Annotated in this window: 52 protein-coding genes and 1 riboswitch (1 of these 53 cut by a window edge); of the genes, 35 read left to right on the top strand and 17 right to left on the bottom strand. The window is 46.5% G+C overall.

The annotated features are described in order from the left end of the window. The first annotated feature begins 287 nt into the window (after positions 1-287). The 4 genes from ACMA1I_RS13610 (at position 288) to ACMA1I_RS13625 (ending at position 5,427) form a co-directional block, all read left to right on the top strand. Positions 288-1,709, top strand: a complete 1,422-nt coding sequence (locus ACMA1I_RS13610; RefSeq protein ID WP_337068924.1) for a TlpA disulfide reductase family protein — start codon at positions 288-290, stop codon at positions 1,707-1,709. Positions 1,710-2,126: 417 nt separating this feature from the next. After that, on the top strand, positions 2,127-3,317 hold the full coding sequence (locus ACMA1I_RS13615; RefSeq protein ID WP_337068925.1) for a hypothetical protein: 1,191 nt from the start codon (positions 2,127-2,129) through the stop codon (positions 3,315-3,317). 125 nt (positions 3,318-3,442) lie between these two features. After that, the gene (locus ACMA1I_RS13620) at positions 3,443-4,465 is read left to right on the top strand and encodes an SPASM domain-containing protein (RefSeq protein WP_337068926.1); all 1,023 of its coding nucleotides are present in this window, start codon (positions 3,443-3,445) and stop codon (positions 4,463-4,465) included. 35 nt (positions 4,466-4,500) lie between these two features. Beyond that, positions 4,501-5,427, top strand: coding sequence for a mechanosensitive ion channel (locus tag ACMA1I_RS13625; protein WP_337068927.1), 927 nt, complete (start codon positions 4,501-4,503; stop codon positions 5,425-5,427). A gap of 342 nt (positions 5,428-5,769) precedes the next feature. Here ACMA1I_RS13625 and ACMA1I_RS13630 read toward each other — a convergent pair whose 3' ends face one another. The 6 genes from ACMA1I_RS13630 to ACMA1I_RS13655 all read right to left on the bottom strand — a co-directional run bounded on the left by ACMA1I_RS13630 (position 5,770) and on the right by ACMA1I_RS13655 (position 10,075). Next, positions 5,770-6,108, bottom strand: coding sequence for a hypothetical protein (locus ACMA1I_RS13630; RefSeq protein ID WP_337068928.1), 339 nt, complete (start codon positions 6,106-6,108; stop codon positions 5,770-5,772). A gap of 127 nt (positions 6,109-6,235) precedes the next feature. Continuing rightward, on the bottom strand, positions 6,236-6,415 hold the full coding sequence (locus ACMA1I_RS13635) for a FeoB-associated Cys-rich membrane protein (protein ID WP_337068929.1): 180 nt from the start codon (positions 6,413-6,415) through the stop codon (positions 6,236-6,238). 184 nt (positions 6,416-6,599) lie between these two features. Beyond that, the gene (locus ACMA1I_RS13640; protein WP_337068930.1) at positions 6,600-7,391 is read right to left on the bottom strand and encodes an inositol monophosphatase family protein; all 792 of its coding nucleotides are present in this window, start codon (positions 7,389-7,391) and stop codon (positions 6,600-6,602) included. Further along, complete coding sequence (locus ACMA1I_RS13645) at positions 7,388-8,596, bottom strand: DUF4105 domain-containing protein (RefSeq protein WP_337068931.1); 1,209 nt, start codon at positions 8,594-8,596, stop codon at positions 7,388-7,390. The genes ACMA1I_RS13640 and ACMA1I_RS13645 overlap by 4 nt, the downstream gene beginning before the upstream one ends. After that, positions 8,589-9,308: a 16S rRNA (cytidine(1402)-2'-O)-methyltransferase gene (gene rsmI, locus ACMA1I_RS13650; protein ID WP_337068932.1), complete on the bottom strand. Its 720-nt coding sequence runs from the start codon at positions 9,306-9,308 to the stop codon at positions 8,589-8,591. Before rsmI ends, ACMA1I_RS13645 begins: the two co-directional genes overlap by 8 nt. A 515-nt stretch (positions 9,309-9,823) precedes the next feature. Then, complete coding sequence (locus ACMA1I_RS13655) at positions 9,824-10,075, bottom strand: 4a-hydroxytetrahydrobiopterin dehydratase (protein WP_337068981.1); 252 nt, start codon at positions 10,073-10,075, stop codon at positions 9,824-9,826. 197 nt (positions 10,076-10,272) lie between these two features. Between ACMA1I_RS13655 and ACMA1I_RS13660 the strand changes: the two genes are divergently transcribed. The 8 genes from ACMA1I_RS13660 (at position 10,273) to rpiB (ending at position 19,705) form a co-directional block, all read left to right on the top strand. Further along, entirely contained in the window at positions 10,273-11,142 is an 870-nt protein-coding gene (locus ACMA1I_RS13660; protein ID WP_337068933.1) for an SDR family oxidoreductase, read from the top strand. A gap of 86 nt (positions 11,143-11,228) precedes the next feature. After that, positions 11,229-11,543, top strand: a complete 315-nt coding sequence (locus ACMA1I_RS13665) for a hypothetical protein (RefSeq protein WP_337068934.1) — start codon at positions 11,229-11,231, stop codon at positions 11,541-11,543. A 98-nt stretch (positions 11,544-11,641) separates the two neighbouring features. Then, positions 11,642-11,875 carry a hypothetical protein gene (locus ACMA1I_RS13670; protein ID WP_337068935.1) on the top strand — a complete coding sequence of 78 codons (234 nt, stop codon included), beginning with the start codon at positions 11,642-11,644 and terminating at the stop codon, positions 11,873-11,875. A gap of 120 nt (positions 11,876-11,995) precedes the next feature. Further along, the gene (locus ACMA1I_RS13675) at positions 11,996-12,688 is read left to right on the top strand and encodes a metallophosphoesterase (RefSeq protein WP_337068936.1); all 693 of its coding nucleotides are present in this window, start codon (positions 11,996-11,998) and stop codon (positions 12,686-12,688) included. Between the two features lie 632 nt (positions 12,689-13,320). Further along, a complete protein-coding gene (locus ACMA1I_RS13680; RefSeq protein WP_337068937.1) occupies positions 13,321-16,653 on the top strand; it encodes an IPT/TIG domain-containing protein in 3,333 nt (1,110 codons plus the stop codon). A gap of 470 nt (positions 16,654-17,123) precedes the next feature. Further along, positions 17,124-18,398 carry a serine hydroxymethyltransferase gene (gene glyA / locus ACMA1I_RS13685; protein WP_337068938.1) on the top strand — a complete coding sequence of 425 codons (1,275 nt, stop codon included), beginning with the start codon at positions 17,124-17,126 and terminating at the stop codon, positions 18,396-18,398. Between the two features lie 25 nt (positions 18,399-18,423). Next, entirely contained in the window at positions 18,424-19,263 is an 840-nt protein-coding gene (gene tatC, locus ACMA1I_RS13690; RefSeq protein ID WP_337068939.1) for a twin-arginine translocase subunit TatC, read from the top strand. Positions 19,264-19,267: 4 nt separating this feature from the next. Beyond that, positions 19,268-19,705 (top strand): ribose 5-phosphate isomerase B, encoded by a 438-nt coding sequence (gene rpiB, locus ACMA1I_RS13695; protein WP_337068940.1) that lies wholly within the window; start codon positions 19,268-19,270, stop codon positions 19,703-19,705. A 299-nt stretch (positions 19,706-20,004) separates the two neighbouring features. Here rpiB and ACMA1I_RS13700 read toward each other — a convergent pair whose 3' ends face one another. Then, positions 20,005-21,411, bottom strand: coding sequence for a hypothetical protein (locus ACMA1I_RS13700; RefSeq protein ID WP_337068941.1), 1,407 nt, complete (start codon positions 21,409-21,411; stop codon positions 20,005-20,007). Positions 21,412-21,512: 101 nt separating this feature from the next. Here ACMA1I_RS13700 and rbfA point away from each other — a divergent pair, with 101 nt between their 5' ends. The 8 genes from rbfA (at position 21,513) to ACMA1I_RS13740 (ending at position 31,441) form a co-directional block, all read left to right on the top strand. After that, the gene (gene rbfA, locus ACMA1I_RS13705; protein ID WP_337068943.1) at positions 21,513-21,932 is read left to right on the top strand and encodes a 30S ribosome-binding factor RbfA; all 420 of its coding nucleotides are present in this window, start codon (positions 21,513-21,515) and stop codon (positions 21,930-21,932) included. Positions 21,933-21,947: 15 nt separating this feature from the next. Continuing rightward, positions 21,948-22,757, top strand: coding sequence for a class I SAM-dependent methyltransferase (locus ACMA1I_RS13710; RefSeq protein WP_337068944.1), 810 nt, complete (start codon positions 21,948-21,950; stop codon positions 22,755-22,757). Positions 22,758-22,859: 102 nt separating this feature from the next. After that, positions 22,860-24,083, top strand: coding sequence for an ABC transporter permease (locus ACMA1I_RS13715; RefSeq protein WP_337068945.1), 1,224 nt, complete (start codon positions 22,860-22,862; stop codon positions 24,081-24,083). A 121-nt stretch (positions 24,084-24,204) separates the two neighbouring features. Next, positions 24,205-27,138, top strand: coding sequence for a DEAD/DEAH box helicase (locus tag ACMA1I_RS13720; RefSeq protein ID WP_337068946.1), 2,934 nt, complete (start codon positions 24,205-24,207; stop codon positions 27,136-27,138). A 642-nt stretch (positions 27,139-27,780) separates the two neighbouring features. Next, complete coding sequence (locus ACMA1I_RS13725; RefSeq protein WP_337068947.1) at positions 27,781-28,215, top strand: hypothetical protein; 435 nt, start codon at positions 27,781-27,783, stop codon at positions 28,213-28,215. Between the two features lie 298 nt (positions 28,216-28,513). Further along, on the top strand, positions 28,514-29,989 hold the full coding sequence (gene crtD / locus ACMA1I_RS13730) for a 1-hydroxycarotenoid 3,4-desaturase CrtD (RefSeq protein ID WP_337068948.1): 1,476 nt from the start codon (positions 28,514-28,516) through the stop codon (positions 29,987-29,989). A gap of 6 nt (positions 29,990-29,995) precedes the next feature. After that, the gene (locus tag ACMA1I_RS13735; RefSeq protein WP_337068949.1) at positions 29,996-30,682 is read left to right on the top strand and encodes a carotenoid biosynthesis protein; all 687 of its coding nucleotides are present in this window, start codon (positions 29,996-29,998) and stop codon (positions 30,680-30,682) included. Between the two features lie 147 nt (positions 30,683-30,829). Next, complete coding sequence (locus ACMA1I_RS13740) at positions 30,830-31,441, top strand: TetR/AcrR family transcriptional regulator (RefSeq protein ID WP_337068950.1); 612 nt, start codon at positions 30,830-30,832, stop codon at positions 31,439-31,441. A gap of 185 nt (positions 31,442-31,626) precedes the next feature. Here ACMA1I_RS13740 and ACMA1I_RS13745 read toward each other — a convergent pair whose 3' ends face one another. The 3 genes from ACMA1I_RS13745 to ACMA1I_RS13755 all read right to left on the bottom strand — a co-directional run bounded on the left by ACMA1I_RS13745 (position 31,627) and on the right by ACMA1I_RS13755 (position 33,112). Further along, the gene (locus tag ACMA1I_RS13745) at positions 31,627-31,869 is read right to left on the bottom strand and encodes a DUF6952 family protein (RefSeq protein WP_337068951.1); all 243 of its coding nucleotides are present in this window, start codon (positions 31,867-31,869) and stop codon (positions 31,627-31,629) included. Between the two features lie 9 nt (positions 31,870-31,878). Next, positions 31,879-32,196 (bottom strand): thioredoxin family protein, encoded by a 318-nt coding sequence (locus ACMA1I_RS13750; RefSeq protein ID WP_337068952.1) that lies wholly within the window; start codon positions 32,194-32,196, stop codon positions 31,879-31,881. A 220-nt stretch (positions 32,197-32,416) separates the two neighbouring features. Continuing rightward, the gene (locus ACMA1I_RS13755; RefSeq protein ID WP_337068953.1) at positions 32,417-33,112 is read right to left on the bottom strand and encodes a c-type heme family protein; all 696 of its coding nucleotides are present in this window, start codon (positions 33,110-33,112) and stop codon (positions 32,417-32,419) included. Positions 33,113-33,187: 75 nt separating this feature from the next. On the opposite strand from ACMA1I_RS13755, the gene prfA reads away from it, so the two are divergent. The 3 genes from prfA (at position 33,188) to ACMA1I_RS13770 (ending at position 36,476) form a co-directional block, all read left to right on the top strand. Then, positions 33,188-34,264: a peptide chain release factor 1 gene (gene prfA / locus ACMA1I_RS13760; protein ID WP_337068954.1), complete on the top strand. Its 1,077-nt coding sequence runs from the start codon at positions 33,188-33,190 to the stop codon at positions 34,262-34,264. A 259-nt stretch (positions 34,265-34,523) separates the two neighbouring features. After that, the gene (locus ACMA1I_RS13765) at positions 34,524-35,903 is read left to right on the top strand and encodes a hypothetical protein (RefSeq protein WP_337068955.1); all 1,380 of its coding nucleotides are present in this window, start codon (positions 34,524-34,526) and stop codon (positions 35,901-35,903) included. A 150-nt stretch (positions 35,904-36,053) separates the two neighbouring features. Beyond that, positions 36,054-36,476, top strand: coding sequence for a secondary thiamine-phosphate synthase enzyme YjbQ (locus ACMA1I_RS13770; protein ID WP_337068956.1), 423 nt, complete (start codon positions 36,054-36,056; stop codon positions 36,474-36,476). 107 nt (positions 36,477-36,583) lie between these two features. On the opposite strand, the gene ACMA1I_RS13775 is transcribed toward ACMA1I_RS13770, so the two are convergent. The 3 genes from ACMA1I_RS13775 to gpmI form a co-directional block, all read right to left on the bottom strand. Then, complete coding sequence (locus ACMA1I_RS13775; RefSeq protein ID WP_337068957.1) at positions 36,584-38,086, bottom strand: M43 family zinc metalloprotease; 1,503 nt, start codon at positions 38,084-38,086, stop codon at positions 36,584-36,586. 372 nt (positions 38,087-38,458) lie between these two features. Then, on the bottom strand, positions 38,459-39,037 hold the full coding sequence (locus ACMA1I_RS13780; protein ID WP_337068958.1) for a hypothetical protein: 579 nt from the start codon (positions 39,035-39,037) through the stop codon (positions 38,459-38,461). Between the two features lie 7 nt (positions 39,038-39,044). Beyond that, the gene (gpmI, locus tag ACMA1I_RS13785; RefSeq protein ID WP_337068959.1) at positions 39,045-40,571 is read right to left on the bottom strand and encodes a 2,3-bisphosphoglycerate-independent phosphoglycerate mutase; all 1,527 of its coding nucleotides are present in this window, start codon (positions 40,569-40,571) and stop codon (positions 39,045-39,047) included. Between the two features lie 718 nt (positions 40,572-41,289). Here gpmI and ACMA1I_RS13790 point away from each other — a divergent pair. The 6 genes from ACMA1I_RS13790 to ACMA1I_RS13815 all read left to right on the top strand — a co-directional run bounded on the left by ACMA1I_RS13790 (position 41,290) and on the right by ACMA1I_RS13815 (position 45,378). Next, positions 41,290-41,703 carry a DUF4783 domain-containing protein gene (locus ACMA1I_RS13790; RefSeq protein ID WP_337068960.1) on the top strand — a complete coding sequence of 138 codons (414 nt, stop codon included), beginning with the start codon at positions 41,290-41,292 and terminating at the stop codon, positions 41,701-41,703. 63 nt (positions 41,704-41,766) lie between these two features. Next, a complete protein-coding gene (nadC, locus tag ACMA1I_RS13795; protein ID WP_337068961.1) occupies positions 41,767-42,624 on the top strand; it encodes a carboxylating nicotinate-nucleotide diphosphorylase in 858 nt (285 codons plus the stop codon). Between the two features lie 109 nt (positions 42,625-42,733). Beyond that, positions 42,734-43,321 carry a hypothetical protein gene (locus ACMA1I_RS13800; protein WP_337068962.1) on the top strand — a complete coding sequence of 196 codons (588 nt, stop codon included), beginning with the start codon at positions 42,734-42,736 and terminating at the stop codon, positions 43,319-43,321. 96 nt (positions 43,322-43,417) lie between these two features. Further along, entirely contained in the window at positions 43,418-43,708 is a 291-nt protein-coding gene (locus ACMA1I_RS13805) for a hypothetical protein (protein WP_337068963.1), read from the top strand. Between the two features lie 164 nt (positions 43,709-43,872). Continuing rightward, positions 43,873-44,607, top strand: coding sequence for an SAM-dependent methyltransferase (locus ACMA1I_RS13810; protein ID WP_337068964.1), 735 nt, complete (start codon positions 43,873-43,875; stop codon positions 44,605-44,607). Positions 44,608-44,616: 9 nt separating this feature from the next. Beyond that, on the top strand, positions 44,617-45,378 hold the full coding sequence (locus tag ACMA1I_RS13815) for a ZIP family metal transporter (protein ID WP_337068965.1): 762 nt from the start codon (positions 44,617-44,619) through the stop codon (positions 45,376-45,378). 214 nt (positions 45,379-45,592) lie between these two features. Here the strand turns inward: ACMA1I_RS13815 and ACMA1I_RS13820 are convergent, their stop codons facing one another. Together ACMA1I_RS13820 and ACMA1I_RS13825 are read right to left on the bottom strand one after the other, a co-directional pair. Continuing rightward, positions 45,593-48,445: an Ig-like domain-containing protein gene (locus tag ACMA1I_RS13820; protein ID WP_337068966.1), complete on the bottom strand. Its 2,853-nt coding sequence runs from the start codon at positions 48,443-48,445 to the stop codon at positions 45,593-45,595. Between the two features lie 146 nt (positions 48,446-48,591). Continuing rightward, positions 48,592-50,724 (bottom strand): malectin domain-containing carbohydrate-binding protein, encoded by a 2,133-nt coding sequence (locus ACMA1I_RS13825; RefSeq protein ID WP_337068967.1) that lies wholly within the window; start codon positions 50,722-50,724, stop codon positions 48,592-48,594. 7 nt (positions 50,725-50,731) lie between these two features. Between ACMA1I_RS13825 and ACMA1I_RS13830 the strand changes: the two genes are divergently transcribed. Further along, on the top strand, positions 50,732-50,992 hold the full coding sequence (locus ACMA1I_RS13830; protein ID WP_337068968.1) for a hypothetical protein: 261 nt from the start codon (positions 50,732-50,734) through the stop codon (positions 50,990-50,992). A gap of 584 nt (positions 50,993-51,576) precedes the next feature. Here the strand turns inward: ACMA1I_RS13830 and ACMA1I_RS13835 are convergent. Continuing rightward, positions 51,577-51,816: a cysteine-rich CWC family protein gene (locus tag ACMA1I_RS13835; protein ID WP_337068969.1), complete on the bottom strand. Its 240-nt coding sequence runs from the start codon at positions 51,814-51,816 to the stop codon at positions 51,577-51,579. Positions 51,817-51,987: 171 nt separating this feature from the next. Beyond that, a riboswitch (cobalamin riboswitch) is annotated at positions 51,988-52,197 on the bottom strand. A gap of 290 nt (positions 52,198-52,487) precedes the next feature. On the opposite strand from ACMA1I_RS13835, the gene ACMA1I_RS13840 reads away from it, so the two are divergent. From ACMA1I_RS13840 to ACMA1I_RS13860, 5 genes are all read left to right on the top strand, one after another. Continuing rightward, a complete protein-coding gene (locus tag ACMA1I_RS13840) occupies positions 52,488-52,871 on the top strand; it encodes a rhodanese-like domain-containing protein (RefSeq protein ID WP_337068970.1) in 384 nt (127 codons plus the stop codon). A 370-nt stretch (positions 52,872-53,241) separates the two neighbouring features. Continuing rightward, positions 53,242-53,460: a hypothetical protein gene (locus ACMA1I_RS13845; protein WP_337068971.1), complete on the top strand. Its 219-nt coding sequence runs from the start codon at positions 53,242-53,244 to the stop codon at positions 53,458-53,460. Between the two features lie 22 nt (positions 53,461-53,482). Next, positions 53,483-54,283 carry a hypothetical protein gene (locus tag ACMA1I_RS13850; protein ID WP_337068972.1) on the top strand — a complete coding sequence of 267 codons (801 nt, stop codon included), beginning with the start codon at positions 53,483-53,485 and terminating at the stop codon, positions 54,281-54,283. A gap of 19 nt (positions 54,284-54,302) precedes the next feature. Further along, positions 54,303-54,515, top strand: coding sequence for a two-component system response regulator (locus ACMA1I_RS13855; RefSeq protein ID WP_337068973.1), 213 nt, complete (start codon positions 54,303-54,305; stop codon positions 54,513-54,515). Positions 54,516-54,948: 433 nt separating this feature from the next. Continuing rightward, complete coding sequence (locus ACMA1I_RS13860) at positions 54,949-56,037, top strand: PAS domain-containing sensor histidine kinase (protein WP_337068974.1); 1,089 nt, start codon at positions 54,949-54,951, stop codon at positions 56,035-56,037. 56 nt (positions 56,038-56,093) lie between these two features. Here ACMA1I_RS13860 and ACMA1I_RS13865 read toward each other — a convergent pair whose 3' ends face one another. Continuing rightward, positions 56,094-57,671, bottom strand: the 3' portion of a protein-coding gene (locus ACMA1I_RS13865) for a glycosyl hydrolase family 28-related protein (protein ID WP_337068975.1). 651 nt of this gene lie beyond the right edge of the window; only the last 1,578 of its 2,229 coding nucleotides appear in the window; its start codon lies beyond the right edge, outside the window — the gene reads right to left on this strand; its stop codon occupies positions 56,094-56,096.

Consider the following 57,671-nt stretch of genomic DNA (forward strand, 5'->3'; position numbering starts at 1 on the left):
ACAGCTCAACCTCACTATGCTAGCAGCACAGGCACTGGGCGGAGGTGGTAGCAAGGAGCAGTGGAATTAATTGACTGCCAAATGAGTTGCAAGAAAAGTATTTCCTGATATTTGCTAATTTGCATGTGCTCCCCTTCCTTAAGTTGGCTTTTGCCTGTTTCTCTAAGGAAAGTTTGAAGCTGTAAAGGTGCAGTTGGCAAATCAGGTAAAATGTAATTCTTTTAATGAAAAAGGCCTTCCGGAGGTATTTTTCTACTCTTTTAGTTTAGGCATACCTTATTCTTTATATGAATCGAATTCCTGCATTTCTGCCACTGCTTTTTTTGCTGCTGGCAGGCTCTCCGCTGTTTGCACAACCTAAAGCCATTATTACAGGCAAAATTAGTAAGCCACTTTCAGAAGAAATTGCTGCTGTTACTTACCCGTCGGTTTGGGTGCCCTCCGAAGAAGAAACAACTACTGACGTCGAAAAGGGACAGTTCCGGCTGGAGGTGCCTGTCGCAAAAGCTGGCATGGCCGAACTGGTGCATGGCTCCGAAGTAATAACGCTTTACCTGGAGCCTAGCTTTGCACTTAACCTAACTGCCAATGGCGACAAACTACTTAAAACAGTGAAGTTTGAAGGCAACGGAGCTAACGAAAACAATTACCTGGCGCAGTTCAGCTATAATTTCGAGGAGTTAGAGCAGTACCAGGTGCTGCCAGACAACATCAAGCTGCGCGAAAAAGAATTTCTGGCATTTCTGGAGTCGCGGAGAAAGGAGCAGCTAAATTTCCTGGAGAAGTTTGATGCCAAAAATCCACTATCGACTACATTTAAAAAACTGGCAACAGCAGAAATTGAATTCGGTTACGCCAACGACAGAATTACCTACTTCGACCTGCGGGAGCATATTGTCATAAGCGAGAACCGCCTTACGCCATCAGCAACCTATTTCGATTTTCTGCAGCGCCTTGACCTGCAGCAGGAGTCGAGCCTAATCAGCCCTAACTTTGTCGGCTTTCTGAGCAACTACACCAGCCACATAGCGAAGGCCACAGGCAAAACAGAAGTCGACCCTGATTTTTACAGTACCAGCTATGCCCTTACCAAACAAAAACTAACGGGGCCGGTGCAGCAGTTGGCCTTGAGCCAGATTCTGAAACAGGCACTGCAGCAAGGGCAGTCGAAACAGTCGGAGGAGCTTCTGGCCGATTTCCAGAGCCAAAGCCAGGAGCAGGAACTGTTAGCTTATCTTCAGAAGCTGCACGCCGAGAACCGGCAACTTGCCGCTGGTAGTCCCGCCCCCGACTTTAAGCTCAACAATGCTCAGGGAGAAGAAGTGGCACTTAGCGATTTTAAAGGAAAGCTGGTTTACCTGAGTTTCTGGAGCAGCAGCTGTGGCATGTGCCTAAACGATATGCCTTACTTACAGGATCTTAATGCCAGGCTTACCGGGAGCAATATAGTGTTTGTGAGCATTGGCATGGACGATGATGAGGCAGCCTGGCAAAGCATGGTTGCCAAACGGAAACTGCAGGGAGTGCAACTCTACAAGGGGCTTAGCCCCGAGGTCATAGCCGAATTTGGCATAAAAGAATTGCCAGCCTATTTTCTGATAGACGAAAATGGCCAGGTGCTTACAGCCAAGCCCAAGCGCCCCACCGACAGAGACCTGGAAACCGAGCTGCTCCGGATCCTGAATAAAGAGCAGGCCTCTGTTCGCTAAGGAACCTTAATTTTAGGTTCTTCTACAGAGCTCCTGCCTTAGCTGAAATTATGCTAATAAAAAAGGCCTTCCGGAGGCCAATTTAAGGCGCTGGCTGCTACCCGGATTTAAGATTGCCAGCTTAGTAAAATTCAAAACAGAAAAGCCTCCTGGTGCAAGTGCACCAGGAGGCTTTTCTGTTTTGAGCCACAGCACAGGTTATGGCTCAACCGCAATAATAGCAGTTAAGCGTCAGGTTAATAGTTGGTTACTTGCTCGAAGCAGGGTGCAGCCACTCTATCAGACATATTTCATCTGAGATAGAATAATAACCGTTAAATAAACAGATGCGTACTTAAACCTTACCATCTCTGCAAAAGCGGAAGATGTTACTAGTCCAATAGAACATGAACACAAATTTAATTAATCTATACACATATGGCATTAATCAATAAACAAGACATCGAAAAGCTAATTAATGTACAGGGCAACACCCAAAACGCCTTGTGCCTTTCTTTTTATCTACCCACGCATCGTGCCGGACAAGAAACCCTGAACGGGGTAGATAGCTTAGTTTTTAAAAATCAGATTCGCAAAGCCAAAGAGCTTTTAGGAAAACATGATGTATCGGAGTCAGAAATTACGCAATACTTAAAACCCGCAGAAGAACTGCTCAACGACAATAACTTTTGGCGGCACCAGGGCGAAGGACTGGCCGTGTTTATTACCAAGGGCTTTTCGGCACACTATACCCTTCCTATCAGCATGCCAGACGAAGTGTATGTGCTCGACCAGTTTCACTTCACTCCTATTTTGCCTATACTGAGCCAGAATGGCCGATTCTTTATTTTGAGCCTGTACCGCGAGAAGACTGCCTTCTACGAAGCTACTATTGACAAAATCAGACAGATAGACGTGAGCGCGTTTATGCCAAAATCCATGTCTACAACAGACTCTCTTAAATTTGATGTAAGAGGCAACGATCAGGATTTTAACCACGCCACCACCACCACCAACGGCTCCAACATTGTACATGGCCCGGGTTCAACTAAAGGCGATGAGGAGCATGAGCGTGTAAGAGAGTTTATGCAGGATATTGACAATAACCTCTGGCAAATACTCCATAACGCACACGAGCCACTCATTCTGGCAGGTGTAGACCATTACTGTGGTATATACCGCAACATCAGCAAGTACAAAAATATAGTGCCGCAAAACATCCACATGAATGAGAATGCCGATATCGAGAGCATTAACACCATTCACGACAAGGCATTGGCTATTATGAAGCCGATGATGCAGCAAAGCCACTCTGAGTCGCTGGACCGCTACTTAACGGTGGCTGGCACAGGCGTTACCTCCGAAGATATTGCCACTGTGGCGGCAGAGGCTATACATGGCCGAATAGACACGCTGTTTATTGCACCAAGCGATCCTGTTTGGGGTACTTATAACGAAAAAAGCGCTACTGCCGAAGTGCATGCGGAGTACCAGCGTGGCGACTACGACCTGATAAACCTGGCGGCCGTTAAAACTTTGTCGCAGGGCGGGAAGGTGTTTGTGAGCAACTACAACGGCATGTCTGAACTCAGCGATGGCTCCAGCGTAAAGGCTCTTTTCAGATACTAAACCTGCATTAGAGATTTAACCTAAAATAAAGTACATTGGAGGGGTAGCTACTGTAGCTGCCCCTTTTTTGATTTATAAGTACGATATTGCACTGGCGGCAGGTGTTGTCGCAAAAATTTTTGCAGATGAAGCTCCAGCTTACCGACGGCCTTAATTTTCTTTCGAAACTCACTCCTACCCGTACTCTGAACGCAGCACAGGTAGTGGGCAGCTACATTTGGTCACGTATATCGGGCAAGGCGAGGCACTGGGGGCAGCCACTGAGCATCTCTTTTGAGCCTACCACCTCCTGCAACCTGCGCTGCCCGGAGTGCCCCAGTGGCCTACGCTCCTTTACCCGCCCCACCGGTATGCTCGACGATGCCCTGTTTAAACACACTATAGACCAGCTGCACAAGCGCCTGCTGTACCTTATTTTTTATTTTCAGGGGGAGCCATATCTGCACAAGAACTTTCTGAACCTGGTAAAGTACGCTGCCGATAAGGGTATTTACACCGCTACCTCCACCAATGCACATTACCTATCCGATGAGAACGCGCGCCAAACGGTGGAGTCGGGGCTCGACCGCCTGATAATTTCTATAGATGGCACCACCCAGGAGACCTATGCCGCTTACCGAGTAGGTGGCAAGCTCGATAAAGTGCTGGAAGGCACGCGCAATGTGGTAAAATGGAAAAAGCAGCTGAAAACAAAAACACCGCACATCATGTTTCAGTTTTTGGTGGTGCAGCCAAACGAGCATCAGATAGAGGAGGTAAAGGAACTGGCAAAAGACCTGGGAGTAGACGAGGTGGTGTTTAAAACGGCCCAAATCTATGATTACAAGAACGGGTCGCCGCTCATTCCGACCATAGACTACTACTCCAGGTACAAAAACAACGGCAATGGCACCTATTCCGTTAAAAATAAACTACTGAACCACTGCTGGAAAATGTGGCACTCTTGTGTTATTACCTGGGATGGCCTGGTGGTTCCCTGCTGCTTCGACAAAGACGCCGAATACCGCATGGGCGACCTAAAGGAGGAGCCGTTCAACAGCGTGTGGCGTGGCAAAGGCTACCGACAATTCCGGCAATCGCTGTTAAGGTCCAGGTCGGAGGTGGAGATGTGCCGCAACTGCACCGAAGGCACTAAAGTCTGGGCCTAAAATTTTAGTATCGTTAACAGTATACAATACCGTACATGAAGAACATTGATCAGGCATTCGATTTAATTCTGAGTAAGCTTAATGCTTGGGGCACCTACTTAATTGCCATGCTCCCTAACTTTTTTGTGGCAGCTCTTATTCTGATTCTGACGTTTTTTATTGCCCGGTTTATCCGGAAAGGCATCGATAAGCTGTTTGGCAAAATCTCGCACAGCCCCACCATCAACAACCTGATTACAACCATGCTATACATTGCTTTGCTCTGTGTCGGGTTCTTTTTTGCGCTGAGCATTTTACAGCTCGACAAGGTAGTGGTATCGTTGCTGGCTGGTGTAGGTATTATAGGCTTGGCTCTGGGCTTTGCCTTTCAGGATATTGCGGCTAACTTTATATCAGGCGTCATAATAGCCGTAAACCGACCTTTTAAGGTGGGCGATATGATCGAAACGCAGGATTACATGGGTATGATTGAACATATTACCCTGCGAACAGTAGATGTGCGGCAGCCCACAGGCGAACTGGTTCGGATACCAAACAAAATGGTGTTCGAGAACCCGGTTACAAACTTTTCTTACCACAACATGCGCCGCGTAGATGTGCCGGTAGGTGTATCGTATGCCGAAGACCTGGAGCGAGTGCAGCAGGTGGTTATAGAGGCTTTGCAGGAGGTAAAGGGAAGAGTAAAATCAAGAGAAATAGAAGTGATGTACGATGAGTTCGGCGACAGCTCCATCAATTTTAAAGCCCGCATCTGGATTACGTATAAACGGCAGGTAGATTATGTGCTGGCAAAGAGCGATGCTATTATCCGTATCAAAAAAGCTTTCGATGCGAACGACATCCTGATCCCGTTCCCGATCCGAACCCTCGATTTTGGAATAAAAGGAGGCGAAAACCTGACCGAGCAGCTCGAAACACTGCAGATATTAGCCAAAAACGGCAAGCAGTCGTCAGCTAATTAAAGGCAGGCAAAGGCCTAGGATCAACTTAAGTCATTTGACCTCCGAAAGGCCAAATTCATTAGCAGAATTTGGTTGTTAAATGGTTTGTTCGTGTAAGAGCAGTAAGATCTCACAGCTCCTGCGAGTGTCTGGGCAAAGCAGATAGAAAGTAGAGCAGCCTAAGAAAGAATTTAGCATCTAGAGTCTATAATCTACTAAATACCTCCGGAAGGGCATTTTCATTAGTATAATTTGGAGGGGAGGGAAATGTAAAGAATGGCCCGCCTGACTGAGCAGCCGAAGCGAATATACGAAAAGTGCTTACAACGACAAAGGGCCGAATCAGCTTCGGCCCTTTGTTATTTACTTGTCTTTTTTGTCGAGGTTTTTCCCCATGTCCTCTACCTGCTTCATGAAATTTTCAATTTTTTCATCGGCATAGGGGCCATAAGAGTTAGTGATGGTACCTTTTACACCAGCTGTGGTTTCAAGCACATATAGAATAGACATATCGTCTGGGTTACTTTCGCCTTCGAAGCGGTAAAAGTCCACAATGCGAACCTGGTCTGGTGTGAAGGCTTTTTTACCGTCCATAGTGGCCAGTTGTCCTTCTTCCGTAACCTTAAAATCGAGTGTGCAGCCGTCTTTCTTCAGGCGGTTAAGCACATTCACCAAAGATCTTTCTTCAACTTTATCTTGCATAGTCTTATGATTTATATTGATGTCGGTTGTTAAGTATAAACCTATACGCAAAAAAATCTGAAGGATACAGCTTTCAGTAAGAAAATATAAGGATGACGCTATACATTAGCCAAATAGGGGGCACTTGCTATTTCGCCAGCTGCTTCTGTTCCAGCTCCTTTTGTATTTTCTTGAAATCGATGGTAGAGCAGGCGCTGCCACAGCCTTTGGCACAGCTCCCGCCTTTGGTGCTGAAACTACGGTAAAGCAAACGCACTACATAAGCTGCTGCAACCAGAAACAGTAAGAAAATTAAGATTTCCTGCATTTTTTTATTGTTGATAGTTTTTTGCTGGTTGTTTAGTGTTGAATTGTTAAATGATTAATCTCTAAAGGATCCTAGATGTCAGACCTTTTGAGCGAAACAATTTAACCATGCAGCCATCAAGTAATTAGCAACCAACAACCAGCAATCATAACTAATAAGGCAGCAAAAAAGTTTACAGCCCTAACTACTTCCAAAATTCGTTGATTGTGTCTTTTACCTGCTGGTGTATGTGCCCGTTGCTGCCGATAATCTGCTTTCCGAAGATAAAGTCATCGCCATCGCCGAACATCGACACATGTCCGCCTGCCTCCTGCACCAGTATAATGCCGGCTGCCACATCGTAGGGCTGCAGGTTATATTCAAAAAATGTTTCGGCGCGGCCTGCTGCCACATAAGCCAGGTCGAGGGCGGCAGAGCCAAGCCTGCGGAAACCATGCGAGCGCGCCATAAAAGCATGCAGAATTTCGAGGTACTGCTTCGCCTTTGTTTCCTCATAGTAGGGGAAGCCGGTAATAATCAGCGACTGCTCGAGAGTAGAAATGTCTGAGACATGTATTTTTTTGTCGTTGCAGTAGGCACCACCTCCTTTGTAGGCCCAGAAGCACTCGTCCTGCATTACGCCATATACCACACCGGCCACAATTTCATTGTACTCCATCAGGCCCACACTCACCGAGAACAGCGGAAGCCCATGTGTAAAGTTGGTGGTGCCGTCGAGCGGGTCTATTACCCAGTTGTAGCGTTCCTGGCGGGTAGTGTCTGTTCCTTCTTCGGTTATAAAGCCAGCCTCTGGCAGCAGCTTGCGCAGGTCTTCTACCAGCATTTCTTCGGCCTGCTTGTCTACGTAGCTCACCATGTTGGCAAAGCCTTTCATTTCGATGGTGGAACGGTCGAAGTTTTGAGCTTCCTGTTTTATAAAAGCGCCTGCTCTTTTTGCTATGGCATTTAATTCCTGAGATAGTTGCTGAAGGTTCATGCTATTACTTTTTGTTTAGTTTGAGAAAACCATACCATGTACGCAGACCGCAGCCCAATGGTAAGTGTAAGTGGCAGAAACGAGGCATGGAACTGCTGTGGCCACCAGGCCCAGCCTATTACCAGCACGGCTGCGATTACAGCTGTTATGGCCAGGTAAGCTACCACCCATTTCGGAAAGCGATTGCGGAGCAGGTAAACCAGTATAATAAGGTGTGTCGGAACAGCCCAGAGCAGGTTGTAGTTATCGGCAGTGCCCTGGTGGTCGGTGGCTACCCAGAGTAGCAGCAGCGCCAGCCCCAGCAGCCCGTAGAGTAGGTAAAGCATCACGTCGAAAGTTTTGCTCCAGTTCTTTTTCCGGAAGTTGATAACTGTGAGTGCCACAGCCGTGGCAAAAAGCAGCCACCAAAAAACCATAGGGGTAAATAAACTAAACTGCTCCTCTACAGGCGTGTTCTGGTACACAGGTTGCATTTTGCCAGCTAATGGCACCGCTTTGCCGTCTTGCTGAATGGTGGCATTGGCTAAGCCTTCGGCCAGATAATCGGGCAGAAACATGTACTCGTAAGGCGTGGCGGTGCGGTCTATTCGCGAGCCAAGGCCTAGGTCTATGCCAAAATCGCCCCAGGGCTGCGGCCCCAGGTACAAGTCAGTCAGGTTCCGGAACGACATGTTTTTATCGAGGTGGTCGATGTTGAACGTAATCTGGTTCGGGAAAGTAGCTTCTATGCCGTCGCGGATGCGGGTGGCGCAGTTGTCGAAAAAGAAATCGTATAGGTAAAAACGGTTTTCAGGCAGGTAGTTATTGGTAAGGAAATCCCAATACTGCTGACGTTGCTCTAGGTTGAGGTTCAGCACCTGCTCGTATACACCTCGGTTATCGGCAGTATAGGCGTACACAAAATCCTGAAAATAAGCAGCCGAAAGCTTGTAGTTAAGCTTACCCTGCGCAAACTTCAGGTAAAAATTAGGCTCATTAAAGTCGAAGGTGCCATAATTAAAAATAACGTCCATGCCGGTGCTGGGATCGTTTACCCGCACGGCGCTGTGGCCAAAGGTAGAGTAAAGCTCTTCGCCGCTGGAGCAGGTAATCAGGCTGATTCTGGCTTGCGGAGATAATTGAATGCCATCGAACTGTGCCTGTGCCTGCAGCTGTACCAGCAGGAGGAGCAGCACCAACAAGAGTGCCTTTATGTGTTTAGTCATGGTCGTGTTTACTGTTTTTTTGCTTGCCCTCTGCTCCTGCCACCACAAGCACAAACTCTCCTTTTATAGCTTTGGTTGTGAATAGTTGCACTAGCTCATCCAGCGTACCGTTTACTGTTTCCTCAAACATTTTAGATATTTCACGTGAAACAGATGCCAGGCGCTCGCCTCCAAAGTACTCCTGAAACTGTGTAAGTGTTTTGAGCAGGCGGTGCGGCGACTCGTAAAAAATCATGGTACGTTCTTCGGTGGCCAGGCTGAGCAGGCGGGTCTGGCGTCCTTTTTTCAGTGGTAAAAATCCTTCAAACGTGAACCTGTCGGTGCTGAAGCCGGATTTAACCAGTGCGGGCACAAAAGCAGTGGGGCCGGGCAGGCACTCCACCTTCAGGTCGTGCTTGAGGCACTCGCGCACCAGAAAAAAGCCCGGGTCCGAAATGCCGGGCGTACCTGCATCCGAAACCAGCGCCATTACTTCTCCTGCCTTTAGGCGATCCACTAAATGGGCCGTGGCCTTATGCTCGTTGTGCAGGTGGTGGCTGTGCATGCGTTTGTCTATGCCCAGGTGCTGGAGCAGCTTGCCGCTGGTGCGGGTGTCTTCGGCCAATATTACGTCTACCTCCTTCAGCACCCGGATGGCGCGTAGCGTTATATCCTCCAGGTTGCCAATAGGTGTAGGCACTAAATACAGATTGGTTTTGTCAGGTTCCTGCATGCGGCAAAGATACTTTAGATAAGTTAGAAAGGTAAAAAGTTTAGAGGTTAAAAAGTTAAGGAATGATGAAGGTGCTTTGGGAACTGGTGTTACGCACCTTCTAGTAAGGAGAGTTCTATAAGCTGGTTCTAACAGGCTTGGCAACAGTTTTTTCCAATGCCCTTATTCTTTACCGTTGCATTGCATCATACAGGCGCTCACGGCCGCGGGGCCTCTTCCTTGGGCATCGCGCTGCTGCATCTTTCCTGCCCGCAAGCGGGCCGCCGCTCCCGCGGCACCGGAAACCTGCAAAGGCGCTCAACCCAAGAACTGGGATTTGCACTACGAGTAATAGCTATATTGTCAGCAAAGTACTCGCTAAGGGAATATCTAACTTTGCTGGTGGTATCAATGTGTAAATTCATTTAATAATTCATTTAATAATAAGAGAAAGCAGTTGCGACAAAGCAAATTATTCTAATGGTTTTGCCCTTCAGGAGGCTTTTATGCAATAAAACTACCAAGGGTTAATACTGCTAACGACCCGCAATAAGCTGTTCATAGATTTCATCTATCCGCTTGGCCAGTTTGTGGTCGCGGCGGGTTACGGTGTTGCCGGCGCTGTGGGTGGTGAGCTCTATCTCTACTTTGTTGTACACGTTGCTCCACCATGGGTGGTGGTCCATCTCTTCGGCCGCCTCGGCTACAGCATTTACAAAGGCAATGGCCTCTTTAAAATCTTTGAACTTGAGGCTTCTCTTGAGTTTGTTATCTTCTTCTTTCCACATCATTTTAATTATTAATGGTCGTGCATGTTTACGCGTGGGCGCGTAATTATTATAGCAAAATGACCTTCCGGTGTTTTCTGCTGCTACTGCGGCCTTTATAACAACTTTCCAACTCTCTGCCTTTCTAACTTTCTAACTTAAAAATATAGGCTGGCGTATAGTTAAAGGCTGCAACAGTGGCATATGTAACTCTAACTATGAAAACGATGGATAAAAAACCTAAATCTGTGCCAGCACAGGAACAAGACGTGCAACCAGGCAAAGAACACGAAATGACACCAAAGCCGGAGTATATCCGGAAAACGTATAAAGGCAGCGATAAGTTAAAAGATAAAGTAGCCCTGATTACAGGCGGCGACAGCGGCATAGGCCGAGCTGTGGCTGTGCATTTTGCCCGCGAAGGCGCTGATGTAGCCATTGTATACCTCAACGAGGACAAAGATGCCAAGGATACGCAAAAGCTGGTAGAGAAAGAAGGCAGGAAGTGCTTGCTAATGGCAGGCGACATAGGCGAAGAGGCTTTTTGCAAGAAAACAGTGGAGCAGGTCGTGCAGGAGTTTGGCAAGCTCGATGTGCTGGTAAACAACGCCGCGGAGCAGCACGAGCAGACCGACCTGCGCGATATTTCAGATGAACAGCTGAGGCGCACATTCCAGACCAATATTTTTTCGATGTTTTACATGACTAAAGCCGCTCTGGAGCACATGAAAGCAGGAGCAGCCATTGTGAACTCCACCTCCATTACCTCCTACCGCGGCAGCAGTCACCTCATGGACTATGCCTCCACCAAAGGTGCCATCACTGCCTTTACCCGTTCCCTCTCCGCTAACCTGGCCGAAAAAAATATTCGGGTAAACGCCGTAGCGCCAGGCCCGATCTGGACTCCGCTAATACCGGCTTCTTTCGATGCCGAAAAAGTAAAGGAATTTGGCAAAGATCAGCCAATGGGGCGCGTAGGGCAACCATCGGAAGTGGCACCAGCCTATGTTTTTCTGGCTTCTGAGGATGGCTCTTATGTAACCGGGCAAGTAATACATGTAAATGGCGGCGAACAGATCGGCTCCTAAAAAGATTAAACCATCGGCCCGGAAAAGGAGTAAAACCTAGTATGGCTGTTACCTATTATAGGTGCCGGTCTTAAAACCTAATTACTATGGAACAAGATAAAGAACAGAATGCACAGCAGGGCCAGCAGCAAGGTGGTAAAGCACCGCACGACCGGCCAGTACGTGTAATAGAAGACGACACATCCTATCAGGAAATGGCTGCCGGACATATTATTCCGAATGCCGATGCGCCTAAAAACGAAAATCAGCGTGGTGGCTTTGGCAACCGTGATGGCAAAGAGGGTTACGGCTCCGATACAGCTGGCAATGGTCCGTCAGCTATCGGTGTAAATGATTTTTCTGATGACGGTATTCCGCCAAAAGACAACATGCGGACTGAAGATGAAGGTAGAGGATCTTAAAGATCTGGCACCAGATAATAATTTTTGTATGGGTGCTGTCGCAGATTTTTCTGAAGATGTGACAGGCCTTTGTTTAACTAAAAAAGAAGGAGGACGTTATGCCATCTTACAAGCATACACAGCCCGGAGGGGCTGACATGGGTAAACCAAGCGGATCAGGACAAACAAAAGCAGGTGTAAAGCCAGTAGATCCAAATCAGACTAGATCTGAACACGATGAGTTAGAAGATAAATACACTAATGGTCCTGATGAACCAGGGCAGAATGTGATGACAAACAACCCTAACCGGAATCTGAACAAGCCGGATATTGATAAAGGGAAGTATAATTAGAAAAATTCAGTATATTTCAACAGGAATAGCACTCGCTCCGGCGGGTGCTATTTTTGTATTAACTTAGCCGGCAGCACAGCCAATGGCTGCCATCAACTAACGTAAGAGCTAACACACCCTATGGCCCGTTACGCCCTGACAGATATCCATGGTTGCTCCAGCACCCTTAGAGCTATGGTTACGCAGCAGCTTCGTCTCCGCAAAGACGACGAACTCTATATTCTAGGAGACCTTGTAAATAAAGGTCCTGATAGTAAAGGCGTAATAGATTACATCATACACCTGCAGAAACAACACTTTCAGGTAAAATGCCTCCGTGGCAACCACGACCAAATGTTACTCCACGCTGCCAGAATAGGAGAGAGTGCCCTTAAGCTGACGCAGGAAGAAAAAGAAATGCTGTTCAGCAACTTTGGTATAAAAGACATCACGCACCTCCCCGACAGATACTTTAACTTCCTGGGCAGTTTGCCTTTTTACTTAGAGCTGCCAGACTATTTTATGGTGCATGCGGGCTTCGACTTTAAGCAAGAAAGCATTTTTAAAGACACAGATGCCATGATGAATATTCGGAACTACAAAGTAGATTGGCCGAAGCTCTCCTTTAAGCCCCTTTTGCACGGCCACACCCCTACTGCACTGCATGCCATTAAAAAAGCCGTGGCACACAAAGAGCCGCAGGTAAACCTCGATGCAGGCTGCGTATATTATAAAAATGCAGCCTTTGGCAATTTGGTCGCCCTAGACCTGGATTCTTTTCAACTATACATTCAAACCAACGTGGACCGCCCCTACCCCAACGGCCGCAAGTAATAATTGCGCTACAATGCCTCTGCCTTCCCTTTAATGTTAGCTTTTGTTTAAGATTTACTTCTAAAAAACGTTTTGCATTGGAGGTGGATGTAAGGATAAGTACAATTAGGAAAAGCTGAATCGTCTATAGCAAGACACCTTTACCACTTAATCAGATGATGTAGCTATTGCTGAAAATGGCCGATTAATAATATTTAATTATTAATTATTTATAGAAATTGCTCATGTGTTCTCCGAATATGTAAAATTTTGTTATAATATTTAAACATACAGCTTTAGAGGTATTTTTAAATCTGAATTTTTGATTTACCTTTAAGGCAAATCTGTAAGCATGAAAATTGTCTGTTGTAACATTAAACAAAAGACCTTTGTCTGCTACAAGTTTTCAGGAACTGTTTGCCATTGATTTAATGATGTGCACTATAATTACTGACCTGACATAACTTGTTATGCGTAAGCATAACATAGTAAAATTGCCCTGCTCCATTACCCAGAAAACAGTAGCTTAATAATAGTATTTTCTCGGAAACCCTGCTTTTGTTTCCTGCCTTACCCAGGCAGAAATCAAACATCAGGGTGTTTTGTATGAGTAACTCCTAAGCTAACTAAATAGATTATTAACATTTTATTTTATGAGACAAACCTTTACTCTCTCTTTTAAAAACCTTCTTCTCCCGCTGTTCCTACAGCTGGGGCTGCTGCTCTGTGTGGTGGTGCAGGGGTATGGGCAGGACCGCGTTACTGTTTTTGCTGAATCTATGGGAACTGTGCCATCAACAAGTGTTGCACTACATGAGTCAGAAAATCGTTTTGATAATGATGGTGCCACCATGACTGGTTCTGGGGCCGTGAATGAGACTACTCCATCTTCAGGCTATACTGGTGCCTCTGGTTTTAACAGTGTTCTTGTAGGTGGTACAAATGGATATTTCCGGATTGATGGTATTAATACAAGTAAATTTGAAGATTTAGAATTAAGCTTTGGCATAAGAAAGAGTGCCTCAACGGCTACAGCCTCAGACTTAATACTTGAGTACAGTACAGATGGGATAAACTGGACTAGTCTTGAGTTTGAATTATTACCTAGTGCTACAGGTTGGCATTTTAGGCAGGCGCAGGGGGAAATTCCTTCAGTTTCAAGTTTATCTATCAGGTTTCAAAAAACTCCTACTAATTTTCCATATAGGATCGACGACATCGTAATTACTGGAACTTATGCTCCACCTATTATTTTATCTATTGATCCCACAAGTGGGATGGTTGGAGAGACTGTAACAATAACTGGTTCTGGGTTAAATTTTGGAGGAGCGCCAACTGTTACTTTCCATGGCGGTGTGGTTGCTACTTCTGTCGTAAGTAATGAAGATGGTACAGAATTAGAAGTTGTTGTACCCACAGGGGCACAAACTGGTGCTATTACAGTTTCTACAGCCGGAGGAATATTCTCTTCAGAAACTTTTACTATTATTGAAGTTATTGAAGGCCCTTCAATAACGGGCTTTACTCCTACTAGAGGTGGTATTGGAACTCATATAACAATTACTGGTACCCAGTTACAAAATGTGGTAGAGGCATTTTTTTGGGATGACTTTTCCGCATTAGAAATAATTTCTGTAGATACATTAGAAGTAGTTGTTGAAGTTGTAGAAGGGTATTTTGAAGAGTCACAAATAGTGCTATATACAAATGATGGCGAAGAAATCTTAAGTAATGGCTTCTTTGAATTCGTAACTCCAACCATAACTTCTTTTACGCCTATAGCCGGCCCTGTAGGAACACAGGTAACAATTTTAGGTGAAAACTTAGAAACTACATATGAAGTAAGGTTCGAAGGAAACATAATAGTTGCCCCTGATGAGGTTGAAGAAAATGGAATAGGAGTAGTTGTTAGAGTACCGGCAGGCGCACAAACCGGAGCCATAGTTCTTCATACAGAAATTGGTAATGTTTCCACACCAACTAATTTTACAGTTGAGCACCCCACAATTACTGATTTTACTCCTACTGAAGGTCCTGTAGGTACAGCAATTACTATTAGAGGTGATAATTTGTTATCTACAACTACGGTAAGATTTACTGGAGGCGTTAATGCAGAACCAACCTCAACCTCTAATACTGAGGTAGTAGTTAATGTTCCGGCAGGAGCACAGTCAGGGGTACTTGCAGTTATTACTGCGGCAGGCGATACTGCCACTAGTAGCCAAGTGTTTAATGTTTTACGACCTACTATATCAGGTATTTTCCCTACTAGTCAAAGAGTAGGCCAAAACATTACTATAACTGGTACCAGATTGAACATTGAACGTATTCAAGCTGTAACATTTACAGGAGGTGCTGTTGCTACTGCTGTCACAGGCAATGCAGATGGAACTCAGTTACAGGTTGTTGTCCCGGCAGGTGCTCAGTCCGGTGTAATTACAGTTACTACGTCAGAAGGTACAGCCACATCGCCTGCTTTTACTTTGGTTGCGCCTACCATTACTATTACGGGCACATTAGCACCATTCTCAACAGTGGCAGGCACTGCTTCAGAATCGCAAACTTATACAGTGTCAGCAGCTAATCTAGATAATAGTCTAACAATCACGGTGCCGGCTAATTTTCAAATCTGGAGGCCTACTGCTCAGATATGGGATGTAAGAAGAACAATAACTCTCGGTACTAATGGGAATATTGCGAATACCACTATAACCATCAGATACAACCCCGCAGCAGCCGGTGATCACAACGGAAATATTACACATGTGGCAGGAAGCACAAGTGCTAATCTAGCAGTAACTGGTTCAGCCACACCTGCTGTACCTTCTATTACTGAAGTCACACCTAGCACTAGCAGAATAGGTCAAACAATTGTAATAACGGGAACAAGATTAAATGCAGGTACTTCAGGTACAGAGGTTACATTCAACAACATACTTGCAGGTGGGCCTCGCGTGTCTGGAGAAAATATAGTAATCGTATCTGCAACAGAACTTCATGTTACTATCCCGGCTAGCGCTGCATCAGGATCTATAATTGTGACAACATCAGAAGGTCCCGCAACTTATAATAATTTTGAGGTGCTGAGACCAGATATTACACTATCAACCTCACAGCTTACCTTCAAGGCAATGGTTGGTGAGGCATCAGCTGCCCAGCCATATACGATATCTGCTGTTAATCTGGCAGAAGGAAGTAATGTAACAATTACTGCACCAACTAACTTCGAGGTATCACTAACTGGTGTAGATAGTTTTGGCCCTTCAGTACAGTTAGATCAAACCAACACAGCCGAAGGCAGCCTTTCTCCAACTACCATTTATGTTCGCTACTTCCCTACTGAAGAAGGATCAGAAGAGGGCAACATTACAAACGCTTCCACAGCTGAAAGCGAATTATTGATGGTGCAAGGAGTCGCGACTTCCCTACCAGTAGAACTGGTTTCCTTCACTGCGCAACAACAAGGCGGAGCTACTACATTAAAGTGGGTAACTGCTTCTGAAACAGATAACTCGCACTTTGAAGTAGAAATGTCTACTTCGCCGGAGACAGGGTTTGAGACTTTAGGTACTGTGAAGAGTAAAGTAGTAAACAGCAGCATTACCACCCGATATGAGTATACACACCAAGTGAGAACCGCGGGTACTTTCTATTACAGACTGAAACAGGTAGACTTAGACGGAACATACGCTTATAGCAATGTGGTAGTTGTAGAAGCAAAAGGTGTAGCTACAAATTCTGTGATGGTGGCTCCTAACCCACTTATCCCAGACTCTAAGATTATTGTAGAAGCAGCGAGCAGCGGAAAAGCTGTTATGCGATTAACCAGCATGACAGGCCAACAAGTCTACTTCAGAGAGGTAGAAGTAGTAGCAGGACAAAATGAATTTGCACTCCCTTACTACGACAAACTGCAGAACGCGGCCTACATCTTAACAGTAGAGCTAAACGGTAAACTCATTACAACCAAGGTAGTGAAACAATAAAGCACCTCTTTTCTGAAAGAAAGCCCGGCTCCTAAAGTGCCGGGCTTTCTTTTTATAACAACAGCAAGTACCATAACCCTAATTAAGAAAATGGCTATTTAACTTCCGGAAGGCCATTTTTATTAGAAGAATTTGTGTGTGGCAGTTTCCTTAATGAGAGAAATAGCCTAAAGCAGATTTAGAAGACCAATGAACAACTACTGTGCAAACAGCATAGCAGAGGAGCAGCAACTGGTACCAGCATAAATTACGACCCTGTAACTTCAGTAGGAGCTTGTTGCTCCTATACCACCCTATTCGTCCATTTTCCTTCTAAACCAGTGCATGTCCCCGGCAACGCAGAACCTTTGCAGCCGCCTGGAGCAGGTGTAGCCCGGAAATTTTGAGGATTACCTACTTAAAATTCTCAAACATTGGTTTATTCAAGCGCAAACCTTAATTTTGAACCGATTACATCAACCAAAGTAGCAATGCAAAAGGACACAGCCATTTTTGATTTAATTGCCAAAGAAAAAGCACGCCAGACACATGGCATCGAATTAATCGCCTCCGAAAACTTTGTATCGGAGCAGGTCATGCAGGCCATGGGCAGCGAGATGACAAACAAGTATGCGGAAGGCCTGCCAGGCAAACGCTATTATGGTGGATGTGAAATTGTAGATCAGGCCGAGCAATTGGCTATAGATCGTGCTAAAGAGCTTTTTGGTGCCGCCTGGGTAAACGTGCAGCCACACTCTGGCGCACAGGCAAACGCAGCTGTTATGTTAGCTGTGTTGAACCCTGGCGATAAAATTTTAGGTTTCGACCTGTCGCACGGTGGTCACCTGACACACGGTTCGCCTGTTAACTTTTCAGGAAAAATATACAAGCCGTCTTTTTATGGCGTAGAGCAGGAAACCGGTTTAATCGATTTCAACAAGGTAGTAGAGATTGCCCGCCGGGAACAGCCGAAACTGATTATTTGCGGTGCCTCTGCTTACTCGCGTGAGTGGGACTACAAAAAGCTACGCGAAGCTGCCGACGAAGTAGGCGCTCTCTTACTGGCCGATATCTCTCACCCATCTGGCTTGATTGCACGTGGCTTACTCAACAACCCGTTTGAGCATTGCCACATTGTTACTACTACTACCCACAAGACATTGCGCGGCCCAAGAGGCGGCATGATCATGATGGGTAAAGACTTCGAAAATCCGTTCGGTCTGAAAACTCCTAAAGGCGAAACACGCATGATGTCGTCGTTGCTGGATGGCGCTGTTTTCCCGGGCACACAAGGCGGACCACTGGAGCATGTAATCGCTGCTAAGGCCGTTTCTTTCTTCGAAGCCCTCTCCGATGATTACCTGAACTATGTGAAGCAGGTGCAGCAGAATGCTCAGGCCATGGCCAAAGCCTTCCTGTCGCGCGGATACGATATTATTTCCGGCGGCACAGACAACCACATGATGCTGATAGACCTGCGCTCTAAAGGCCTCACCGGTAAGCTTGCTGAGAACGCCCTGGTAAAAGCAGATATTACCATCAACAAGAACATGGTTCCTTTCGATGATAAATCACCTTTTGTAACCTCTGGTATGCGTGTAGGTACGGCAGCCATTACAACAAGAGGCCTGAAAGAGAACGACATGGAGCGTATTGTGGACCTGATCGACACAGTGCTGTTAAATAATGAGAACGAAAGCAAAATCCAGTCTGTGCGCAAAGACGTAAATGCGTGGATGGAAAAATATCCGCTTTTCGCGCACTAAAAAAAGAGCGGAAGAGCCTTACTAAATGAACAAAGCTTATATGGGAGAAGAGACGCAGGAGATGTCCTTTGTGGACCACCTGGAGGAGTTAAGATGGCATGTTATCAGGTCGCTCGCCTCTATTCTGGTATTTGCAGTCATTGCTTTTTTAGCAAAAAGCTTTGTGTTTCATGATATTATACTGGCTCCTTCCCGCACCGATTTTTTCAGCTATCAGCTGATGTGCGATATCGGGGAACGCATTGGGTCCGAAGCCCTTTGCATTACCGATCTGGGCTTTACGATTCAGAGCCGGCAGATGAGCGGGCAGTTTGCCATGCACTTAATGGTGTCGCTTGTGCTGGGACTTGCCTGTGCTTTTCCGTATGCTTTTTGGGAGATATGGCGCTTTGTGAGTCCCGGTCTTTACCCACAGGAGCAGAAGAACTCCAGAGGCGCTGTTTTCTTTGTGTCGCTGCTGTTTATACTGGGGCTGTTGTTCGGATACTATGTGGTTTCGCCTATTTCGATCAACTTCCTGGCCAGTTACCAGGTAGATCCTTCTATTAAGAACGAGTTTGACCTTTCGTCGTACATCTCCACACTCACCATGCTCTGCCTGTCGTGTGCGGTAATGTTCCAGATGCCGGTAGTAGTGTATTTCTTCACTAAGGCTGGTTTGCTTACCCCGGAGATTATGAAGTTGTACCGGCGCCACTCAATCATTATTATTTTGGTTGTTTCGGCTATCATAACACCGCCCGATGTAATCAGCCAGCTGTTGATAGGCTTGCCGCTGCTAGTGCTGTACGAAATCAGTATCAGTGTTTCTAGTTCTATCCGTAAAAGAGACTTAAAGCGATTAAACGAAAACGATACCATCTAAGACTATGGCTTACAAAATAGCAATCGGCGGAGACCATGCCGGGTTTGTATACAAAAACATGCTGATAAAAGTGTTGGAGCAAGATGGGCATGAGCTGAAAGATTTCGGTCCTTATACCGGCGAATCTTCTGATTACCCAGACTTTGTGCACCCGCTTTCTAAAGCTGTAGCCAATAAGGAGTTTGAGTATGGCATTTTGGTGTGTGGCAGTGGCAACGGAGTAGCCATTACGGCAAACAAGTACCCGCAGGTAAGAGCAGCGCTTTGCTGGAAGCCGGAGCTGGCACAACTGGCACGTGGCCACAACAACGCCAATGTATTGTGCATTCCTTCGCGTTTTGTGTCGGAGGAGGAAGCAGTAGAGATGATGCGCGTTTTCCTTTCAACTGAATTTGAAGGCGGACGCCACCAGACACGTGTAGACAAGATTACCAATTGCTAAGACTTACTCTTCTAAAACAACAGGTACAAACGTAAAACGACAGCGCGGCCCATTGGGTCGCGCTGTCGTTTTATAAACTAAACCCTAGCATTAAGCCAGGATCTCATCAGGCGATTTTAGCCTCCGGAAGGCCTTTTTCATTGGAATAATTTGATTGCTGATTGTTTGAGAGAAATTTTGATTAAGTAAACAAGAGAACAAAATTAATTACCCTCCTTTCCTGCAGATCCTTAATCCTTCAAGAGCATGTCAAATAATATCTAAAACCCTATCAAAGGATCTAGATCATCACGACTGCTTTACCTGTAGCGCCGCTTATAAACAGCAGGGGTTGCAGTAGGTTCGTATGCTTCGAATATAGTGGGGAGCTTGTATTTTAAAGTTGCCATTAGCCCTTGCTTGTCTACAATATAGGCCGGAGGTTCTTTCTTGAAGTTCTGATATAGTGCAAACACAGCATCGTACTCGTTTAGTTGCCCGAAATGCCGCTGTGCCAGGCGCCAATTGAGATAAGGCGTAGCCAGTTTGTTCTGAATGTAATACGTAATGTCGTTGCCGAGCACCAATACTGAGGTTCCCTGAACAGGTTGTGCAGGCGCGGTGGGCAAAAGAATTCTGGATTCGTCGATTTTAACGATAGCGCTAATACCAAGCTGCTGCCGGTAACGCAACAAAACAACGCCAGACAAAACTGTTAAATAAATTAGAGAAAGTATCCAGGCCTTGAGCCGACTAGTAAATAAATATTCGCTGAAATAGGCAATAGGCGGAAGCAGCACCAGAAAGGAGGCTGCCGAAACCTCGTCGCGTGAAAGAATAACCATCAGGCTTACGATGAGCCAGACCACCATCAGCTGCTGAAATTTCACCTGAAACACGAGCCGCTGCGACAACGACAGCATACTAAACAACGACAGCGCCAACACCAGGGCAGGTAATACAAGCAGCTTGGCCAGGTCGGTAGCAGGTATCAGAAAAGAGACCTCAAAACGCCAGGGCCGGAGCAGGTGCAGCTCCAGAAAACTTCCTACGGTGCCCGTAAACAGGTAGTAGCACAGGAGCATCGCATACGGAAAGGCAAACCCACACAGCATCAAAAGAGAGCTTCGGAAAGCGGCAGAGGCAAAAAAGATAACAGCAAAAAGCCCCATCAGCAGGAACAAGGCCAGGGGCAGAAAACTGAGCGCCGCCAGCCCCAGCATAAATCCGCCAATAAACAAACGACTATTGTCAAGGCCTTCCCTCGAAAGTGTAATAAAGTAAGGCAGCGAGAGAATAACGAAGGTGTTGCCAATGAGCATAGGCGTAAGCATTTCAAACTCCAGCGTAAGGCAGCCAAGGGTAAGGTAAAGGAGGGCCGGCAGGTAGTTACTGGTTGGGTACACCTTGTTCCGCGTAAAGGTAGCATTCAGAAGCAAGGCCTGAGCCAGCAATAGCGCCGCTGCCACTAGCCTGTAAGTCAGGTACGACCTGCCAGCCAGCACATCTATAATCCAATATACCAGAGCCGAAAGCGGTGCGGTGCTGTCGTAAATTTCGCGGTACATGGCAAACCCATCGGCCATGCGCTCCCCTACCAGCATAAAGTTCAACTCCGGCACGGTGGCAGGAATTCCCAGTAAAATAAGCGGAACACGTATGGCCAGGTAGAGTAAAACCAGCAGGATCAGTCGGGAAGGCAGTATGCTTCTGAAGTAACTAATCAAGAGATTAAGAGTTAGAAAGCGATATAAACGTACCTCCTCCGAAATGAGTAGGTTACTTTTGGGGTAAAAATGCGAAATTAATATGATATTTGCATCTTCGTATGGAAAGTAAAAGACAACAGAAATTCTCTCGCCTCATTCAAAAAGAGCTGGCCGACATCTTCCAGAGGGAAGTGCCGCACCTATTCGGAGGAGCTTATATATCGGTAAGTGTGGTGCGTGTATCACCTGATTTGGGGCTGGCACGCGTGTACCTGAGCCTGCTGATGGCCACCGACAACAAAGCGGTGCTGCAGGAAATAAAGGAAAACACTAAAACCATTCGTCACCATCTGGCGCAGCGCATCAAAAACCAGGTAAGGGTAATTCCCGCGCTGGCTTTTTACCTCGACGACAGTGCCGAGTATGCCGCCCAGATGGATAAATTGTTCTCTGGTCTGGAAATACCACCTGCCAGCGAGGACGATGCGGCGGAGGATGATGCCGCTGGAGACGAAGAAGACGAAAACACGACCCGCTAGCCTTGCCTCAACCTTATGCAGTATGATCCGATAAAGCGGATTCTGGGCGACGTGTTCAACCAGACCCCTTTTCTTAGACGCATATTTTACCACCTGCTCGACCTGCTCCTGCTGCGTGCCTGGCACGTGCACAAAGAGCTAAAGGCTTGGGCTTTAGCCCGAAAAGGTAAGGAGCAACACATTCTGGATGCCGGTTCCGGTTTTGGGCAGTATACCTATTTCCTGACCAGCATGAGCGATAAGTGGAGCGTGCTGGCCGTGGACGTAAAGGAGGAGCAGGTATCAGACAGCAATCGTTTCTTCCGAGCGATCGATCGGCAGAACGTCGTGTTTCGCATTGCAGACCTGGTGCAGTTCCGGCAGCCCAATAGTTTCGACCTGGTGCTTTCTGTGGATGTAATGGAGCATATTGAGGAAGACGTGCAGGTGTTCAAAAACATTCATGCTTCGCTTCGATCTGGCGGTATGCTCGTAATCTCCACTCCTTCTGATCAGGGCGGCTCCGACGTACACAGCGGCGATGAAAGCTCTTTTATAGAAGAACATGTGCGCGATGGCTATGGTATTCAGGAGATACATGGAAAACTGCAACGGGCTGGCTTCCGTAGAGTGGAGGCGCGGTACTCGTATGGCAAGCCCGGACAGATATCGTGGCGGCTCTCTATGAAGTACCCGCTGCAACTGCTGGGCGTGTCTAAAATTTTCTTCCTGCTTTTGCCGTTCTATTACCTCATCACGTTTCCGTTTTGCCTGCTGCTTAACTGGATGGACGTAAACGGTAAACACGAATCAGGCACTGGCCTCATCGTAAAAGCCTGGAAGTAATTAATTGTTAAATGGTTAATTCAATTTGTCTAATACACGATCATTATAGAAATTAACCATTTAACAATTAGCTAACAGCAACCAGCCACAAACAATTAACCAATGAATGTACCTTTTCTGATAGCGAAACGATATTTTTTCTCCAGAAAGAAGAGGAACATCATTAGCATTATCTCCAATATTGCCATGATCGGTGTGGCTGTCGGCACTATGGCACTCATTATAGTGCTTTCAGTGTTCAATGGCCTCGAAGACCTGATCCGCGCCATTTACAGCAGTTTCGATCCGGACCTGAAGATTTCGGTGGTGGAGGGTAAATCCTTTGAGACCGACACAGAGTTTATGAACCGCATACGCCGGACCCCAGGCGTGGCCGTGGTCTCAGAAGTGATTGAAGACAATGCCCTGCTACGCTACAACGACCGCCAGATGGTGGTAAAGGTAAAAGGCGTAAGCGAGAATTTTTTTGAGCAGAACCAGATTGATTCTTCTATTGTAGAGGGGCACTTCGACCTTTATCGCAACGACGAGTATTTTGCAGTGGTGGGGCGTGGGGTGCAGTATCAACTCTCCATTAGGCCCTCGAACCAATTTGTGTCGCTGCAGTTTCTTTACCCGCGCAATACCAAATTTAACCCGCTAAACCCTGAAGGCTCCTTCAACAGCCTGCCCATAAGGCCAGGTGGCGTGTTTGCCATCGAGCGGCAATACGACGATGCTTACGTATTTGTACCGCTCAATTTTGCCGAAGAATTACTTGAGTACGGCAGGCGGCGCACATCCCTCGAAATCAAGGTAGAAGACGGACATAGTATCGAAACCGTAAAAAAAGCCTTGCAAAGCACCCTCGGCACCGCCTTTAAGGTGCAGGATAGCGATGAGCAGCATACCAGCCTGCTTCGCGCTGTAAAGGTAGAAAAGCTGTTCGTGTTCATTACATTTGCGTTTATTCTGCTTATAGCTTCCCTCAACATCTTTTTCTCCCTGTCTATGCTGGTTATAGATAAGAAGAAAGACATTGCCATATTGGCTTCTATGGGAGCAACCGCTACTACTATTCGGAACATTTTTTTGTTTGAGGGAGCGCTGGTTGCTTTTATCGGGGCAACCTATGGCCTATCGCTGGGCATGCTGGTGTGTAACCTGCAGGAGAGCTTTGGGCTTGTATCTATGGGTATGGCTACTTCTATTGTAGATTCTTACCCTGTAAAAATGCAGGTTAGCGATTTTGTATTTACCGGGTTAGCTATTGTTATTATTACTTTGTTAGTTTCTATCAGACCTGCCTATAAAGCGGCTTCCATGTCGGTTACGGAAAATATATAGTTCTGAAAATCAGTTATTTATATAAATAATAATAAAACAAGCTATAGTTAGTGAAAAGCTTGATTTTTCTAGGATAATTACCGATTTAGAGGTATTTTTGATGTCCTAAATTGGTTTTGGCATGAACGTTTATACAACCCAGCCTTTTCAGATAATTTATTCTCTCTTCGAACATGAGTACCTGGGTTACTTGTTCGAATCGTTTGTAGTGCAGGTAAATAGCAAAGGGCAGCTAACGCTTCAGCACCAGAACATTTCTTCAAAAAACGCCGACGAATTTTCTTCGCGCCTCGATGCCTGCGATTTTAAGCTCATTCCCCTGATCGATCAGATTCAGCAGGATGCGGTGCTCAAAAAATTCTCTACTAAAAAACTTTCACCCGTAGACTTTTTTCTGAAAGTATATGATCAGGAAAAAGGTGACAAGGCGCTGCAGGAAGAAATTCATCATTATATTCAGGTCCGGATGGCCAAAATACTGGACTTGCTGGACGGAAAGTTGACCTTTATCATGGGGAAAGACGGGGAGCCAACCTGGAAACAAATTAGCATGGCTCCGGAAAAAGCTACTGTGCTTTTCCATTTTATGCGAAACGAAAACAATACGCATTATTTTCCTACTCTTAAATATGGCGGACAAAAGCTGGAGTTCCAGTACAAGCACGCCACATTAGTTTGCTACGAACCTGCCTGGCTGCTCCTGAACAATACCATTTATGGGTTCGACAAACCCATAGACGGTAAAAAGCTACAGCCTTTCCTGAACAAGAAATTTATTGTAATACCCAGATCGGTGGAGGACAACTACTACAGCAAATTTGTTGCTCCCCTGGTAGAGTCTTTCGATGTGTATGCAAAAGGCTTTGACATCCGGTCTCAGAAATACAAACCCAATCCCTACCTCACCTTTTCGGAGCTAAGCACTACCGATGCGGTAGCGCTGCCGGTAAATGGCAACGGAGGCGAGGCAAGAGCAGATCGCTCCGTTTCTGCTGATAAGATACTATTCAACCTGTCGTTTTTGTATGGCGACCACATGGTGGAGACGCAGGAGCTGAAACGTGTGAGCGTGAGCATGGAAAAAACAGAAGATTCCTATGTGTTTCATAGGCTGATCAGAGATGTTAACCATGAAAAAGAATACATAAAGGAGCTATCGAAGAGGGCGCTGGAGGTTAAGAATGGCAAGGCTGTGCTGGAGAAAAGCACCGCGTTTTCGTGGCTCAACAACCACCTGCAGGAGCTGGAGCAGCTTGGATTTATCGTAAAGCAATCGGAGAAGGGCGGTAAGAACTACTTTATAGGGGAGATCTCTGTGAGCGTAGGCATTACTGAAAACAACGACTGGTTTGATATTTACGGTACGGTGCAGTTTGGCGAGTTTTCCATTCCTTTTATAAAGCTTAAGTCGCATATTCTTACCAAGAACAATGAATTTATGCTGCCTAATGGGCAGATAGCCATTATTCCGGAGGAATGGTTTACGCAGTATATCGAACTTTTTGCTTTTTCGGATGGCGACCAGATCCTCACGCTCAAAAAGCACCACATGGCGCTGGTAAACGACCTGCAGAACGGTAACCTGGCTACTGTAAACATGAGCCGCAAGCTGGAGAAGCTCCGCGAGTTCGAAGAAATAGAAGACAAACCATTGCCTGCCGGCTTCAAAGGAGAGCTGCGCCCCTACCAGAAAGCCGGTTATAACTGGCTGCACTTTGTAAAGGATTATAAGTTTGGCGGCTGCCTTGCCGACGACATGGGTTTAGGTAAGACCGTGCAGGCGCTGGCGATGCTGCAGCACCGCAAAGAAAACGGGGCCGATTCGGCAACGTTGCTGGTTATGCCAACCTCGCTCATCTATAACTGGCAGAGCGAAGCAGAGAAGTTTACGCCCAACCTGCGTGTGCTCACCTACACCGGCACCTACCGCGACAAAGACGTGGAGCAGTTCAAGAACTACGATGTGGTGCTTACCTCCTATGGCATTGTGCGGCTAGATGCAGAACTGCTGAAAAATTATTACTTCGATTATATTATTCTGGACGAGTCGCAGGCTATCAAGAACCCAGATTCTAACACGTCGCGCTCTGTGCGATCGCTCAAGTCGCGCTACCGCCTGATCCTGACAGGTACGCCTGTGGAGAACAGCACCATGGACCTGTGGTCGCAGATGTCGTTTATAAACCCTGGCTTACTGGGCAACCAGCACTTTTTCCGAAAGGAGTTTCTGAAACCCATTGAGAAAGAGAAAGATGAGCAGAAAATAAGAAAACTGCATGCGCTCATCAAGCCTTTTATCCTGCGCAGGCACAAATCGCAGGTGGCAAAAGAGCTTCCTGAAAAAGTAGAGAACATTACGTTCTGTAAAATGACCGAGGAGCAGGAGCACGCCTACGAAGAAACTAAATCCTATTACCGCAATAAAATACTGACCAACCTGGAGGAGCATGGCCCCGGTAATACGCAGTTTATGCTCTTGCAGGGCCTTACGAAACTGCGCCAGATCGCCAACCACCCTCTCATGACCGATGAAGGCTACGAAGGAGAGTCTGGTAAGCTGAAAGAGGTGCTCCGAATGACTAAAAATGTAGTGGTAAAAGGCCATAAGGTGCTAATATTTAGTCAGTTTGTAAAGCACCTCGAAATTCTAAAGCGGGCGCTGGATGAGCGGGAAATTGTGTATGCTTACCTGGATGGTAATACCAAGAACAGGCAGCAGCAGGTAGAGCGTTTCCAGACAGACAAATCGATACAGGTGTTTCTTATTTCGCTGAAAGCGGGTGGTGTGGGCCTTAACCTCACTGCCGCGGATTATGTATTTATTCTGGACCCTTGGTGGAACCCGGCTGTGGAGGCACAAGCGGTAGACAGGGCTCACCGCATTGGTCAGCAAAACCAGGTATTTACGTACAAATTCATTTCAAAGGAAACCGTAGAAGAAAAAATACTGGCGCTGCAAGGCCGCAAAATTCAGCTTGTCACCGATCTCATCAGCACCGACGAAACGGTAATGAAGAGCCTCACAAAAGAAGATATTGATAACCTGTTGAGCTAATAAGCTGCCGCACTACCATACCAAACGCCTCTGCGAACACTTGTGCTGCAGAGGCGTTTGGCTTTAGTGTAAAATGTAATTCTAAACTGGGGTAAGGGCGTTCGGTTGTTGAGGAAACTATTTCTTGCAGCCTTATATTTGATAGCTTCTTCGGCAAGCTCAGGATGGCAGGAGGAATTTGAGAGGTTAGGCGTGTTTGTGTTGTAGCTTTCTGTCGTAAAATAAATAGTTTTCACAGCTATTACAGACGCAATTCTTCTAATGAAAATACCCTTCCAGAGCTCTTTTTGAGAAAATTGGCTTAGGGGTATTCTGCTACAGAGAGGTGCTTTGGAAACATCCATAAAATTTAATTTTTAACTTTGAATTAGGTGTAGCCTGTAGTTAACCGATTATTCTAATGAAAATGTCCTTCCGGAGGCAAAAGAAGGCCTAAATTGCTTGGCTTAGGTTTGGGTTTGAAAGCATCTAGGAAATATAATGCGAGGTAGAGCAGGCTAAACAGTTGCAGCCTGGTAGCTTGAGGAAAAGAGAAATTAAAACTAGAGGGTTGATAGCGATGAAGTTAGCAAACCTTTATGACCATCGTGTTGTTACCCCAAAGCAGACAACCACTATTCGGTGTAACCAGAACCCTACAACATGCAATTGCACATTCGCACCCTTGTAAAACAAGATTATTTGTCGGTTTTCGATGCCTTCGACGAGAGGCTTTTTCGGAAACTCTCGCCGCCATACCCGCGACTGAAGCTGTTGCGCTTTGATGGCAGTTACCCTGGCGATGTGGTGGAAGTGGAGCTACAGGCCGGGTTTAAATCGTATCGCTGGACGAGCCTGATTACAGAGCGCGTTGTTACCGATACTGAAGCCTACTTTGTAGACGAGGGGCTGGAGGTGCCTTCTCCCCTGCGCAGGTGGCGGCACAAGCATCTGGTTGCTAAAGAAGGAGCCGGAGCCGTCATTCACGACATCATTGAGTATAGCACCGGCAGTAAGACACTCGACCTGCTCCTATACCCACTTATGCTCGTTCAGTTTGGGAGCCGCAAACCTGTTTACAAGAAGATGTTTAATTAACAGGAGCCCCCTGTATTGCAAAAATCCCTTTTCGGCAGCAAATTGCCTGCTAGCTCATAGAACGCTGACTCCTGATTTTGACAGCAGTCTCCTGTTTTCCTCATCCTGTTAAAGTCGCTTTCACAGGCTTTATTACGTCCTTGGGTGCAGCATCGTATGGTAAGTATAAGAGATCAGGTTTAGAAGCCGCACAAACTAGTCTTTTTTACATTCATGGAAATTCCTGGATACTTTTTTTTAAACCTTTCCGGCTGTTTCCAGTTTCTGAGTTGAGGGAAAATCTTGTACATTCGGTTAAATGAAGATAGCAGCCATAGTAGGTTCCGGGATTGGGGGCATTGCCGCAGCCATACGCCTTGCCGTGAAAGGATATGAGGTAACGGTGCTCGAGGCGAATGCTACGTTTGGAGGCAAAATGCAACAGTTTGTGTTAGATGGTTATCGCTTCGATGCCGGTCCTTCGCTCTTCACGTTGCCGCACCTCGTAGATGAGCTTTTTACTTTGGCAGGCCGCACTCCCTCCCGCTATTTTACCTACACCCGCCTCGACCCAGTTACACACTACTTCTGGCCAGATGGCACCAGCCTGAAAGCCTATGCCGATCCGCAGCGTTTTGCACAGGAGGCCGAGCAGCAGTTGGGTGTACCGGCAAAGGCTGTGCAGCAGGTGCTGGCCAGGAGCGCCCGCCTGTACAACGGTACCGCCGATACTTTTTTGCACAAGTCGTTGCACAAAGCTGGCACCTACCTCAGCCCCGATGTGCTAAAGGCGTTGGGTTGCCTCTCCGACCTTGGTCTTACCACTACCATGCACCAGGCCAATGCCAAAAACTTTCAGGACCCGCGCTTTGTGCAGCTGCTCGATCGTTTTGCCACCTACAACGGCTCCGATCCTTACCAGGCACCCGGCACGCTTAACCTGATTCCGCACCTGGAGCACAACATAGGTGCCTTCTACCCTACCGGCGGAATTTATGCCATAGCCGCCAGCCTGGTACAGCTGGCAGAGGAGCTGGGTGTAACTTTCAGATACAATGAGCAGGTGCAGCAAATTACCACAGCAGGTAAGGCTGTAACGGGTGTAAAGACCAGCCAGGGCAGCTATAAAGCCGATGTGGTAGTAAGCAACATGGATGTAGTGCCAACTTACCGCAAGCTGCTGCCAAACCTGCTTGCTCCCGAAAAAACACTACAGCAGCCGCGCTCCAGCTCCGCCCTTATCTTTTACTGGGGCATACAACGAGCTTTTCCGAAGCTGCACCTGCACAACATATTTTTCAGCCAGGATTACCGCCAGGAGTTCGAACACATATTCTGGCATAAAACAGTGGGGCCAGACCCTACCGTGTATGTAAACATTACTTCCAAGTTAGAAGCTGCCGATGCGCCTGCCGGTTGCGAAAACTGGTTTGTAATGGTTAACGTTCCGCACAACCAGGGCCAGGACTGGCAGGAACTGATAGCCTCTACCCGTACTACCGTACTAAACAAGCTAAGCCGCATGACAGGGGTGGCAGTCGAGCCGCTCATAGCTTGTGAGCAAGTGCTGGACCCGCTCCTGATAGAACAGCAGACTTCTTCGTTTGCAGGTGCGCTGTATGGCAGCAGTTCCAACAACCGCATGGCTGCCTTCCTCCGGCACCCCAATTTTAGCGGCGCTCTGGGTGGCTTGTATTTTTGTGGCGGAAGTGTGCACCCCGGAGGCGGGATACCGCTTTGCCTGCTCTCCGCAAAAATTGTAGGAGACTTAGTACCCGAAACAACAAAAGCTTAAATTAAAATGCCTGATACGGTTCTACCAGAATTACAAAATAATAAAGTTGTAGGTCGCCTGCAGCAATACGCCTTGCCACTCGCGGTAGCTGTGCTGGTTATTTTTCATGTAGTAGGCTTCTGGGGCCTTGGCCTTAGCGGCAGGCCAGCCTATTTCCAGTCGCTGACGCCCCTCAACCTGCTGCTGACCAATGCGTTGCTTTTTGGTTTCCATAGAGGCTGGACGGGCAGGTTCCTGTTGTTTGCGGCAGTAGTGTTTGCTGCTGGCTTTTTGGCCGAAGTGCTGGGAGTGCACACAGGGCTGCTCTTTGGCAACTACATTTATGGAGAAACGCTTGGCACCAAGCTCTGGGAAGTGCCGCTGCTGATTGGGCTTAACTGGCTTATGTTGGTGTATGCTACCGGTAATATGGTACAGAAACTGCCGGTGCACTGGCTGCTTAAAGCAATAGCAGGTGCCATTCTGCTCGTGGTTATCGATTACTTCTTAGAACCTGTGGCCGTAACATATGATTTCTGGAGCTGGCATGCTGATATTATTCCCCTTAGTAACTTTATAGGGTGGTTTGGCTTGTCGCTTCTCCTGCACATATGGTTTCAGAAGATGAATTTTTGGAAACAGAACAAGATGGCTCCTTATGTATATTTTGTGCAGCTTCTTTTCTTTATTGCCCTGAACCTGCTGCTGAAATAAAAGATTTCAAAAAGTGGAATATTTATTGTAGACACATTAAAATATTCTTAAATTCCCGATTAAGCAGTAGATACAAAAAGACCTTGCTAATACAACGGTGCAAAGCAGTGTTGCCTTTACACGGGGACAAATAGCCTTACGGAAATTATGACTTTTTTAGAAACTATCTTAGAGGAGATCCTTCGAATTTTTAAGAGGGACGGCATAGAGGCGAATACACAGGAAGATATAATAAAAAGACTGGACATCAGGCATTCTACCTTCCAGGAACTCTTTTCCAGTAAGGCCGATATGGTACGAAAAGTTGTGCTTTTCGACCTGAAGGAGCAGGACAAGATAAAGGAGAAGATGCTAGCTGGTGCACAAAACTCTGTAGAGGAAATTATGCTGCTGTTGGTGGATGGCATCAATACCATTAAACAGCTAAATCCTGCTTATATTACTGATTTGCAGCAGCACTACCCGGAGGTATGGCAACTGTGCTTGGATCACCTCGACTCCTATTCTTATTACCAAATCTCAGAGATTATAAACAAGGGAGTGCTGCAGGGCCTGTTCCGGAAAGATGTGAACATTGAGCTCGTTACGCGCATCATTCTTGCCCAACTGAACATGATGCTGAACCCACAGATATTTCTGCCTGCTAAATACAACCTGTCGGAGGTGTTCCGCAGCATTTACCTGTATTACCTGCGGGGCATCTGCACCGAACAGGGAGGTAAGCTGGCCGAAGCATTTTTTACAAAACATAACCTTTAGAACCACCAAAAAGATGAGCCCGCAGAACTTTTTCTGCGGGCTCATCTTTTTGGTGGTTCTAAAGTGTAAGTAAATAGTGTGTAGCTGGGACCCTTGAGGTAAAATCTTATTAAACACCTCCGGAAGGGCAATTTAATTAGAATAATTGCTTCTGAACCCGGCCAAACTACGGGAGCTTACATTAGCTAGCTGATAGAAGTTCTTACCTTTTGGGTGTACTCACGCAGCGCTGTCTTAAAGTCGACTTGCTGGTGGTGCATTTGGTTCAAAATCCAGACAGCAGCCAGAACATGAGTAAGCTGCTCTCCTTCATCTTCGCCCTCTACCTCAATTTGAAGCTCCTGCTCCTCCAGAATAGCCGCTTCGGCTGCCATTAAGGCTTCTATGCTTTGGGTCTCAACTAGTTTTTTTATTACCGGTATTTTCATTGGTCGTGTCTATACAAGTTTATGGATAAGGGTACGAACTGCTTCTTCCTTACTGGCAGCTACAGTGTCTACCAAGTTGCCATTTTTAAAGACTGCGAAGAAGGGAAGGTTGGTTACTCCTGCCATTTTGCGTGCCTCAGGGCTTGTTTCAGCGTTCACATCTACAAAGGTAACGTTAGCAAAATGATCATCTTCCGACAATCGTTTGAACTTAGGTGAAAATAAACGGCAGTTGCCACACCAGTCTGCAAAATATTTAACCACCACATGCTGGTTCGATTTTAAGATGTTTGCAAAATCAGTGTCTGTTGCTTTTATAACGGCCATAGAAAATCGTATTTTAAAGGTTAAAAAAAATAGGTACATACGGGTTATGCATACTGGGCCCGCAGGTAAATGTTTCAACTGCAAATATACAACAAATAACATGTCCCGGGTCAGGCAGCTTTAAGTCGCCATTCGGTTTTAGCTGCTCCGGCACCTGCCAAAGGTTGGTTCAGAAAGTTGTTTAAGGTTAAGCGAAAGCAAAAAGGAGTGACAAAAAAGACTACAAACCCATTCTTCGCTTCTTTTTGGGTTGAGTGGTCATGTCGGTTACCAACCCTTGCTTCGAAAAATTAATAAACCATATGCCGCGCAGGTCGCCCGGCGCATACCCGGTAGCACTGTCTTCCGGATATTTCTGTTTAATAATTTCCAGGTCGGCCTCGGAGAGCTCCTGGCCTGGTGTGCCATGGCAGCGCAGGCAGGTTTCGTTGCGGATGTAGATAGGCGAAGTGTACAGGAGCTCCTCGCGGTTGAGTTCCTGAACGGCCGGTTCCTGCTGCCTGCCCTGTGCGTATTGTGCCAGTGCTGCCTTGGCGGCTCCGGCTGCCTGGTTGGCCGGGTTGCGTAGCTTTGAGCTGGTGCGGTGGGCGCTGCCGCCGTACTTCTGCTCCAGGGCCTGCACCAGGTCATAGTCTTCGGGGCGGCAATAAGCCATAGCAACGGCTACGCCACCGCTGTCGAGGCTTTGTTGCAGGCGCAGGTCCATTGCCTGCTGGGCAGCAGCCACAATAGAGTCGCCGGCTTTGCGGCCTGCCTCCAGAATCTGCGCACCGGTTACACGTTTTACCTTACGCCGCTCCAGCTCTTTGGCAATTTCTTTGCCGCCTTCCACAGGCTTTACTTTAACTTCGCAACCTGAAACTATAAGGGCAGTTATCAGGGTTATAACAGGTAAGATAGGATGCAGGCGGAACATCTTTTTAGTCAGTAATGTATAAAAGAAACTACACGCCAATTTAGTATCTTTGTAGTTTAAAACCATAGCAGAGCAATGTTAGATAAATTAGAAGCCATTAATCATCGGTTTGAGGAAGTAAGCCAACTGCTTATCCAGCCCGACGTGGCCAGCGACATGAAGAAATTCAAGTCGCTGAACAAAGAGTACAAAGATCTGGATAAGATAGTTACCGAATACAAAAAGTATCTGAACATACTGAGCAATATCGACAATGCCAAACAGGTTATCGCTACCGAGAAGGACGAAGACTTCCGGGAGATGGCCAAGGAGGAGCTTGACGAGCTGCTGCCGCAACGGGATAAGCTGGAGGAGCTTCTGAAAGAGCTGCTCATACCAAAAGACCCTAACGACAGCAAAGATATTATAATGGAAATAAGAGCCGGTGCCGGTGGCGACGAGGCTTCTATCTTTGCTGGTGACCTGTACCGCATGTACACCCGCTTTGCCGAAAAAATGGGTTGGCGCGTAGAACTGATGGATGCTATGGAAGGTACATCGGGTGGTTACAAAGAAATTATTGTAGGCATGTCAGGCGAGGATGTGTACGGTAAACTCAAGTTTGAGTCGGGTGTGCACCGCGTGCAGCGGGTGCCGGCCACCGAAACACAGGGTCGTATTCATACCTCTGTTGCCTCGGTAATCGTGCTGCCAGAGGTGGAGGAGTTCGATATAGACCTCGACATGAACGATATCCGCAAGGACCTGTTTATGTCATCAGGCCCGGGCGGCCAGTCGGTGAACACCACCTATTCTGCCGTTCGCCTTACGCACATTCCAACTGGTATTGTGGCGCAGTGCCAGGACCAGAAGTCGCAGCTTAAGAACTACGACAAGGCCCTGAAAGTGCTTCGCTCCCGTATCTACGAAATAGAGCTGGCCAAAAAGCTGGAGGCCGAAGGTGCCCAGCGCAAGAGCATGGTAGGCGGTGGCGATCGATCTGATAAGATCCGTACTTACAACTACCCGCAGGGCCGCGTAACCGATCACCGTATTGGCTACACAGTATACAACCTGCCTGCTGTTATGGAAGGTAACATAGAGGACTTTGTAGAACAACTTAGAATCGCCGAAAACGCCGAAAAACTGAAAGAAGGCGCCGCCGCAGAGTAATACCTTAATTTTAAATGAATTAAGTAATCAGGAGTCAGGAGTATGGTAAAGGGAGAGAGACTTTGCTGTATTCCTGATTTGTTTTATATGGTTTCGGTTCACAGAAGCTTGTTGGAATGTTCCCGGAAAGTGGCGGGCCGGCCTAAAGCCCTTGGTCTGCAAAGTCTGTTTTTGTCCCCGGAAGGTTATTTTCATTACAATAATTCTAAAATTACCCGTTGAAGCGATACAGCTAAAAGCACCCTAAATTTACACTGCCTTGAAATACCTGATCTACCTGTTGCCGCTGTTTATTCTGTTGTCGGTGTTTTCCTGTACTCCCGATGATGAGGTGATTACGGCAGACCCTGAGGCTATCCTGAGTTTTTCGGCCGATACAGTGCTTTTCGATACGGTTTTTGTTACGCGTGGCAGCGTAACAAAACGGCTCAGGGTATACAACCCGAATAAAAAAGCCGTACGCATAAGCAACATTACACTGGGTGGCTCCGGCGCATCGCCCTACGAACTAACCATTAACGGAGTAGAAAGCCCTATTGCCAATAACCTGGAACTGCGCGGCCGCGACAGTCTTTTTATACTGGTGAAAGTGAACATAGACCCAACAGGCGTAAACCAGCCGCTTCTGGTGAGCGACTCCATTATGTTCCGTACCAACGGTAACCTGCAAAAGGTAAAACTGGTGGCTTATGGTCAGGATGCCCACTTCCATAGTAAAGCTGCTATTGGCACTACCACCTGGGCCAGCGACAAGCCGCATGTTCTGCTCGATACAATTTTGGTACGTGCCGGAGCTACCCTTACTATAGAAAAAGGCGCGAGGATTTTTGCCACGCCAGGAGCTGTTCTATTGGTAAACGGCACTTTGCTTGTAGAGGGCACCGCCGAAGAACGTGTGGTGTTCAGTGGCTACAGGCGCGAGCAAAGTTACCTGCAGGCACCGGGACAATGGGACGGAATCCAGATACTGACACAGAGCGAGAACAACAGGATCCGGTTCGCTGATATTCGGAATACAGTCTGGGGCCTGCGCATTGGGAACCCGGGTAAAGGAGGTACCGTGGTAGAGGGCTGCGCCATACAGTTTGCCTTTCAGGATGGAATTATCGGTTTTACCTCCGACATCAGGGTAGTGAACACGCTCATACACAATTGCGGCCGCTACGGCTTTAGCGGCCTGGGCGGAGGCAACTACGAGGTGCTTTACTCAACCATTGTTAACTACAACAACCCGATGCAGCGCGAGTCGCCTGCCTTTGTCGTTGCGGATCATATACCAGGCACCGATATCAAGAACATGACCGTTAACCTGCGCCTGGTCAACTCCATTGTATATTCCGATGGGTTTAACTTTAAAGATGAAGTGCTGCTGGAGAGCGACGGTGGTACTGTTACAGCCGAAGTAGCACATAATATTCTGCGCACCGATAGGTTTAAAGAACTCCTGAACCAGGATGGCAACATACTGAACCAGGACCCAAAGTTTACATCTACTTCTAAGCAGGATTTCAGTCTCGATACTTTGTCGGTGGCCAGTGGCGCAGCCAAACCGTTGCTAGACGTTCGCCGCGATATAAAAGGCCAAGCCCGCAGCACCACCAAACCAGATATCGGCGCTTTTGAACGTATGATAGACTGATGCCTGTGGTTTTTGCCAATACCCTTGGGTTCCGGAGGCTCAAAAAGTCTTCGGAAGGGTAAATTCATTAGAATAATTTCAGAACGCGGCCAATTAGGTAAAGTGCCGTATACACATTCTCTTATTCACTCACTCATTCAAAAATAAATTATGAAATGGTATCAAAAGGAAATCAGATTGCCAGCGGTAAAACGGGGTTTTCATCTCATAACAGACTTGATAGAGTCGCAGCTGCATGAGCTGGAAGATATAAAGGTGGGCCTGGCGCACATCTTTATCAAGCATACCTCTGCCAGCCTGACAATAAACGAAGATGCCGACCCTACCGTACGGCAGGATTTTGAAAGCCATTTCAACAAAATGGTGCCTGAAAATGCGCCTTACTACCGCCATACCCTCGAAGGCTCCGACGACATGCCGGCTCACCTGAAAGCAGCCATTCTCGGCTCGTCGGTAACAGTGCCCATAACCAATGGTAAATTTAACATGGGAACCTGGCAGGGAATTTACCTCTGCGAGCATCGCGACCACGCCTCTAAACGCTGGCTGGTGGTAACGCTGCAAGGGAATTAGATTAATTGTTGGATGCTAATTATTGCTTGCTAATCGAGTTGAGCATAAAATTTTATTCCCTCATTCTCCCAATCACTCATTCAAAATCAAAAACCAGCAAATTACCCTTACCTGACCACGCTCACCTTTTTGATGACCAGACCATTGGAGCTTTGCAGGCGCAGGTAGTAAATGCCTGCGGGCAGGTGCTGTACCTGTAGCAGTACTACCCTGTCTTTTACCTCCTGCTGCAACACCGTCTGGCCCACGCTGTTCATTAGTTGTATGTGCCTTACCTCTATGCGCGCAGGCTGCTCTATGGTAATATAATCGGTAGCCGGGTTCGGGTAAACGACCAGATTAGGCACAGTGACCTGAATGTAGTCGGTTCGCTCTTTTGTGTCGCTTACCGTGCCATTGGCTACCGTTAAGCGAACCCGGTATACACCCGGCGTGTTGTAAGTTACTGTTGGGTTTTCTTGTGTAGAGGTAGCAGGAGTGCCGCCTTCAAACTCCCATAGCCAGGAAACAGCCCGAGACCCAGACGATTTCTCTAAGAACATAATGCTGGAGCCTGCTAAAATCAGAGTGTCGGATGGGTTGCTCACCTCAAAATCAGAGCGGATTGCGCCGGTGCAGGCCAGGGAGGTTAAGATAGAGGCACGCGAAGTGGCTAAGGTCGACTGCATTAACTCAGCCTGCCCTTTCGTAAACAGGTTCATGCAGCCATCGTCGGTATAATCCATATAGTTTTGCCACATGTTGCCATAGGGGCCGTTATCGCAGGAAACTATAATTTCGTTTGGGCAGCCTCCGGTATCGCGCTGCTGGTTGGGAGTATCGGCTATGCCATCGGCATTGTTGCAGTTGCCGCCCCAGATATGGCGTAGGCCAAGCCAGTGGCCCACTTCATGCGTAGCAGTTCGACCCTGGTTATAAGGGCCGGCAGATCTGTTATAGGGAGGAGCCCCAATAGAAGAGTAGAGCAGCACCACACCATCTATGGCAGGGCTAAAGCCCGGGAAAGACGAATAGCCCAACGTGTTGCCTGTAATGTTGCAAATCCAGATATTAAGGTACTGGCTACTGTCCCAGATGTCGGTGCCTCCCCTGCTCGTGAATTTTACATCGTCGCGGTAGGTGTCAAAAGACTTTTTGTCGGTTCTGGTGCGCGTAATGCCAGTGGTCAAGTCACCATTTGGGTCGATAGAGGCAAGGCAGAACTCAATGTCTGTGTCGGCTGCAAAAGGTTTAAAATAAGATGGCGTATCTACTGTATCGGGATTCTGGCGCCTGAAGTCTGCATTTAAAATAGCGAGTTGCGATAGAATTTGCTCATCCGGAATATTTTCAGCCTCAGTATTGTACACTACATGAAAAACCACTGGTATGGTGATGGTGCTTTTGCGCGAATCTTTGCGTTGGCTTAGCGATCCCGTCAGGCGCTCTGCCTGCTGCCTAACCTGGTTTTGCCGCAACAACAGGCTTGGGTCTTGTGCCTGAAGCGCTTCCTGGTAGGCAGTAGTGGCGCAGGAGCGGGTTTGTGAGCTAAGCGTACTGGTGCCAGTTTGGCCCCAACAGTTTGAGCTAAAGCTCCAGATGCTTAAAAATATGATAAGGAATGCGCGCATGCCATTATAACAGGTTATATCTGAGCGTGTTCGGCTGTGGCTGGCTAAATGTTGCAGAAGCGGCAAATAACAGAATCAGCTGACCTAAGAGTCTGACAAGCTGCTTAAGCCATGCTTGTGGCTGGCTCAGGAAGTTAAGGTACCCTGCCTGCTGATTTCCTGAGCAAAATTCAATGTTAAAAATCTGCCTTTAGCCTTTATTATTTACTACTAAACTAGATAAATAACAATATAGTGCAAAGAGATTATCTTTTTTCAGAAACAGCCTGGCACGTGCAAACAATCAGGCATTAAAGAGCCTTGGCAAGCAGTACTAACCTGTTATTCATCTTATAATACCTCAACTTATTGCTGTTGCCCAGTTGCACTGTTTTATAGGTTGGCCATTACACTGTAATGTAGAGAGTCGTTGAAGATCAGTTTTTGGGTACCCTCTATGTGGTATGATGAAATGTTGCCGTTTTCTTCTGGATTAGTGGTAAGAACAATTTTCCGTTTAGAAAAGAACAAAACGTTTTTATCGAGCATGTAAGCCTCCAGGCGCTCTAATTCCTGCTTAGGCGAAAGCTGGAGCTGCAGGTATTGCACAGGCGCTGCCGATGTCTCTGATTTGGTGTAAAGCACCTGAGTGCTGCCACTTGGCAAGGGGGTAATGGTTTCGGTATAGAAATCGCGCAACGCAGGGCGGCTTAAATCTACCTCCTGAAAAATTGCCAGTTCATCGGCCCAATCCAGGTTGGTAGTTTCGATGGTTTCTGTTGGTTGCTGTTGGGTTGTAACAGACTTCAGGACCATAGGTTGCTCTTTTTGCAGGCGTGTTTTTTGCTGCTCCAGATAGCCCGTTAAGTCGTAAGAGGCTGCAGCACTGGCAGATGGTGGTGCTGCAGGCCTCTCACAAGCTACCATGGCTCCAAAAGAGCCAAGTATCAGTATGGTTTTTAACTTAATCAAGTATCTTTTATTTCTGAAGCAAAGAAGTTCCGGTCATTTCGGCTGGTTGTTGCAGCCCTAACAGGTCCAGAATGGTAGGAGCCAGATCTCCCAGCTTACCTTCTGACAGCTTACCTGTGTAGCTGCTGCTTACCAGAACGCATGGCACGAGGCTGGTGGTATGTGCTGTGTTTGGTGTACCATCCGGGTTAATCATGCAATCGGCATTGCCATGGTCTGCAATTACCAGGGTGTCGTAGCCATTTTCGAGAGCGGTAGTAATTACTGCTTGTGCGCATTGGTCTACTACTTCGCATGCTCTTACAGCTGCCTCAAACACACCTGTGTGGCCTACCATGTCGGGGTTGGCAAAGTTAAGGCAAATAAAGTCAGCGGTTTTGTTCTGTATCTCCGGTATAATGGCATCACGAATGTCGAAGGCACTCATTTCTGGCTGCAGGTCGTAGGTTGCCACCTTGGGCGACGGACACATCAGGCGTCTCTCCCCTTCGAACTGCGTTTCGCGGCCTCCTGAAAAGAAGAACGTAACGTGCGGGTACTTTTCAGTCTCGGCAATCCGAATCTGTGTTTTGCCTGCCGTTGCCAGTACCTCTCCTAAAGTATTGTTTAAGTTGTCTTTATCAAAAATAGGTTCTACTCCTACAAATGAATCGTCGTAGTTGGTGAGCGTGATATAGCGCAGGTTAAGCTTCTGCATGGCCTGTTCCGGAAAATCACGTTGGGTCAGGGCCTGGGTAATTTCGCGCCCACGGTCGGTACGATAGTTAAAGCAGATCACCACATCGCCTTCTTTAATAGTAGCGATTGGCTGCTGCAGATCGTTTACTTTTACAATTGGCTTAATAAATTCATCGGTTACGCCCTCGTTATAAGAGGTCAGCATCGATTTAATCAGGTTCTGAGAAGGAGCTCCTTTGCCGTGCACGAGCAGGTCGTAAGCTAGTTTTACGCGTTCCCAGCGGTTGTCACGGTCCATAGCATAGTAGCGGCCCACAATAGAGGCAATGGTGCCGGTGGTGTTTTCGAGGTGCTGCTCCAGCTCATTAATATATTTAACGCCGCCTTTAGGGTCGGTGTCGCGGCCATCGGTAAAGGCATGGATAAAAACGCGGTGTAGCTCAAAGTCGTTGGCAACAGAGCAAAGTGCCTTCAGGTGCTCAATGTGTGAGTGCACACCCCCATCAGAGAGAAGCCCAATCAGGTGCACGTCTTTTTTCTGCTCTTTGGCAAACAAAAAAGCATCAGCCAGTGCAGGCATGGAAGCCAGCTTGTGCTCTGCAATAGATTTGTTGATGCGCACAAGATCCTGATACACCACGCGTCCGGCACCAATATTCATGTGGCCAACTTCTGAGTTGCCCATCTGGCCTTCCGGCAAACCTACTGCTTCGCCAGAGGCTTGTAAGGTTGTACGCGGATATTGCTGGAGAATAGAGTCAACAAAGGGCGTATGTGCTTTCTGAATAGCCGAAACTTCCGGATTCGTGGCGATTCCCCACCCATCTAAAATAACTAAGAGTACCTTTTTATCCATGGTGCAAATATAGGTATAATCTTTCAATAGCCTGTTTGTGTATAGGCTATTGAACTAAAGTTTGATCTGTCAAGTATAAAACTTTTTTCTGGAAGTGTCACGCAAGTTTACCAACAATCTGTTACTATGCGGGCAGCACTTTGTATTGCCCCCGCTACTCAAGTTGTAAGTACAAAAGCCACATCAGATGTTTCCTATATTCAGTAATTGCTATTATATTGAAACAAAATAGTGTCTGTAGCCGTGCCATAGGGATAGGAACAAGCTTTATTTTTCGAACTATCAGAAAAAACGTTGTGGAGGGGCATGTCCGGGTTGCTAAAACATTGGCTGTTTGAATAAGTATTAAATTATTTAAATGAAAAAGGCCTTCCGGAGCCTTTGGCAACCAATTTAGATCAGGGAGAACGTGCTGAAACTCTGCAGTGGAAATAACCCCATCAAGTAGAGTTACAGGAGCCTGGTTCCATGTTGGCAACAAAGGGTATAGGAGAAGTTGTTTATGAGAAATCAGGAATGTAATGTTCAACCAAAAAGAATTACTGGGGTACATCAGCAAGTGCTTCAAAAGCAGGGCAAACGCCCTTTTGCCGCCATAAATGCTGGCGGTGAGGTGCCATTTTATTTAATTTACAGTATAATAACCAAAGTCTAACCCAACACTATGCTCTTGGCATAGTTTTAGCTACTGTCAGAAGCGAGATATTATTAAATCTTTATGAGAAACTTTAAACATATTGCAGTAGTACTTACTTTTCTGATGGCTGTGGCGTTTTTACCTGTAGGACATACTATTGCACAGGGCGACTTTATTGGCCGGATAAGCGCTGCGTTTAAAGTTGGGTCTGCCAAAGATCTGGCAAGAAACTTTAACAGTGTAGTAGAAATTACCATGGATGGCGGCAATGCCACTAGCTACAGCAATACCCAGGCAGAGTTTGTGATGAAAAACTTTTTCAGTAAATACCCTCCTGTAGAGTGCTCTGTAGGTCATAAAGGTAGCTCCGATGGTGGCCAGCGCTATGTAATTTTAGCTTATACCTCCAAAGCCGCATCTAATACAGTACTTGTTCGTTTTAAGGAAGAAGACGGGCGAGCGCAGATATATTCGATCAACTTTATCAAAGATTAGTGATAGCGAACGATATTTTGAAAAGCCCGGAAGATAATCCCGGGCTTTTTTTATTTTTGCACTGTGAAAGCAATATACCTAACAGAAAATAATATAAAGGAATTTATTTCCAAGGCTTTAACCGAAGATATAGGCGACGGAGATCATTCCTCTTTGGCCTCCATTCCTGATGGTGCGCAGAATCAGGCGCGCCTACTTGTAAAAGGAGATGGCATTCTGGCTGGTGTGGAATTGGCTGGGTACATCTTCGGGCAGGTAGACCCAGAGCTGCAGCTTGAGGTGCTGTTGCCAGATGGCACACCTGTTAAACACGGCGAAATTGCCTTTACTGTAAAGGGGAAAGCGCAATCTATTCTTACAGCAGAGCGCCTCGTGCTCAATTGCATGCAACGGATGAGCGGTATTGCTACCTATACGCACAACCTCAACAAGCTGATAGAAGGCACGAAAGCCCGACTGCTGGACACCCGCAAAACTACACCCAACTTTCGGATGATGGAAAAATGGGCCGTGCTGATAGGCGGCGGTCTGAACCACCGCTTTGGCCTGTTTGACATGGTAATGCTCAAAGACAACCACGTAGATTATGCAGGCGGTATACGAGCAGCCATTACGGCTACGCAGCGCTACCTGCAGGAGAAAGGCAAAGACCTGAAAATTGTAATTGAAACCCGTAACCTGCAAGAGGTAAGCGAGGTGCTGGAGACAGGCGGAGTACACCGCATTATGCTCGATAATATGTCGCCAAGCCTGATGCAGGAGGCCGTGCAGCTCATTGCTGGGCGCTACGAAACCGAGGCTTCTGGAGGTATTACAGAAGAGACCATAGCAGATGTGGCACGCAGTGGCGTAGATTTTATTTCGGTTGGTGCCCTCACGCATTCTACTAAAAGTTTAGATCTGAGTCTGAAAGCATATTAATTTAGCGTAAATTGCACCGAGATTTTAAAAAGTAGATGTTCCTGGTCGCTTTTGCCCTTTAAGGGCATTGCTGGAAGGCAAAAATTACAGTTTCGATAGTTCGTTTTTTATGCAACAACCAAATCAAAGAGGTTTTCGAACAGCTCAAGGGTCTTCCCCACTGGCTATTCGTACAAAAAAGTATCAGTTCGACAAAAACACCTACACTACCATGGCGCTCAAGCAAATCTGGCGCAAAGACTGGTGGTATGCGTTAATTCCGCTGGTGCTGTTTCTGTTGCCGACACTCTACAGCTTTTCGTGGTGGTGGGTAGCAGGTGCCATTATTATTACCATTCTGTTTGTGCTGCTCCGGTCGGCACAGGTAATGGGGGTTACACAGATGGAGCAAAGCAAAGTTTTGTTCGAGAAACTATATTATGAAATAGATCAGCGGCAGGTGCTCATGAAGCGCAACGACCGCGAAGGCATGGCCCTTACCTGGGACATGATCGACAGAGCCAGCCTACAAGACGATGCCTATATGCTGTGGCTGAAAGAACCTGGTAAAGAAATGCTGCCTAAAGGCTTTAGAGGCTGGTTGGCAAAAACATTTCAGGTTCCCGTATTTTTTCACTTGCCTTTCCGTATCTTCAATAGCTCCAACGATATTAAGCTGATGGAGTCGATGCTGCGCCGCAAGAACCTGTTGAGCTAAAAACCAAAATAACCATAAAGAATAATATTTTCGTAAATAGAGGCTTTGGGCTGCCAAATGGTAGCTTTTATAAAACGAAGCATAACAAGAGCAAAAATGAATAAGAACGTAGTAGCAGTATTGGCCGCAGCATGCGGTGTAGTAATGATCGCTTCGTGCGATACTCCTAAAGACCTGAGACCAGAAACAAAAGTATCTGTAGACTATGTGCAGCCGGGTACTCGCAATACCCACAACGTAGGTGCTGTAAACGAAGTACACGGCCACGGAGAGCAGCACGAGGAGGTATTGCCTAACCACGATCCAGGTGCAAACACTATACAGCCAGGCGATAGTATTCAGGAAACAGAAGAAACTAATACAGAAGCAGGCGCTATACGTCGCTAATTTTTTTCTTGCCATCTACGTAGCACTGCCGCTGCTGTGACTCACAGCAGCGGCAGTGCTTTTTTTGCTCATCGCTTATGCAGCCTTTACCCCTGTTTTGGTATTTACAAGGGGATGAGCAAAATTAGTCTTATATTTGCAACATAATTGCTTTTATCGAAAGAATGACACAGCCGGAGGAATGGTTCAGTACTTGGTTTGACTCACCTTATTATCATATTCTGTACAGTAACCGCGATGAGCAGGACGCCCGTTCCTTTATCGATAATCTACTAAGGTACCTTCACCCAAAGCCTGACCACAAAATACTGGATTTGGCATGCGGCAAAGGGCGCCATGCGCTGTACCTGAATCAAAAAGGATATGATGTAACCGGTATAGACCTTTCGGGGCAGAGCATCGCTTATGCCAAACAGTTCGAAAACGATAAGCTCCATTTCAGCAGGCACGATATGCGGGTTGTATATAAGCCGGCCTTCTTCGAATTTGTGCTAAACCTTTTTACAAGCTTTGGCTACTTCGACAACGAAACCGAAAACGTAGTAGCTTTGCTGGCTGCTGCCGACTCTCTGAAGCAAGGCGGTAAGCTGGTTATTGATTTTATGAACACGGAAAAAACGATAGAGCACCTGGTAGCGCACGAGGAGAAGAACCTGCATGGGGTTCATTTTGATATTACCCGGAAAGTTGAAAACGGCTTTATCGTGAAAACAATATCGTTTACCGACCAGAACCAGAATTATAAATTTGTGGAGCGGGTGCGGGCGCTGCGCCAGGAAGACTTTATGGAGTATTTTCAGATGGCAAAACTGCGTCTGGTCGATGTATTCGGTAGCTACGACCTTACTCCCTACTGCCGCCTAAAAAGCGAGCGAATGATTTATGTGCTTAAAAAATAGCAGGTGCCCATGATAATAGCTATTCTTGTTCTTTTCCTGACGGTGGTGTTTTCCAGCTTTCTGGTAAAGATTTTTCCGCCTACCAATAGCCGTTGGTTAAAAATGGCGCTTGCCTTTAGCGGTGCCTACCTCTTTACCATTACTATTATTCACTTGCTGCCCGATGTGCTGCTGGCAAACGAAAACCCACATGCCGTAGGATATTGGATACTGGCGGGGTTCTTTTTGCAGTTGGTGCTGGAGCTGTTCTCGCATGGGGTAGAGCACGGGCATATGCATGTACACGAACATGGTCGGGTGGGCGCATTGCCTTTTTTGCTGCTGGGCTCGCTGTTTGTGCATTCTTTTTTAGAAGGAAGTATTCTGGTAGATGCCGGACAAGGGCAGGTGCATGTGGGGCATGTGCATGAACGCAATAATTTTTATGTTATTCTGCTGGGAGTGGCCATTCATCACATTCCGGCTGCTTTTGCGCTGATGTCGGTGCTGCTCTCGCGGCTGGAGAGTTTTAAAAAGGCATTTCTGTGGTTGCTGATATTTGCTGTTGGCGCACCTATGGGAGTTGTGTTCAGCAATACCTTCTTAAGCGGGCTCACCAGCGAGAGCCTTATTTATACCGCCCTTACAGGTATAGTGGCCGGTAACTTTCTGCACATTTCTACCACCATTCTTTTTGAAACAAGCCCAGATCACCACTTTAACCGCAACAAGTTAATTGCTACCTTGCTCGGGCTGAGCCTGGCTATTTTGAGCGACTTTATTCATTTTTAGTGGAATGGTGGCAGTTGCTGCTACAACCGGTTTGTCTCTTTTGATATGCATTTGATCTAGCAGGGGGGCTGTATCCATCTTTTAATAGAGGGAGACAGCCCCCCTGCTTTACTACACTGGAGGAGGAAAAGAATTACTATTTCAGTTATTGCCTGCTCTTTCGGAGCGTTTAAGATTGCTTTTCTTATTGAGGTTTTTTAGCAACCCTTTTAATTTACGGCACCAGTAGCTTTCTATATCTTACTTCATCTGTGGAGGAGTGCGCCCTGATAATATAAAGCCCCGGGCTCAGACGCCTCTCAAACACAATCTCTGTTCGGGCAGATCCCTGCTCATCGGTGTTTACTGTTTGTGACTGAAGTAAGCGTCCGGTTGCATCTACAATGGAAATGGTTGCTGCCGATAAGCCACTTAAGTTGCGCAACTCTAGAGTGGTTTTACCCCCTGCCGCGGGATTTGGATAAACCTCCATATCTTCACTTTCTGGAGATATAGTGCTGGCCTGGGTGGTGACTATGGCAGATATAGTGGCAGGTTGATCAGCCTTTAATAAGGTAAGATAGGGTTTGCCCTTCCCGTTACCGTCATAATATTCAGTAATATATAAGTTGCCTGTGCGCACATCTTCCACAATATCCAATGGGTTGGCGAATGGTTTACGGAGGCCAGGTATCTGGCTACCTGTAACAGCACCGATAATGTCTTGGGAAGTACCTCCTGGTTGTAAAATAATAATATCATCGCCTCCGCTAAAGCGGCATACCAGCAGCCTTCCCTTCAGCTTGCCGTTAAAGGCGTTGCTCTTATACTCTATTATGCCATTTGGCGAAATATTTAGTCCGAAGTCGTAAGACCAGCCACGGTAATTAGGCTCCTTTGGTGTGCCAACAGGATAACCGAAAGTTTTGCCATTTGCTGTCCAGACGACTTCCCCAGGGTCCACTGCCGAAGTAGGATTACCACCGTTTAGGATATACTCTTTCCGGAACTGATTTGGGTGGCCATAGTAGCCGCCTTTTCTCACCCTGAACAAGTAATCGTTCTGGGTATCACGTACATCCGTCATGGCTGGTATGGTGGGGCCAGTATAGGTTTGACCATTAGACCAAATTGTGCCTGTTTTAAGCTCGGGTGTATTGCCGCCAGCTGCAGAGCCGTTTGTAGGCACATACAAATTTCCATTTGAGTGCCATACCAGATCATACGCATTTCTTATTCCACTAGCATAAACCGTTAAGGGCGCACCTGATGCTGTAGGAATATATGTTCCGCCACCGTCTCTCGTTTTTGCATCTATTGGCAGCGTGAGTTGGCGCGCTCTGGCAATGTCCAGCCGAAGAACTGCAGCTGTCAGAACACGTTCGGGCCTGTTTCCCCAAGCGGCATCAGGAGCTCCCATAGCGGTATTGCTTCCTTGCGTAAAGTACAGAGCACCGTCTGGGCCAAAGTCGATGGAGTTGGTGGAGTGGTCTTTATAAGAGCGTGGCAGGTTAACTACATAGTCAGTAAGTTGGGGACTAGCTGGCGTATTCAGGTTTATTCTGGTAATCTTGCCAGACCAGTCAGGCGCGGCACTAAACGCTCCTGAAGAATGACTCATCCAGGCGATGAGGTTAGTGGCTGTTGCTGATGGATCGAAGCGGAAACCAATAAGCAAGCGCATGGTGGAGCCAAAAGGAGAAATAGTTACCCGGTTTCGAAGAGTGCCATCAGCATTAATATCCCAGCGTTCTATCTTTCCGCCAGATGTAACCGCATAGAGCCTGTTATCCGGGCCAATGGCCAAGGTTGTAAAGCCATAAGTCCCGAAGCTATTGTCAATTAATGTTTTCATACTAAATGACACACCCTTCAAGTCCGATGGTGTATCCGGTGTTGAAGTGGTCGTTTGGAATCGGGACTGAAAGGGAACCAAAGTATACCCATTCAAGTCTTTTACCTGATCAGAAATTCTGAATTCATAGGTGGTGCTGGCTGTGAGTGTGGCCGAGAGCGTAATGGCATCACCTGCGGCTGTTGAATTGACGGCCGCACCTGTAATTTTGGTTAAGCCGGTACTTGTTACCTCAAACAATTCTACCGTACTGGAGTTAACTGTACTCCCATCAATAGATTTGCCACTCGGAAATGCTAAGTCAACCGACATGGATTGATCGAGGGGTACATCGGTAGCGCCATTGGCAGGACGCACAGCCGTAACGTAAGGGTTTAGTGAAGGCGTAACTGCCTTGACAGAAAAATTATCGAAAGTATACGTTACAGGGGTGCTTGCATTGCGATGGGTGGCAAATATACCCGCATAGGCTACATTGGTGGTCAGTTCCATGTTTGCAATACTCAGGCTTTTAGTAGCGTAAGCTGCTCCTACGTTCAGGTAGTTTGTGCCATCGGTGGAATAAAATCCTTCTGCCGTGTTGGTGGCCGCATTTACCAAAAGCCGTAGCCTTACAATTTTAGTGTTGAGCCCGGTTATAGCAGCCGTAATGCGTTGGTCAGAGGAGCCGGATACATTATTTATTTCTTTTCTGAACTCTACTTTATTGGCAGACACAACCAGCTTGAGGTACGTTTTATCATGTAGGCCAAACCATAGCCCTGCCTGTTGACTCGAAGTGCCGTTGTAAGGATTTAGTAAAATAACATCGATCTGGAGATTATTCCGAGAATCTACTTGTACACCAAGTGTGTTCAATTGGTTGTCGTTGGCAAGATGGGCAATGCCCTTGTTGGTGACCAGTTTTAATGTGCCTGAGCTCACAGTTAGTTTAGAGCGCTCGTAGCCTGGTACCGAGGTGTTACTAGGCGTGCCATCTGCTGAAAGTCGTGTGCCTGAGTAAGGAGCTATCATTCTGAAGCCCGTGCCTACTCCATTACGATCGGTTATGGTACCGGAAACACTGCTGTTAAATGTAAGATTTACGGGCAATGATGCTTGTATCTGATTACAAGGTAGCGTACTTACTGGCGGGCAGCCTTGTGCTATGGCTTGGGGGAGAGTAGAGAATAAGACTGTTACCAGCAGCAGGACCTGCTGCCAGGCGGACGCAAAAGTAATAGAGCACTGCATCTGTTTTTTCTTTAAAGACTTTCTGATTTAATAGTTAGATAAAATAATTTGCCTGGAAAAGGCCACGAAGAATGTAGGTTAGGGAAAGAAGAGCGGGCTGCCGGCTTGGATGCCTTCGGGGTAACCAGGCCATGTCGTGATGCCACTTACTCTATCACCAGGTAAGATTGTGCCTTTCCTGAAGTTGTCTGTGCTTTAAAGAGGTATATACCCCGGCTCACTTGCCTATCTAGAACCAGTTTTGTTTTGATAGCTCCCAAGTCATCCGTAATGAATGTTGTAACCTGAATCTGGCGACCTAGCATATCATATAAAGTAACAACAACTTCTTCCTTCCTGGCAAAACCTGATAATTCAAGCTGTGTATTGTCGCCCTTGCTTGGGTTAGGGTATAGGAGCAGCTGCGTTTTCTGATCGGTTGCTTCGCCTTCCAGAGTTGATGTGCTGGAAGCTGCCAGGCCTGATCCGGAGGGAGCTCTGTATATTTCGACACCTGCAATGGCGAGGCGATCTGCAGACGGTTTAAAATTGAGGTTGAGCACACCATCTGCCACAGTGACTGCGTAATCCTTTACCAGAGCCGCTCGGTAGCCTGCCTCACTGTAAATGTCCAGTCCGGAATGGCTCAGTTGATTCTCCATTCTAATACTAAACACCCTGGCTCCTGCTGCGGAAAAGAAGTTCTCTACAAAGTGCATGCGAACAAAATAGCTGCCATTAGAGAGGGGAATTTCGTAGCGCGTTTCAGCCAAATTTGTTGATGCCGACAAATAAGTCTGGTAAAGCACGTCATCGTCTGTAGCGGCAATCGGGGTAGTAACATTCTGTTTATCCAGCTTAATGGAGCCTTTCCGATAGTTAACATCTGCTTCCCAAGCATTGCCTCCAATGGTCATACTGGCATCAGCGGCTCCTTTTATGCGCTTAGCAGCTGTAATGGTAAAACCACCACCATTGGCAATGCCATAAAGTGGTATGCGCAACGGTGAACTGGCATTGTTGTAGTGTACCAGCAGGGCAGCATTTTTTAATCCCCGGGTGGTGGGCTTAAAGCTGACCGACAAGTTGATACTACCCTGTGGAGCAAGTGCTGTAGTGGGGATAGCGGTAACCGAGAATTCGGACCGGTTTGTGCCGGTTATATTTGCCACACTTGTGAGTTGAATAGATGGATCATTGCCACCCGCATAAGTTTTCCCGAGGTTCTTCAGGTTAACACTTATGGTTTTGCTGCTACCAGTTAGCAGAGAACCAAAGGAGACAGCTGAGGGTGTTGCAGCCAACTCAGAGAAATGAGCTGAGCCAGTTTCGGGTTTTAAATTGCTCACATAATAGATATTGTCCTGATAGTCGTAGTTAACGCCTGTGGATGTCAGGTAATCCATGGCCATGATATAAGCATTCGGAACAATGTTGCCGTTAGCATCCCTGGCCTTCCAGATCCGGACACCGATTTTGCCCTGGTAGTTTAAGGATCTGTCGGTGTAGGATTTCTGTATTTTCAGTCCGAAAGCACCTGAGGGTGAAAAGGAACCATCTGCAGGCACTAGATTAGTGTTTCCCTTTCTTGGCAGTAGCGTCTGGCCATCCAGCCCTATATGCGTGAATATACTGTTAACGGCCGTGCTCCCCTTGGCGTGCCACTCAATTTTTTCTGTCTGACTGCAGCACCCGTGGTAAGCTGCCATTTGAATTACGTACACTGGCTTAGATAAGTCTGCCCTTATGAAATAGGGCGAAAGAACCTCATCAGAATTTGGAACCGCTACGGTACCTCGGTTAGAAGAGCCGTCGTTGGCATTAAACCCTACTACTGTTTTTAAGCCGAAGGCATTGATAATCTCCTGGGCATAAGGCTCGTTATTACCTTCTCCCTTATACTGCCACAGGCCATGCAGCTTTACCTCTTTAACAGGATGTAAGGCATCATTGGAGTTGATGGTAAGGGTATTGTTAAGAACTTTAACCCGGCCTCCCAAATCCTTCGCAACAAATTGTATGAGTACCTCTACAGAGGTTCCGGTGCTTAAGCTTCTGGGCAAGGATGGCGTGGAGCCATTGATGGAGATTATTTTCCAGGCAGTGGTATTACTAAGGGTAAGGCTGTTAATAGTAAGTGTTCCGGTGCCTCGGTTGCTGATCTTTAGCCTTAGTTTATCATGATTAGCGTTGTAAGCTGTAAAGGTACCGTCAGGATTTGTTCTTCGCCACGGTATTTGGATACGTGAAGCAGTGAAGCGATCTGGTGCCGGAAATTTATCAAGATTCTCGACTACCATATAAGCGTTGCTTGACGATGTCTGCACCAAAACTGTCTTTGCCAATTTTCTCTTAAAGCTGGAGAAGGCATCTGGCGTGAAGGCTGTGAGGCTGCTCATAGAGGGGGCAGCAGAGTTTAATTTGACACTTAAGCCAGTTATTTTTGATGCCACTACATCCTTCGGTGGCATGACAGCAAATATCAGAAGAAGACTGCTGCCCATGCTTAAAAACACGATAGCCAACTTTGGATTAACAGATCCTAAAATTCTTAAAAAATTCAGATAGCTCTTTTTCATAGCCTTAAATAATGGTCGTTTCTGGGATGCAGAAAGCACTTCAACTGGTAAGGCCTGTAAGAGGCGCGTGGAGAAGGAGGAGCTAATAAAGATATGGAGGCTAAGAATGTATCCTGAAATGGCGTGGACTCTTACAGAATAGTTTTGGGAGTACAAGCCACTCGGATGCGTAACGAGCTTATTATAGTTAAAATAATTATAAATATAATTTAGTTTGCTATACGGAATTCTTCAGGTTAAGAACTTTTAGTTATGATCATTTTAATAATTTATTTAAAATTTTTAGTAAACAGCCTCATTCTGATGCTAAGCATTCTATATTACTGGCTGATAACGTTTGTAACTTGTACTTGCCTAAAATGGAGTCAGAGTTATGTTCGCTTGGCAATGGGTTGCGGCCTTGCCTGTAACATGGACTTAGCTCCACCATTGAGTACGCGGTGACGAAAATACACACATTGCAAATTCTGCTAATACAAAAGGCCTTTCGGGAGTGTTTTTAGCCTTGTGCACCTTATACTCGCTTGTATATACTTACAGCTTCTAACAGTGTATTTGGGTAAGGCTAAAACTCTACTGCCGCAACTGGTTCATGAGGCGATTCAGCTTCTGTTCAAATTGCTGCACGTTAAATTCTGTTTGTAGTTCTTTCATGCATGTAGCGCAGAGGCAGTCGGAGTAGCGGGTGTTTAAGTACTGGCGCTCTGCCTCGGTAAGGCGAACGGTACTGCACTGGCAAAGCAAAATAGAGCCAACCTTACATTCGAATGGCTGCTGGCACCTGGGGCAGGTTTTGTCTTCGTGGTGTGGCATAGGGTATGTAAGTTAAAATAAGTTTTTGCCCCCGGAAGGCTATTTTCATTAGCAGAATTTGAGAAAGGGAAGGCCTGCACCTGTAAAGCGGGTGCAGGCGTTCCTGCTGTTAGGCAATAGCAGCAATTTGTGCCTTTACGGCTGGCTTATGAATGAGCGCCAATTATTTGCGAAGCGCCACTGCTTCCTGGTTTTGCTGCAGCAGCGCCTCTTCGCCCTGCAGAGTTGCCGTCCTTCTCACCCCGCGTCGTAATTGGGAATAATGGACTTTAGTTGGCAACAACTCGTTTTGTTACTTACAGTTGCGGCACAGCCCGTAATTTTCACATGGTTCCTTATTAAGTGTGGTGTTACCCATATACCTGATATCCGGAAGAATAAAGTAAAGAACTTCGAGGTCGAAGATAATGAAAAGTATCAGGTTCTTGCTGCAGGTTCTACAGCCAGGCCACCTGCAGCGTGTTTTTTATGATGGGGCAGGCTTGGAAACAGGACAGTTTGGCCTGAAATACGTAAGTATAAATATTATTGGCCATCAGGCTAAATCAGTTACAATCGGTACAGACTTACAAAATAAGCCTGTTTTGTGCTTTGCACATGCCCTCGCTCCCCAAGATTTTCAACTCTTTTACAAATTGCACAGAGCAAAATTCATTTTTAAAACAAATACAATGGAAAAGACCTTAAAAGAAATGGTGGCAGAAGCCAACCAACAGATAAAAACCTATGAAGTGACAGATGCAATGGCGCTACTCAACCATAAAAATGTTCGGTTTATAGATGTGCGCGATGAGCCGGAACTGGTTAGAGAAGGAAAAGTGCCAGGCGCTACTCATGCTTCGCGCGGTATGCTGGAATTTTACATTGATCCGCATAGCCCTTACCATAAAGACATTTTTGCATCGGATGCGGAACTGGTGTTCTACTGCAAAAGTGGTGGCCGGTCTGCGCTGGCAGCCCAGAAAGCACAGGAGATGGGCGTAAAGCATGTTGCGCATATAGCAGGCGGTTTTAATGCCTGGAAAGAACAAGGAGGCGCTGTAGCAAAGGTTTAAAACTGCTGGGCAAACCTTATGCTGTTGCAGGAGGGGCTAACAACTGCACTAAAGATGTAGAAGGCTGGCCTTTTTAGTGCCTGCCTATAAGCCATCATTTATCGGTTTGGTGCAACTGTGGCAGGAGGTAAAAGCTTAACTATAGCTTCAGTTCAACTAATACTGAAATACAGTAAAAAGCAGGTATATGTAAAGTTTAATAATTTATTATTGCTGACTTGAGCAGAAATGGTTTTAACTTTGAGCTTTAATAGTACCTTGTTAAAAGATTACCTTTTACCTTTTTATGCCTACGACTACCCAATCCAGCAGATTCAGTATGGTCAGTTATGAAGATGTCACCTCATAGGTACGCTCTGTTTATGACAAAATGATGCAGAGTCTGCAAATTTCTTTTGTGTTAAACAGGTTTAAATGCCAGAGCAGCAACGCTACTTTGCTGCGTAATAACTGGGTTAAAGTGCAGTCTATCTTGCTGGTGGGCCAGGTGTTGAACACCATGAAGCAACTGATCATCTGCAATGTATCGAAAGAGAGGGGGCTGCAAGCTGGACGAAGAGTTACTGGAGCCTGCTTTTTAGAGGCGTAGACTTGGGCAATAGCAGACAGCAATGGATAGTCGTCAGGTTTATAGGGTCAGGTATGAGGCATTTTCTAAGTTTTCTAATACACTTATCAGGTCGCGAACTGTCGATGCTGTTGCAGAGGCGCTCCAGGTAAACCTGAAGTACTTATTTAACTTTCATGTATATAGGCTTAGCTTTAACTGGAACGATTATATTGTTCATATAACAGTTAGTGCTGGCGGTGTAGAAGTGCAGCAACAGCAAAGTTACTTGCCGCACGAGCTTCAGTTGCTCCAACAACGAGAACCGATGCACACAACCCAACCGGCTACCCTGGATTTGCCGCAAGCCTATAACTTAGCTGAAGAAGAGCAGGCGGAGCTATGGGCCTGGTGCTTTGAGCGGGAGGAGTGCCAGATTGTTATCTCGTTATTATCGGGTAAGAGTAGGGTGTTTACCAGGCGGGACATTACTTTTGTAAAATTACTGGCCGAAAACCTAGAGTCTAAACTGCTGGAAATATGCCTTTTTCAGATGCTGGATAAGCAGCATGCGCTTATTACGTCTATTAACCAGCACCAGCAGGAAATTATTGAACACAGAACAAAGGAGATAGCCGCTAAAAATGAGAAGCTGATAGAAGTATCGATTATGAATGCACACCACCTGCGCGAACCTCTTAGCCGCATTCTTGGCCTTATAACCTTAGCCGATTATTGTCATACCCCGGAAGAACTCAAGGAGACCATATTGCCTAAATTAAAACGTTCGTCCACTGACCTGGATGAAGCCCTGAAAGCGGTGATATATAAAGCCACCGCAGAATTAACCGAACTAAAGGCCTAAAAGAAACACGATGTTGCAAATGAAGAAGATAATGCTTGTTGATGATGTGGAAATTGCCAATTTTATAACAGCCTCACTTGTTAATCTCCTCTACCCCACTTACCCGGTTTACGAATTTACAAAGCCGGTTGTAGCCTTTTCGGAGCTAAACAATATAAAGCCAGATGTTATTTTTCTGGACCTAAACATGCCCGAGATGAACGGCTGGGAATTTCTGGAAAAGCTTCAATAGGAAGGGTTGCAACACAAGGTGTATATTCTGTCATCTTCCACCAGCGAGCTAGACAGGAAGCGGGCAGACAAATTTTCCAACGTGCAGGAGTACCTGATCAAGCCCATCGAGAGGGAGAAGCTATCGCAAATTTTACAACGGCTTTAGAACCTACTCACCAGTGCCCAATGTGGCGCTAAGGTGATGAAATAGCAAAAAACCTCTGGAAGGCCATTTTTATTAGAATAATTTAGGTGTTAGCCAGGCGAGTTATTATTGTAGGTCTGCGTGGGGTGGTTTCGGATAATTTGCCACTTATAGAATTGTTATTTGCTGAGTACCTGGTGCTTATCGCGATCTTTTATTAACGATGCCGTTACTAGTAGTTAAAATTATTTCTCGTTATATTTACTAAATGGAGCCTGCCTGCGGGGAAAAAACAGCCCCGCACACTATGGAAAATAACCCCACACCCTCATCAGCTATTTTTCAAGCCCTAGTAGAGCAAACCGGACAGAGCTTTTTTGTGTATGCTGTCAATTCTAACCGATTTACCTACTTAAGCCCAGCTTTTGAACAAGCCTTTAGCATAAACAAAAGCAATTTCGACAATCCAAGCGAGCTGTTGGCGTTAATCTACCCTGAAGACCAGGAGTATGTTGCTCAAAAGTACAAATGGCTGCTTGAGGACAGCGTGCTGGAGGCATTTGAGTTCCGCATTAAGCTAGCAAACCAGCAGGAGCAGTGGATTTGCATAAAACCCTCTGTTTTTAAAGAAGCCAATGGGCAGTTGATGGTTATTGGCCATGCCGAAAACATTACCGCACAAAAGCACTATAACGATGTGCTGAAAAAGTACTCGAACAAGAAGAACGCTGTATTAAATATTTTGTCTCATGACCTGGCGGGGCCTCTGAGCAATATTCAAAGTCTGGCATTTATGTTGGCGGAGGAGGTGCAGCAAGACAGCAGAGCCCGCCATTTAGTTGGCATCATAAGGCAGAGCAGCCAGCAGGGGGTACAATTGATCCAGAACTTTATTGATCAGGAATTTCTGGAAAGCCTGGAAGCAGATGTTATTACAAGGCGGGTAAATATAGTTTCTAAAATCAAAGAGGCCACAGCAGAATACCAGAGAGCCCAAAAAGAGTTAATACCGCGCGTTTTTGGTTTTTCTGCTTCCAGCGATGAAATTTATGTTGAGCTGGATGACAATAAATTTATTCAGGTAATAAACAACCTTATATCTAACTCCATTAAATTTACGGCAGATGGTGACTATATTGCAGTAAGTATAGAAGAACAGCCAGAAAGTGTTTTAGTTAAGGTGGAAGATAACGGCGTAGGAATTCCGAAGAAGTACCATGCCACGCTGTTCGATAAATTTACAAATGCCCGCAGGCCGGGCCTGAAAGGAGAGCCTACAACAGGCCTTGGCATGTCTATTATCAAAACAATTGTGGAGTGGCATAAAGGGCAAATCTGGTTTGAGAGCGAAGAGGGCAAAGGAACCTGCTTTTATATTGAGCTGCCGAAACAGTAGCCTGATAATAGCGCGCCAGAAGTCCGAATAGGCAAACGTTTACTATATAGGTTCAGTTAATTTTTTTTCCCTTTCTTTTTTATATCTAGCATATACCCGTGTGCTCTGCCTGTTGCCTGAGCATCAGCAGCGGCAGTTTTGTATAAAATCAAAGAATTATCTCCGATACCACCACCGTTTGTTATAGTACGATTAGGGAAGGAAGAGTGAAGAAACATGACCGAACCACCAAGCGTGTATCTGGAGGCTTTTGTTTGTGTTAGCGCTGCCTTCACATGTATTCTTTCCAGGAGAAGGTGGGCTTTTGCCGAGCTGTGGCCTGTTGTTACAAAAGGAACCGGAGAGGCATCCATTTCATTGTTTATAATGGCAAAGCTGTTCCCAACGATGGTATAAAATTTAAGTGCTGCTGTGTGGATATTAGTTAACCTGTTGCCATAAAAGTTGAAGCTTCCTTTTTTGTTGGAAACAGCGCAGTCAACATCATCGAAAAGCGAGTGCACTAAGGGATTGGTGAGTACATTGAAATTTTCTGATGCGTAAGCAGCTCCCTCTCCTTTCACCGTTTTGTTGTTTCTGAAGACACAGTCTACGATCATAAAGCCATCGCCCATTTTATGAGCACCAACGGCCATCCCGGTTCCCCCATTCTCGAACCGGCAGCGATAGAACATATTTGCCTGCAGTGCGGCACCCGTTTTTTTTCGGTTTCTATCTGCTGACTGAGCATTAACCCAATCAAAATCAGTTGTCTTTGTTTCTGCACCAGGCTTATTTTCGAACCCCATATCTACAAAGGTAGAATACCCAGCACCATCAGATAATAGGACACCCTTGCCTGTGGTACTAACCAAAACTGATTTGTCTGCGCCATCGCCCCAAAAACCACCACCAGCCAAATGATCGAGAAACAAGGGCTCACTCAGCTCATACTTTCCGGCTGGGAAATAAATGGGCTCTGAAGTTCTGCCGCCTATTAGTGCTGCTTCCAGAGCTTTCTGTATGGCTTCGCGATCGTCTTTTCCATCGTTTGGTATGGCACCAAAATCTTTCACGTTTAGCATCAGCTCAGACAAATTGGCTATACGAGGCAAAGTGGCTGCCTCATAAAGAGGGAAAACAGGTAGCTGTACAGCGGCAGAGTCTGCTGTTACCAAAAAAGACACTTTAGGAGGCACAACCTTGCCTGCTTTCTGCATCGCCGACTTAGTTATAGGCTCATTAAACGGTTTCTTGTAATCTGTTTTGTTTGGCAGCATCCACAGATCTCCCATAGACTGAACCGTTGTGGTTCGGCTAATGATAAATGGGCCCGGGGCTTCATCGTAGCTTAAGCCATATTTGTTTCCGAAGCTCATAATATTTGCCCGCCCTCTACTCCCAGTCGTTATACCAACAGAATTATTATCTCCTTTACCTGGATAGTTGACATTCTCCAGCAATATGAGTGTTCCGTTAGCATTATAATCTGCATACTGTAGCATGCTCCCTAACGTGTTGGCACGCAATACTACATTAACAGCAGCTGAGGTTGATGGTACATGGAGTAGCTTCTCTTGTGTGTTTGCCCCGTTGTTGCCTTCCGAGCGGAGACCTTCAATTAAATGATAACCAACCGGCGACGGCGACTGGAG

It is taken from the genome of Pontibacter sp. 13R65 (assembly GCF_047525655.1).
In the GTDB taxonomy this organism is placed as follows: domain Bacteria; phylum Bacteroidota; class Bacteroidia; order Cytophagales; family Hymenobacteraceae; genus Pontibacter.

Bases quoted from the DNA above. Each gene is read 5' to 3' on its own strand.
- ACMA1I_RS13750 (WP_337068952.1), bottom strand. From the start codon at position 32,196: ATGGCCGTTATAAAAGCAACAGACACTGATTTTGCAAACATCTTAAAA.
- glyA (WP_337068938.1), top strand. From the start codon at position 17,124: ATGCAAAAGGACACAGCCATTTTTGATTTAATTGCCAAAGAAAAAGCA.
- ACMA1I_RS13655 (WP_337068981.1), bottom strand. From the start codon at position 10,075: ATGTGGAAAGAAGAAGATAACAAACTCAAGAGAAGCCTCAAGTTCAAA.
- ACMA1I_RS13770 (WP_337068956.1), top strand. From the start codon at position 36,054: ATGAAATGGTATCAAAAGGAAATCAGATTGCCAGCGGTAAAACGGGGT.
- ACMA1I_RS13665 (WP_337068934.1), top strand. From the start codon at position 11,229: ATGGAACAAGATAAAGAACAGAATGCACAGCAGGGCCAGCAGCAAGGT.
- ACMA1I_RS13615 (WP_337068925.1), top strand. From the start codon at position 2,127: ATGGCATTAATCAATAAACAAGACATCGAAAAGCTAATTAATGTACAG.
- ACMA1I_RS13735 (WP_337068949.1), top strand. From the start codon at position 29,996: ATGCCTGATACGGTTCTACCAGAATTACAAAATAATAAAGTTGTAGGT.
- ACMA1I_RS13855 (WP_337068973.1), top strand. From the start codon at position 54,303: ATGAAGAAGATAATGCTTGTTGATGATGTGGAAATTGCCAATTTTATA.
- ACMA1I_RS13680 (WP_337068937.1), top strand. From the start codon at position 13,321: ATGAGACAAACCTTTACTCTCTCTTTTAAAAACCTTCTTCTCCCGCTG.
- ACMA1I_RS13670 (WP_337068935.1), top strand. From the start codon at position 11,642: ATGCCATCTTACAAGCATACACAGCCCGGAGGGGCTGACATGGGTAAA.
- ACMA1I_RS13635 (WP_337068929.1), bottom strand. From the start codon at position 6,415: ATGCAGGAAATCTTAATTTTCTTACTGTTTCTGGTTGCAGCAGCTTAT.
- ACMA1I_RS13630 (WP_337068928.1), bottom strand. From the start codon at position 6,108: ATGCAAGATAAAGTTGAAGAAAGATCTTTGGTGAATGTGCTTAACCGC.
- rpiB (WP_337068940.1), top strand. From the start codon at position 19,268: ATGGCTTACAAAATAGCAATCGGCGGAGACCATGCCGGGTTTGTATAC.
- ACMA1I_RS13820 (WP_337068966.1), bottom strand. From the start codon at position 48,445: ATGCAGTGCTCTATTACTTTTGCGTCCGCCTGGCAGCAGGTCCTGCTG.
- tatC (WP_337068939.1), top strand. From the start codon at position 18,424: ATGAACAAAGCTTATATGGGAGAAGAGACGCAGGAGATGTCCTTTGTG.
- ACMA1I_RS13835 (WP_337068969.1), bottom strand. From the start codon at position 51,816: ATGCCACACCACGAAGACAAAACCTGCCCCAGGTGCCAGCAGCCATTC.
- ACMA1I_RS13745 (WP_337068951.1), bottom strand. From the start codon at position 31,869: ATGAAAATACCGGTAATAAAAAAACTAGTTGAGACCCAAAGCATAGAA.
- ACMA1I_RS13715 (WP_337068945.1), top strand. From the start codon at position 22,860: ATGAATGTACCTTTTCTGATAGCGAAACGATATTTTTTCTCCAGAAAG.
- ACMA1I_RS13810 (WP_337068964.1), top strand. From the start codon at position 43,873: ATGACACAGCCGGAGGAATGGTTCAGTACTTGGTTTGACTCACCTTAT.
- ACMA1I_RS13725 (WP_337068947.1), top strand. From the start codon at position 27,781: ATGCAATTGCACATTCGCACCCTTGTAAAACAAGATTATTTGTCGGTT.
- ACMA1I_RS13775 (WP_337068957.1), bottom strand. From the start codon at position 38,086: ATGCGCGCATTCCTTATCATATTTTTAAGCATCTGGAGCTTTAGCTCA.
- ACMA1I_RS13720 (WP_337068946.1), top strand. From the start codon at position 24,205: ATGAACGTTTATACAACCCAGCCTTTTCAGATAATTTATTCTCTCTTC.
- prfA (WP_337068954.1), top strand. From the start codon at position 33,188: ATGTTAGATAAATTAGAAGCCATTAATCATCGGTTTGAGGAAGTAAGC.
- ACMA1I_RS13860 (WP_337068974.1), top strand. From the start codon at position 54,949: ATGGAAAATAACCCCACACCCTCATCAGCTATTTTTCAAGCCCTAGTA.
- ACMA1I_RS13800 (WP_337068962.1), top strand. From the start codon at position 42,734: ATGCAACAACCAAATCAAAGAGGTTTTCGAACAGCTCAAGGGTCTTCC.
- ACMA1I_RS13845 (WP_337068971.1), top strand. From the start codon at position 53,242: ATGATGCAGAGTCTGCAAATTTCTTTTGTGTTAAACAGGTTTAAATGC.
- ACMA1I_RS13640 (WP_337068930.1), bottom strand. From the start codon at position 7,391: ATGAACCTTCAGCAACTATCTCAGGAATTAAATGCCATAGCAAAAAGA.
- rbfA (WP_337068943.1), top strand. From the start codon at position 21,513: ATGGAAAGTAAAAGACAACAGAAATTCTCTCGCCTCATTCAAAAAGAG.
- ACMA1I_RS13850 (WP_337068972.1), top strand. From the start codon at position 53,483: ATGGATAGTCGTCAGGTTTATAGGGTCAGGTATGAGGCATTTTCTAAG.
- ACMA1I_RS13625 (WP_337068927.1), top strand. From the start codon at position 4,501: ATGAAGAACATTGATCAGGCATTCGATTTAATTCTGAGTAAGCTTAAT.
- ACMA1I_RS13620 (WP_337068926.1), top strand. From the start codon at position 3,443: ATGAAGCTCCAGCTTACCGACGGCCTTAATTTTCTTTCGAAACTCACT.
- ACMA1I_RS13825 (WP_337068967.1), bottom strand. From the start codon at position 50,724: ATGGTAGTCGAGAATCTTGATAAATTTCCGGCACCAGATCGCTTCACT.
- gpmI (WP_337068959.1), bottom strand. From the start codon at position 40,571: ATGGATAAAAAGGTACTCTTAGTTATTTTAGATGGGTGGGGAATCGCC.
- crtD (WP_337068948.1), top strand. From the start codon at position 28,514: ATGAAGATAGCAGCCATAGTAGGTTCCGGGATTGGGGGCATTGCCGCA.
- ACMA1I_RS13675 (WP_337068936.1), top strand. From the start codon at position 11,996: ATGGCCCGTTACGCCCTGACAGATATCCATGGTTGCTCCAGCACCCTT.
- ACMA1I_RS13610 (WP_337068924.1), top strand. From the start codon at position 288: ATGAATCGAATTCCTGCATTTCTGCCACTGCTTTTTTTGCTGCTGGCA.
- ACMA1I_RS13840 (WP_337068970.1), top strand. From the start codon at position 52,488: ATGGAAAAGACCTTAAAAGAAATGGTGGCAGAAGCCAACCAACAGATA.
- ACMA1I_RS13755 (WP_337068953.1), bottom strand. From the start codon at position 33,112: ATGTTCCGCCTGCATCCTATCTTACCTGTTATAACCCTGATAACTGCC.
- ACMA1I_RS13815 (WP_337068965.1), top strand. From the start codon at position 44,617: ATGATAATAGCTATTCTTGTTCTTTTCCTGACGGTGGTGTTTTCCAGC.
- ACMA1I_RS13740 (WP_337068950.1), top strand. From the start codon at position 30,830: ATGACTTTTTTAGAAACTATCTTAGAGGAGATCCTTCGAATTTTTAAG.
- ACMA1I_RS13645 (WP_337068931.1), bottom strand. From the start codon at position 8,596: ATGACTAAACACATAAAGGCACTCTTGTTGGTGCTGCTCCTCCTGCTG.
- ACMA1I_RS13805 (WP_337068963.1), top strand. From the start codon at position 43,418: ATGAATAAGAACGTAGTAGCAGTATTGGCCGCAGCATGCGGTGTAGTA.
- rsmI (WP_337068932.1), bottom strand. From the start codon at position 9,308: ATGCAGGAACCTGACAAAACCAATCTGTATTTAGTGCCTACACCTATT.
- ACMA1I_RS13710 (WP_337068944.1), top strand. From the start codon at position 21,948: ATGCAGTATGATCCGATAAAGCGGATTCTGGGCGACGTGTTCAACCAG.
- ACMA1I_RS13790 (WP_337068960.1), top strand. From the start codon at position 41,290: ATGAGAAACTTTAAACATATTGCAGTAGTACTTACTTTTCTGATGGCT.
- ACMA1I_RS13660 (WP_337068933.1), top strand. From the start codon at position 10,273: ATGAAAACGATGGATAAAAAACCTAAATCTGTGCCAGCACAGGAACAA.